This window comes from Actinokineospora spheciospongiae (assembly GCF_003182415.1).
In the GTDB taxonomy this organism is placed as follows: Bacteria; Actinomycetota; Actinomycetes; order Mycobacteriales; family Pseudonocardiaceae; genus Actinokineospora; species Actinokineospora spheciospongiae.
In genome coordinates this window covers 1-57,671 of record NZ_QHCP01000002.1, presented here as the reverse complement: position 1 = coordinate 57,671, position 57,671 = coordinate 1, and the positions used below count along the sequence as shown (strand labels likewise).

Below are 57,671 nucleotides of genomic sequence, written 5' to 3'. Positions count from 1 at the left end.
ACCAGTTGCCCGGCCTGCTCGGGGGTGGCGTTGCGGGCGGCCAGGCCCGCGGCCACCGGTTCCACCGCCGCGCGCAGTTCCGTCAGCGAGCGCAACTGGGCCGCGCGCTCCACCCCGGCCAGCCGCCAGCGGATCACCATCGGGTCGTAGAGGTTCCACTCCGCCCGCGGTCGCACCGTGATGCCCACCCGCCGCCTGCTGGTGACCAGCCGCATCGACTCCAGCACCCGCAGGGTCTCCCGCACGACGGTCCGCGAGACGGCGTGCGACCGCTCCAGTTCCTCGGTGCGCAGGACCGCGCCCGGCGCCAGGTCGCCGTTGATGATGGCCGTGCCGAGGGTGGCGAGCAGTTTCGCGGGTAGTCCTGAGATCACGGGGTGCACTATCGCACTCATATGACCAATCTGCGGCTTTCTCTTGAACAAGTACTACCTTTGGGTTTGACTGGGCTCGTGACTGAGCACACTGTCGTGGTCGTGATGGGCGTCTCCGGGTCGGGCAAGACCACGGTCGCGTCGCTGCTGGCGGACAGGCTGGGCGTGCCCCTGGCCGAGGCCGACGAGTTCCACCCGCGGGCCAACATCGACAAGATGACCTCCGGCGTCCCGCTCACCGACGCTGACCGGGAGCCCTGGCTGGCCGCCATCGCCGGGTGGATCGCCGACCGCGCCGCCGACGGCGGCGGGGTGGTCACCTGCTCCGCCCTCAAGGGCCGCTACCGCGACACCCTCCGCGCCGCCGCCCCCGACGTGTGGTTCCTGCACCTCGACGGCTCCCCGGACCTGCTCGCCGAGCGCATCGGCCACCGCAGCGGGCACTTCATGCCGCCGTCGCTGCTGGCTTCCCAGCTCGCCGACCTCGAACCCCTCACCCCCGAGGAGCGCGGCATCCGGCTCGACGTCGCCCACACCCCCGGGGAACTGGTCGAGGCCGCCCTCGCCGCGCTGCGCGGGGGCACCCGGCCGTGACCACCCTCGCCGCCGGGTGGACCGGCACCGACACCCGGCTGATCGGCGCCGCGCTGATCGGCATCGCGCTGATCGTCGTGCTGATCACCCAGGTCAAGCTGCACCCGTTCCTCGCCCTCATCCTCGGGTCCGGCGCGCTCGGCCTGATCGCCGGGATGCCGGTGGACAAGCTGATCAAGAGCTTCAGCGGCGGGGTCGGGACCACGGTCGCCGGGGTCGGGGTGCTCATCGCCCTGGGTGCGATGCTGGGCAAGCTGCTCGCCGACTCGGGCGGGGCCGACCGGATCGTCGACACCATCATCGGCCGGGCCAGTGGGGCGATGCTGCCGTGGGCGATGGCGCTGGTGGCGGTGCTGATCGGGCTGCCGATGTTCTTCGAGATCGGGCTCGTCATGCTGATCCCGGTCGTCCTCCTGGTGGCCAAGCGGACGGGGCAGCCGCTGATGCTGCTGGGCATCCCGGCGCTGGCCGGGCTGTCGGTGCTGCACGGTCTGGTGCCGCCGCACCCGGGGCCGCTGGCTGCGGTGGACGCGGTGAAGGCCGACCTGGGGATCACCCTGGGGCTGGGGCTCCTGGTCGCCGTCCCCACGGTGGTCGTGGCCGGGCCGCTGTTCGGGCGCCTGGCCTCGCGGTGGGTGTCCGCCGAGGCGCCCGGGCACCTGGTGCCGGAGTCGACCGGGGCCTCCGAACGGCGTCCCGGCTTCGCCGCGACCCTGGCCACCGTGCTGCTGCCGGTGGTGCTGATGATGGGCAAGGCGCTCTCGGACATCCTGCTGGACGCGGCCAACCCCGTCCGGCGGGCGCTGGACTTCGTGGGCGACCCGCTGGTGGCGCTGCTCGCCGCCGTCCTGCTGGGGATGGTGACGCTGGGCCGGGCCGCCGGGTTCACCCGGGACCGGCTGCGCGACAGCGTGTCCGCCGCTCTGCCACCCATCGCGGGCATCCTGCTGATCGTGGGGGCCGGGGGCGGGTTCAAGCAGACCCTGGTCGACGCCGGGGTGGGGGACGTGATCACCGGCCTGGCGAAGGACGCCGACTTCTCCCCGATCCTGCTGGGGTGGCTGGTCGCCGTCGCCATCCGGTTGGCGACGGGCTCGGCGACCGTGGCCACGATCTCCGCCGCGGGGATCATCGCGCCGCTGGTCGAGGGGCTGCCGCCCGCGCAGGCCGCGCTGGTGGCGCTGGCGGTGGGCGCCGGGTCGCTGTTCTTCTCCCACGTGAACGACGCCGGGTTCTGGCTGGTGAAGGAGTACTTCGGGCTGTCGGTGGGGCAGACGATCCGCACGTGGTCGCTGATGGAGACGGTGATCTCGGTGACGGCGCTGGCGGTGATCATGCCGCTGAGCCTGGTGTTCTGAGCTCAGGGTCGGGCGTAGGGGGCCGCCGCCTTCCGGGCCGCCATGACCAGGGCCGGTTCGAGCTTGGGCCAGTAGTACTCGTCCTGGCAGGAGTAGGGCGGGAGGAAGCCGTCGCAGCCCCGGTCGTCGCTGTCGCCCACCTCGATGGTGTAGGCGGCCACGCCGAGCTTGTCGTAGACCCAGTCCTCGGTGCCGCCCGCGGAGTCGTAGAGGATTTCGCCCGCCTGGCCGGACCGGTAGCCGAGCTTGCCGCCCAGTTCCTCGCCGAAGGCGCGCAGGGCGGCGTCGTTGCCGGTGTGGACGGTGGAGTCGTGGCCCCACGGGAAGATGACCTGGGCGGCGTCGGCGTGCAGGGTGATGAACATGCCCGTGGTGTCGTCAGGGGCCGCGGTGGCGTCGCCGTCCTCGCGCCGGTCCGGGTACAGGTCGGCGATGAGGGCTTCCAGGGCGGAGTTCTCGACCTCCGAGTCGGCGGACGGGCCCAGGTAGACGTCGCTGCACGGGTCGTTCGAGGTGCCGCTCTCGCCGAAGTGGGAGCCCGCGTTGCGGTTGAGGTCCACCCCGGTGCGGCCGACGCCGCAGTCGCGGTGGGAATCGTTGGCGTTCTTGCGCTGCAGGATCGGGGAGGCGCCCCCGGAGGCGACGATGTCGACGCCGTCGGGGTTGGCGACCGGGACGACCCACATCTCCGTGGTGTCCAGCAGCGCGGTGATGGTGGGGTCGGTGCCGTAGGCGTCGACCAGCCGATCGATCCAGCGGTAGGACACCTCGCCGGTGCTGATCTCGCGGGAGTGGATCTGCGAGATCAGGAAGAACTTGGGCTTGGGGGTGGCGGCGCGGGCGCAGTCGCCCTCGGACTTCCTGGTCAGGCAGATGGCCTTCAGGTCGTTGCCGCCGCGGCCCCGCTCCTTGAGCCAGGACGAGCCGTAGGTGAGCACCGAGGCCAGGTCCGGGTGCGCGGCGGCCACGGCGTCCAGGTGGGAGTACTGGGCCGCCACCGTCCGGTAGCCGCCGTAGTAGGTGTCCGGCGCCGCCGCGCGGGCCGACACCGGGGCCACCACCCGCTCCTCGGCGTCGACCGCGAAGCCCATGCCCCGCACCCGGGTGGCGTCGTCGGTGCCCAGGACGAACAGGTCGTCGCCGGAGCGGCGTTCCAGGAGGTCGACGCCGCTGGCCACCAGTTCGGTCGACCGCGCCGCGGCCCCGGGCACCCGGTAGACCTGGTTCGGATCGGACGGTTGCGCACCCGCCCGCGGCAGCGGTGCCAGGGCCAGCAGCGCACCCGCCGCCAGCGCCACGCCCGCCGTGGCGGCTCGGGATCGGCCTGCAGTCATGGGGTGGACGCTAGTCGGGCAGTGACCGACCGGTAGCCGACGGAAGTGGGGAAATCTACACCAGATCGGGTAACAGCAGGTGCAGCAGCATCTCCTCCGGCACCGCCCAGCCCGCGCGGAGGGCATTACCCAACCGGGGGTCCCACGGGGTGGGGCCCGGTTCGGTGCCCAGCGGCGGCAGGTCCAGGCCCTCGGCCCGGGCCCAGTCCAGCGCGGACCGGTAGTCCTCGGCGCCCATCCGCCACGGCGCGCCGTCGGTGAGGGCGAGCACCTGCCCGGTGACCAGCAGGCCCGCGGCGTCGAAGTCGCCGTGCACCCGGAACTGGGCGCCCACCGAGACCAGCCGCGACAGCAGCATCCGCGCCGCGATCCCCAGCCGCCCCGACACGCACACCACGTCCCGGCCGCCCGCGGCCTCCGCCAGGCGCGGGCTCGCGCACACCCACACCACCGTCCGCGCCGTGACCACGTCCACCGAGGCCACGTCCCGCAGCGCCACCACCGACCCGCGCCACAGCACGGTGGAGGTCAGCCCGTCCGCGGCGACCCCGCAGCGCTCCCACAGCCGCCGCTCCTCGGCGGCCGACTTCGGCAGCGGCACCCCGTGCGCCAGCGCCGCCGCGCGCAGCACCAGCGCGGCCACCTTCCGCCCGCGGTCCAGCTCCACCCCGGCCAGCTCCGCGCGCGTCACCCACACCGACGGCACCGCGGCGGGGTCCAGGTTGATCCGGGCCAGGACCGACGCGGCGCGCTCGGCCGGACCCGACAGCCGCTCCGGCGCGACCTTGGCGTAGCGGCGCACCTGGTCCACCCACGCCCCGGCCCACGGCCGGTCGCCCAGCCCCGCCCCCGCCAGCGCGTCGCGCAGCAGCCCGTCGACCCACTCGTCGCGCGACGGACCCGACTCCCCGGCCACGACCTCGCGCCCGTGCACCGCGGCGAGCACGTCGTCCAGTCCACAGCGGAACGCGCCGGCGCGCAGCCGGGCCTGCAGCTCCGCCACCGGGAACGTCTGCCCCACCCCGGCGGTGACCGGCACCCCGAGCAGTTCCGAGACCGCCGCCGCCGACGCCGCGTCCGGGGTCTTGAACCCGAAGCGGACCTGCCCGCGCTGCACCGCCGCCCGCGCCTGCTTCCACAGCACCGCGTACTCGGGCCGCCCGAAGGTCTCCGCCAGGTCGCTCACGGGTCCTCCCGGTCCATCCCGGAGCCGTCCCAGGTGGTGTGCGTGCAGGCCACGCCGTGCCCGGACCTGGGGCGCAGCACGTCGTAGATGTGCATCCGCGGAATCCTCTCCGACACGCCCCAGCCGCTGGGCCAGGTGATCACCCAGTCCATGTCCAGGTCGACCAGCAGCCCCAGCATCCGGGCGATCGTCGGGTCGTCGAGCCGCTCGAACGCCTCGTCCAGCAGCACCAGCCGCAGCGGGGCCAGCCGCGCGGAGGCCACCACCCCGGCCGAGATCGCCCCGTAGAACGCCGCCGCCGCGGCGAACAGCGTCACGTAGGAGATCAGCCGGGTCTCCCCGGAGGAGAGCTGGCGCAGCCGCCGCGAGCGGGGCTTGCCGTCCGGGCCGGTGTCGCGGACGCGGACGGTGAAGGCGAACCAGGAGCGGTAGTCCAGCGCGCGGGCCAGGATCTCGGTGAACCCGCCGGTGGCGGTGTCGCGCTCGGCCTCGATCCGCTCGGTGAAGACCTGCTGGAGCCGGGTGTCCTGCTCCTCGGTGCGCTCGGCGAACGGCAGCCGCAGCAGCTTGATCGCCTCCTGGGTGGGCTCGTCGAGCCAGGCCGCGGGCTGCCAGTCCAGCCGCACGTGCACCCCCTGGCTGGAGCGCGCGGAGTCGAGCACCTCGTTCATCCGCCGGGTCAGGTCCTCGGCGACGGTGATCTGCGCGGAAAGCCGCTCGGCCAGCTCGCGCACCAGGTGCAGCGCGAAGATGCCCTGGTACTGCTCGGAGAGGAACCCGCGCCGCTCGGCGAGCCGGTCGGCCACCCGCCGGGCGGCCACCGCCACCGGGGCCGGGCCCTCCTCGCCGGAGACGACCACGGTGAGGATGCCCGCGTGCCGCTCGGGCAGCACGTTGTGCGTCCCGGCCAGCGACGCCTGCAACCCCTGCAGCTTCGTCAGCGCGCTCTCCTCGCCCGGCAAGCGCTTGCTCTCGGCCACGGCCGCGGCGAGCAGTTCGAATGCCTCGACGTCGGACCCGGGCCGCTGCTCGTCGAGCGCGGCCTCCCACACCCCGGGCGCGGCCAGGGCCTCGGCGAACGAGCGGCCCGCCGCCTCGGCCGCCGCCCGCCTGCCGCCGATCTCGCCGTCGCGGGTGTCGAGCAGGGTCTGCGTCTTCACCACCCGGTTCGACAGCTCCCCGGCGGCCTTGCGCGCCTCCGGCAGCTCCTGGCGCCCGGCCCGGCGGCGCCGCTCCAGCTCGGCGAGCTGCCGCGACACCTCCTCGGCCTCGCCGCCCACGGCGGAGGTCAGCTCGGACAGCGCCGCCGCCTCCCGGTGGAACACCACGCACTTCTCGTCGGCGACGCGCTCGGCCGCCGCGCGGTCGTCGACGGCGGCGTTGTGGTCGTGCAGCGCCTCGACCAGGTCGCGGACCGTGCCCGCGCACCGCTTGGCCAGGGCGTCGCGCAGGGTCGCGGCGGCGTCGCGGGCGGCGGTCGCCGAGCGCTGGGCGTGCCGCAGGGCCTCGGTGTCGGCGGTGAGCCCGGCCGCGCCCGCGTCCCGGGACAGCTCGGCCTGCGACGCCGCGACCCGGCCCGCGGCGGCCACGTGCTCGCCCTTGCGCCGGTCGGCCTTGCGGGCGGACTCCTCGGCCTGGGCGCGCGCCTGCTCGGCGGTGGCCCTGGCGCCGATCAGCTCCCGGTCGTCGGGGAACGCGTCGAGGTGGGCGTCCCACGCCGCCACCGCCGCGGTCCGCTCGCGCGCCTCGGCCTCGGCGGTGGCGCGCTCGACGTGCACCCGCTCCAGCTCGGCGGCCAGCTCGGCGGTGGTGCGCTCGCGGGTGGCCTCGCGGGCACCGGCGCCGACGAACTCGGCGTCCGGCTTGGACAGTGCGCCGCGCAGCACGCCCGCGCGCCAGCGGCCGGTCGACCACACCGCGAGCCCGGGGCCGTCGGCGTCGTACGACACCGACCCCAGCAGCGCCTCGACCACGGCGGCGGACACCGGGGAGCCGGTCACGGCGGGCACGAGCGCGCCGCTCAGCGGCGAGGCGACGTCGTCACCGGCCGCCGCGAGCACGTCGGCCAGCCCCGGGTCGACGGTGCCGTCCGCGGTGACCCAGGCGGTGAGCAGACCGCTGGCCTGCAACGCCGCCTCCAGCCCGGCCCGCGCGGCGGCGTCGAGACCGGGGGCGAAGTCCACCAGCCGGTAGAACGGGGCGCCGGTGGCCGGGTCGCGCTCGGCGGAGGCGTACGGCGGGGCCGGGGGCGTGGCGTCGACGCCGTTGCGCAGCTCGATCAACCGCGCCTCGGTCGACTGGATGCGCCGCACCAGGTCGTCGACCACCTGCCGGGCCGCCACCACCCGCTGCCGCAGCCCGGCCAGGTGCGGGGCGGCCCAGGCGCGGGCGGTGTCGCGGGCGGCGCGGGTCGCGTCGGCGGCGGCCAGCACGTCCGCGGCGGTCGGCGGCTGCGGCGGGCGCGGGGCGTGGTCGTCGGCGAACGGCCCGGCCTTGGCCCACGCCGCCGCCCGCTCGCACCACACCTCGGCGGAACCGGCGAAGCGCTGCCTGGCCTCGTTGCGCCTGCCCGCGGCCTCGGTCGCCTCGATCTGCGCGTCGCGGGCCTTGGCCTGCAACCTCTCCAGGTCCTGGCGGTCGCGGTCGAGGCGCAGCGCCCGCTCGTGCAGGCTCATCGCCAGCGCGGCCCGGCCGCCGACCTCGGAGCTGATCGCCTCCACCCTGTCCGCGGCGGCGGCCAGCGCGTCGGCGAGCACGTCCGGGGCGATCTCCGGCGGGGTGCGGCGCTGGATCTCCAGCGGCTCGGCCTCCGGGTCCGGCTTGGCGCGCACCCGGTCGGTGGCCAGCCGCGGCACCGGGTCCGGGGCGGTGGGCAGCGGCGGGCACAGGCTCGGGTCGAGCCCCGCGGCCACCAGGCTGACGGTGGTGGTGCGGGCCAGCTCGCCCGCGTCCTCGACGTCGCCGCCGAGCCTGCGCAGCACGGTCAGCACCGTCTCCACCGCGCGGTCGGCGTGGTTGCGCCGCACGGCGGCGTTGTCCAGCGCGGCGGCGGCGGCCTCCCGGGTGCGCTCGACCAGCTTCTCCCGGTCCCGCAGGTCGCGCAGGCCCTGGTAGGCGGGCAGCGACTTGAGCGAGTCGATGCTCGTCTCCAGCTCGGTGTCGCGCTCGTCCAGCTCCGCCACGCGCGCCTCGGCCCCGGCGTGCGCGCGGGTGTCGGCGTCGAGCTTCGCGCGCAGCTTCCGGATCTCGGCGTGCGCGGTGTCCAGGGTGCGCCGCGCGGCGTCGGCCCTGGTGCCCGAGGCGTGCAGGGCGCCCAGCGCGTACCCGGCGTACCCGGTGAGGAAGGCGCCCATCGCCGCGTCGGCCGAGCTGAGCCTGCCGATGTTCTCCCGGATCGACTCCAAGTCCTCGAACGAGGTGGCCAGTTGCTCGACCACGCCCGCGTCCAGCGGCGGCAGCGCGTCGGACAGGATCTGCTCGAGCTGCCCGTCCTGCACCTTCAGCCCGATGTCGGGGTTGCGCAGGGTGCGCTGCAGGTGCAGCAGGTCGCCGTAGCGGGCGGCGGGCACGCCGTAGACGGTCTCGGCGACCTTCGCCCGGAACGCGGCCTCGTCGTGCACCCGGTCGGCGCCGAGCACCTCGCGCAGCGCGGCCGGGCCCAGTGGGACCCGGTCGGCCGAGGCCAGGGCGAAGTGGGTGCCCACCCGCGACGGGGTGATGAACCGCCACGAGTCGCTGATCTGCTGCGAGGTGGCCGACGCCTTCACCCCGATGCCGCAGGTCAGGTAGTCGTCACCGCCGGTGGGGGTGGTGCGGTGCAGCTCGACCCAGGCGTAGCCGATCCGGTTCGGGCCGCCGTCGTAGTCGTCGAGCATCAACCGGCGGATGGACACCGTGCCCGCGCCCTTGGAACCGAGGTGGCGCAGGTCGCCGTCGAGGCACAGCGGCAGCAGCAGCTCCAGCGTGCGCGACTTGCCCGAGCCGTTGGTGCCCTGGAAGATCGCCCGGCCGCCGGAGAAGTCGAAGGTCTGCTCGCGGTACTGCCAGATGTTGACGATGCCACCGCGGTGCAGCCGCCAGCGGCCGAATCCCGCCTCGGGGGTTGTCACGGAGATCCTTCCTCGTCGAACAGCGACCAGCCGGGTTCGGGGGCCTCGGGCACAGCGGACCGGCCCGGGGTGGCCCGGGTGGCGGGAGTGTCATCGGGCAGCGGCAACCACCGGTGCGCGGCCGGGCTCAACAGCCAGCCCTCGGGGGACTCGGCGATCAGCGTCAGCCGCAGCAGCAGGTCGAGCACGGCGTCCACCAGGTCGTCGACGTTGTCGGTGGCCTGCCGCGACCACGCCGCCGGGTAGTCCTCGATCAACCGCACGCACGTCTCGCGGACGTCCCGCGTGGTCACCGGGACCCGCCCGTCCGGGCGGGGCGCGGCCTCGGTGGCCAGCAGTTCCGGCAGCGCCAGCAGGGTGATCCGGGCGACCGTGCCGGTGGACGGGAACACGACGTCGGTCAGGTACTCCTCCGGGTCGGTCACCGCCACCCCCTCCGCGCGGATCTCGGTGACCAGGCCGAAGCAGCGCTCCAGCAGCACCGACTCCCGCCGCTGCCCCCTGCGCAGCCAGTCGGCCTCCTCGGCGGACAGGTCGCTGTGCAGGGTGACCGGGTTCTCCACCAGCTTGCGCCGCACCGAGTGCTCGACGCCCGCCCCGGACCCGGAGGCGATGAGGGCGGCGGCGCTGGGCGCGTCCGAGGTGCCCGAGAGCAACTGGCCCAGCAGGTCGGTGTGGATGGTGATCAGCGCCTCGGCGCCGGACTCGCCGACCAGGCCCGCCACCGAGCCGTCGGTCTCGGTGATCACGCCCAGGCCGATCAGGTGCCGCAGCGCCGCGGTCAGCGCGCGCCGGTCGGCCAGGTCGTCGACCAGGTCGATGCCCGCCTCCGCCGCCGTGGAGCGGATGTCGGCCACCAGCCGCGACAGCAGGACCTGCCTGCCCACCCCGGTCAGCGCGGCCATGGTCAGGCAGAGGTGGGCGTAGGCGCGCGGGGTCAGGCCCGCCTCGCCGCGGGTCGGGTCGTCGCCCGCGCCGACCTTGTGCAGGCGGGCGAAGCGGCGCTCGACCACCAGCCGGTAGCCCAGCAGCGCGGCGAACATCTCCTGCAGCGTCACCCGGTGCCGGTAGACCAGCGGCAGCAGGTCGCCGTCCGGGCCGCCGACGCGCAGCAGCGGGTGGCGCAGCAGCACCTTCGCGCAGCGGGCCACGTTCGCGGCGTCGATGTCCGACAGCTCGGCGAGCGCGGCGGGGACGCGGGAGCGGGTGTCAGCGCGCATCGCGGACCGCCCTGGCGGTCTGGACGCGGGCGATGTCGACGGCGGTGTCGCGCAGGGTCAACGTGCCCGACTCGCTGCGGATGTTCGTGGTGCGCCCCTGCGCCGGGATCAGCCGCAGGGTCAGCCCGCGCACCTGGTCGGTGGCGCTGCCCGGGTCGGCGGCGCCCTCGCGCTGGGCCATGGCCAGGGTCAGCAGCTCGCACAGGGCGCGCAGCGCGGGCGCGGACAGCACGGCGCTGTCGATGCCGTCGGCGTGCGCCGCCGCGGCGGCCAGCTCGGCGGCGGCGGCCTCGCGGCGCTCGTCGGCCGCGCGGGCCGCGGCGAGCAGGCCCTGCTCGGTGATCGGGTCGTCCATGATCCGCGAGGTGCGCCCGCGCGCCCCCCGGTCACCCCGGCCGCGCACGCTGACCGACACGTCCACCGCCGGGCCATCGGCCCACGGGGTGTGCTCGTCGTCGCCGTCGTGCTCCGGGGCGGGCAGCAGGTTGCGCGCCGAGTGCAGGCCGAACGCCCCCGCGTACAGGGCGTGCGCCTCGTCCGGGGTGGCCCGGTCGAACCAGCCCGCCAGCCGCACCAGCTCCGCGCGCCTGCTCGGCAGCAGCCCGCCGCCGGTGGTGGCCCGGCGCACGGTGGCCAGCAGCGCGCCGATGGCCCGGGTGGTGGCGTCGCGCAGCGCGGTGACCTGGCTGGGGTTGCCAGGCCGGTCGGCGAACCAGTCCGCCAGCTCCTGCCAGTCGGCCTCGCCGCGACCGCGGGTGCGCTCCACGGCCGCGCCCAACTGCTCGGCGGGCCGCAGCAGAGCCAGCAGCCGCGCCCGGTGCGGGGCCAGCCCGGCCAGCGCCGCCGCGATCGTCGGGGTGTGCCGCAGGACGTCCTCCACGACGAGCTGGATGTACTCCACCAGCAGGTTGCGGAAGCCGGAGATCTCCTCGGGCGCCAGGTGGTGGCGGGTCAGGACCTGACCGAGGTAGGCGTAGAAGTCGCGGACCGTGGCGGCCAGCTCCGCGTGCTGCAGGAACAGCGTGGTCACCCGCTCGGCGAGCTGCTCGCGGGCGCGGCGGGCGGGCAGCGAACCCGGGTCGCGGTCGGAACGGGCGATCGCCGTCGCCAACGCCTCGCCCAGCTCGCCGAGGCCGCGCTCGATCGCGGGCAGCAGCTCCCGGGACACCTCGCGCGCCCCCTCGGGCACCCGCAGCAGCTCGTCCACGTCGCGCTGCACCCGCACCGCCAGCTTGCCCACCTGGTAGCGCATCGAGCCCTGCAGGAACTCGGCGATGCTCGACGCGATCGTCTCCCGGCGGCCGTGCACCAGGTTGCCCCACTCGACGAGCTGGCGCAGCCGGGGGATCACCACGTCGACGTGCGACTCGCCGACGTCGATCGACCCGTCGCGCTCGGCCGCCGCCAGCGCCGAGGACACCTCGCCCGCGGACAGGTCGGCCAGCAGCGTCGAGGTGAACAGCCGCATGATGGCCAGGTAGGTCCGGTGGTGCTCGCGGGGTTGCAGGTAGGCGTAGAGCTGGAGCCTGCGCTGGGCGTCGGCGCCCGGTCGGGTCTCCTGGTCTGCCTCCACGGCGGGCCACGATAGCCGCAGGCACCGACACCCGCGCGGGCCGGGCGGGCTCCCGCGATACGGTTTCGCCTGCCCGGGGGACCACCGCGCCACCGGGACCACAGCCTGGGGACCCGAGGTCCCGGAGACCACAGCACCGGAAGACCTCAGCCGGGAGGGGAGCCACCGTGTCCGCGGCCCGCGCGCTCGGCCTGCTGCTCGGCTTCGCCGCCGACGTCGCCCTCGGCGACCCGCGCAGGCTGCACCCGGTCGCCGGGTTCGGCGGCGCCGCCCAGCGCCTGGAGCGGGTCCTGCACCGCGACGCGACCGCCCCCGGCGTGGTCTACACCGCCGTGCTCGCAGGCGGCGCTGTCGGCCTCGGCGCCCTCGCCGAGCGCGCGGGCCGAGGCAGGCCGCTCACCCGGGTCGCCACCACCGCCCTGGCCACCTGGGTGGTGCTCGGCGGCAAGTCGCTGGCCACCGAGGGCGCGCTGATCGGCAAGCACCTCGACGCCGGTGAGGTCGAGGACGCCAGGGCCCGGCTGCCGCACCTGTGCGGCCGCGACCCGCGCACCCTCGACGCCCCGGCGATGGCCCGCGCCACCGTGGAGTCCGTCGCCGAGAACACCTCCGACGCCGTGGTCGCCCCGCTGGTCTGGGGCGCGCTGGCCGGGGTGCCCGGCCTGCTGGGCTACCGCGCGGTCAACACCATGGACGCCATGGTCGGGCACCGCTCGCCGCGGTACCGGAACTTCGGCTGGGCCGCCGCCCGCCTCGACGACCTGGTCAACCTGCTGCCCGCCCGGCTCGCCGCCGCCCTCACCGTCGCGGGCGCCCCGGTCGTCGGCGGCAACCGGCGCGGCGCCTGGCTGGCCTGGCAGCGCGACGCCGACGCGCACCCCAGCCCCAACGCGGGCCGGGTCGAAGCCGCTTTCGCGGGCGCCCTGGAGGTCCGCCTCGGCGGGCGCACCGTCTACCCGTACGGGGTCGAGGACCGCCCGGTCCTCGGCGACGGCCGGATGCCCGACGCGGGCCACGTGACCAGGGCCGTCGAACTCTCCCGGGTGGTCGGCGTGCTCACCGCCGCCCTGGCGGCCGCGGTGGCCCTGCTCGCCCGCGACCGGTAGGCCCAGGGCCTGCCCGCAAAGCCGGCCCCCCACCCGGCGGCCCGGCCGTGCCACTGCCCGGCGTGGATGTGCTCGGCCAGCCGACCACCCCCGACAAACCACCGGCCCGGCAAGCGAATGCCCGCGTGGGCGGATGCGCTTGTCCAGCCGACCACTCCACAAACCGCCGGCCTGGCGAGCGGACTGCCCGGGTGGGTGGATGTGTTTGGCCGGGGGTGGCGATCATGTGACAGCCTGCCTGGGCGGTGGGGCATCTTTTCAGCCCCACCTGACGCACTGGAGCACATGATCGCCATAGGGGCCCCGGCCAAACACATCCACCCAGCCGGGCACCACCCACAAACAACCGGGCTTCGAGGAGCTGGGGCGGTTCGGGAAACACCGCGCCGCCTAAGCCCGGCTGTACTCGTCCTCAGCCAGTTGCTCGGCCACCGACAGCCTGCGCGGCCGGGGCTCGGCCAACGCCCCACCGGGCTTGACCTCCCGCCACGTGAAGTAGAACAGCCCCAGCAGCGCCATCACCCCGAACGCGATCCACTGCAGCGCGTACGAGAAGAACGGCCCCGCCTCCATCAGCGGCAGCGGCAGCGCCGACAGCACCCCGGGTGACCCGTCCTCGAGCTGCAGGTACCCGGGTCGCAGCGCCAGCCCGGCCGCGTCGGCGACCGCGCGGGAGTCCACGGCGTAGACCTGCCGGTGCCCGTCGGTGGTGGCGTCCTCGAAGGCGGGCCTGCCCTGCGGGTCCCGCTCGTCGACCCGCACCCGGGCCACCAGGTCCACGGTGCCCTCGGGCGCGGGGGCGAACCCGGGGACGCGGATGCCGCCGACCGGGCGGACGTACCCGCGGTCGACCAGCACGGCGGAGCCGTCGGGCAGGCGGAACGGGGTGAGCACCTCGAACGCGGCGTTGCCCTGCACGGTGCGCAGCCGCGCCACCGCTTCGGCGTCGGTGAGGTACTGCCCGCGCAGGGTCACCCGCCGCCACTCGGTCGCCGGACCGGGCGCCGCCCCGGCGGGCAGCACGTCGTCGAGGGGGGCGGGGTCGGCCCCGGTCGAGGATTCCAGGGCGGCGTTGGTCGCCTCCCGCTCGGCGTTGCGCTCGAACTGCCAGGGTGCGAGCAGCGTGAAGCACGCCGCGGCGAACACGACCACGACGAAAGCCAACAGCAGCCACCCTGGGCGCAGCAGCAACCTCAACCGCACCCCACCACGGTATGCCAGGGTGCGGTGCGGGGTTCCCGCGAGGTCAGGTCGCCAGGACCCGCCGGGCCGCCGCCGCGGTCTGCCCGGCGTACCCGGCCCCGAACAGCACGACGTGCACGAGCAGCGGGAAGAGCTGGTGCAACGCCACCCGGTCGCGCCACCCCGCGGCCAGCGGGGCCGCCTCGTCGTAGGCGGCGAGGACGCGGTCGAGGTGTGGGCAACCGAACAGCGCCAGCATCGCCAGGTCGGACTCGCGGTGCCCGCCGTGCGCGGCCGGGTCGATCAGCCAGGGGCGGTCGTGCCGGTCCCAGAGCACGTTCCCGTTCCACAGGTCCCCGTGCAGCCGCGCGGGCGGCTCGGCGGGCCCGGCCACCTCCTCGATCCGCGCGCAGACCGCCTCCACCGGGGCCGCCTGCGCCGGGCTGAGGGCCCGCCGGTCGACCGCCAGCCGCAGGTACGGCCGGATGCGGTGCTCGGCGAACCACTCCGGCCACCGCTGCCCGACCACGCACGCCATCGGCAGGTTCCCGATCCACGACTCCCGGGGTCCCTCCCCGAACGCCCCCGCCCCGGCCGCGTGCAACCGGGCCAGCCCCCGCCCCAGCTCCGCCGCCGCCGCGGCCGAGGGGGCGCCCGGCTCCACCTGGTCGATCACCAGCCAGTGCCCGTCCACCCCGCGCACCTCCGGGACCGCCACCGCCCCCGGCTCGGCCAGCCACCGCAGCCCGTGCGCCTCCACCCCGGCCTTCCCCTCCGCCGCGTGGAACTTCGCCACCACCACCCCACCGCCGTCGAGGTCCACCTCGAACACCGACGCCCCGATCCCGTGCACCCCGGTGACCCCGACGCCCACCAGCTCCTCGACCGCCCCCGCCGCGACCCCACCCGCGGGCCCCTCCGCGCGGCCCCCGGTCACAACCGCTCCCGGACCCACGCCAGCAGGCCGGGCACCGCCGCCTCCACCATCGCCAGCACCTCGTCGAACCCGTCGTCCCCGCCGTAGTACGGGTCCGGCACGTCCCGGTCACTCCCGGCGCCCGGGTCGAAGTCGCGCATCAGCACCACCCGCTCCGGGTCGGGAACCAGCCGCCGCAGCGCCCGCGCGTGCCCGGAGTCCATCGCCACCAGCAGGTCGGCGCCGAGGTGTTCGTCCCCGACCACGGCCGCCACGTGCTCCCCCGGGTAACCCCCGCCGACCAGCACCCGCACCGTCCGCGGGTCCGCCCCGTCGCCGACGTGCCAGTCCCCGGTCCCGGCACTGCTCACCCGCACCCGCCCGGCCAGCCCCGCCCGCCGCACGTGCTCGGCGAAGACCAGCGCGGCCATGGGGGAGCGGCAGATGTTCCCGGTGCAGACGAAGCTGATGTGCAGGGGCTGGTGGGTCACCCAACCAGTCTCCCAACCGGTTCACCCGTTCACCACGGCACCACCGGGATCGCAGGTGGAATCGGAGCGGCGAGTGCGGGAGCCCGGCTCGGCAGGATCGCCGTGCCCCCGGGCACGCGAGTCCCGCCGCCCTCGACGAAGATCCGGCCCAGGCCGGTGACCGGCACCACCGAGGCGGGCGGGCTGATCGAGATCTCCGGGTGCTCGGTGTTCAAGAAGGCGTGACGGCGGCCTGTGGACAGACGGGCGCACCGATCGGGGCTCCGCCCTAGACTCGCGGGCGTGGATGGGACAGGTGGGTTGCGGCACCACGGGGACGTGGACGCCGAGCCCGGGTTGCTCGACTTCGCCGTGAACGTGCGCGGCAGCGGGCCGCCCGGGTGGTTGCGGGCGCGGTTGGTGGGGGCGCTCGACCGGATCGGCACCTACCCCTCCGCGGCCGACGACCGCGCGGCCCGGCGGGCGGTGGCCGACCGGCACGGCCGCGCCGCCGACGAGGTGGTCGTCCTCAACGGGTCCGCCGAGGGGTTCGCGCTGCTGCCGAACCTGCGCCCCCGCCTGGCCGCGCTCGTGCACCCCTCCTTCACCGAGCCCGAGGTGGCCCTGCGCGACGCCGGTGTCCCCGTCCACCACGTCCTGCTCGACCCCGCCGACGGGTACGCCCTGCACCCCGAGCGCGTCCCCGAGGAGGCCGACCTGGTCGTGGTGGGCAACCCGACCAACCCGACCTCGACCCTGCACCCCGCCCGCACCCTCGCCTCCCTGGCCCGGCCGGGGCGGGTGCTGCTGGTGGACGAGGCGTTCATGGACGCGGTCCCCGGCGAGCCCGAGACGCTCACCGGTGAGCCGGGTGTCCTGGTCTTCCGCAGCCTCACCAAGACCTGGGCGCTGCCCGGCCTGCGCGCCGGGTACGCGCTCGGGCCGCCCGGTCTGCTCGCCCGGCTGACCCACGGCCGTCCACAGTGGCCGGTGGGCACCCTCGTCCTGGAGGCGGTCGCGGCCTGCTCCGAGCCGCACGCGGTGGCCGAGGCGCAGCGCGACGCCGCGGTGGTCGCCACCCACCGGCGGCAGTTGGAGCGGGCGCTGGGGGAGATCCCCGGCATCACCGTGCACGGGCCCGCCGCCGGGCCGTTCCTGCTGCTGACGGTCCCGGTGGGGCTGCGGGCCGCGCTGCGGGCCGCCGGGATCGCGGTACGCCGGGGCGACACCTTTCCCGGGCTCGGACCCGACCACGTCCGGGTCGCGGTGCGCGCGCCCGCCGAGTGCGCGCCGCTGCTCGCCGCCGTCCGCGCCCACCAGGAGGTACTGCTGTGACCACGGTCGCCGACGCCATCACCGCGCTGGAGGCGGCCTACCCGCCCGCGCTGGCCGAGGGGTGGGACGCGGTCGGGCTCGTCTGCGGCGACCCGGCGCAGGAGCTGACCCGCGCGCTGGTCTGCGTCGACCCGGTCGAGTCCACTGTGGACGAGGCGGTGGAGCTGGGCGCGCAGCTCCTCGTCGCCCACCACCCGCTGCTGCTCAAGGGCGTGCACGGGGTGGGCGCCGACACGCCCAAGGGCAGGCTCGTGCACCGGATGGTGCGCGCGGGCGTCGCCCTGTTCTGCGCGCACACCAACGCCGACTCCGCCGACCCCGGGGTCTCCGACGCGCTCGCGCACGCCCTCGGGCTCACCGTCACCGGGCCGCTGAGCGCCAACGCCGACGGGCGCACCGGCATCGGCCGCGTCGGCGAGCTGGCGGCGGCCGAGCCGTTCGCCGCGTTCGTCGAGCGGGTCGCGCGGGCGCTGCCCGCCACCGCGGGCGGCGTGCGGGGCGCGGGCGACCCCGACCGGCCGGTGCGTCGGGTGGCCGTCTCCGGCGGCGCGGGCGACTCCTACCTCGCCGCCGCGACCGCCGCCGGGGTCGACGCGTACGTCACCGCCGACCTGCGCCACCACCCCGCGGGCGAGCACCTGGCGGCCGGGGCGGGGCCCGCCCTGGTCGACGTGGCGCACTGGGCCAGCGAGTGGCCGTGGTGCGAGCAGGCGGCGGGCGTCCTGCGCACCGCGCTCGGCGGTACGGTCGTCACCACCGTCTCCACGCGCCGCACCGATCCCTGGACCGTTCAGGCCGCAGGCGCCCCTACCCCGACCGGGAGGTCCACCGGGTGAAAGCCGATCCCGCCGCCCAGCGCAGACTGCTCGACCTCGCCGAGGTCGACGCCGAACTCGGCCGCGTGCACCACCGGCGCACGTCCATGCCGGAGCTGGCCGAGATCACCGCGGCCGAGCAGGCCGTGCGCGCCCGCGCCGACGCGCGCGTCGGCGTGCAGACCCAGCTCGACGACCTCGACCGCGAGGTCGCCAGGCAGGAGAAGGAGATCGACGCCGTGCGCGCCCGCGAGGAGCGCGACCGCAAGCTGATGGCGGGCGGCACCCTCAACAGCAAGGCGCTCACCGACGTGGAGCACGAGCTGGCCACCCTCAAGCGCCGCCGGTCGGTCCTCGAGGACGACCTGCTCGAGCTGATGGAGCGCCGCGAGGCCATCGGGATGGACGCCCAGCACGCGGGGGTCGCACTGGCCGAGGCCGAGCAGCGGCTGGCCGAGGTCACCGCCCGCCGCGACGAGAACCTGGCCGACCTGGACACCAACCAGGCCCGCCGCGACGCCGAGCGGGCCAAGGTCGTGCCCGGCATCCCGCCGGGGCTGCTGGCCCTCTACGAGCGCAAGCGCGCCGCCCGCGGCATCGGCGCGGCCCTGCTGCGGGCCCGCCGCTGCGGCTCCTGCCAGCTCGAGATCGACCGCCGCGAGCTGTCACTGATCAAGGAGTCGCCCGCCGACGAGGTCGTCGAGCACGAGGAGTGCGGTGTGATCCTCGTCCGCACCGCCGAGTCGGGCGTGTAGCCGGTGGGGGAACCGGTGCGCGTCAGCGTGGAGGCCGACGGCGGGTCCCGGGGCAACCCGGGGCCCGCGGGCTACGGCGCGGTGGTCTTCGGCCCCGGCGGCACCGTCCTGGCCGAGCGCGCCGAGGCGATCGGGGTGGCCACCAACAACGTGGCCGAGTACCGCGGCCTCATCGCGGGCCTGCGCGCCGCGGCCAACCTCGGCGCGGGCGCCGTCGAGGTCCGGATGGACTCGAAGCTGGTGGTCGAGCAGATGTCCGGCCGCTGGAAGGTCAAGCACCCGGCGATGCGCCCACTGGCCGACGAGGCCCGCGCCCTCACCCGCGGCTTCCGGTCGGTCACCTTCACCTGGATTCCCCGCGCCGACAACACCCACGCCGACCGCCTGGCCAACCAGGCCATGGACGGCACCCCCGTCTCCCGCACCGCCGCGCTCCCCGGGAACACCGCGGCGGCCCCCGAGGACGCGCACACGACCACCCCCACCGCCGCGAACGGCACGGCGCCCACCGGATCACCTGCCACCGCGGGCGCTGCGGCCCCCACGGGTGGCACGGGCGCGACCTCCACAGACTCTGCGCCCTCCACCGGCGCGCCCCCTGCGACCGGCGCGACCCCTGCGGGCGCCACGGCCTCCACGGGCGCGACCGGCACGGCCTCCACGGGCACTGCGGCTTCTGCGGGTGCGGCCTCCGTGACCGGCGCGGCTTCCACGGGCGTTGTGGCCCCCGAGGCCGGTGGGGCTTCGGCGGGCGATGCGGCTCCTGCGGCTTCCGTGACCGGCGCGGCCTCTGCGAGCGTTGGGGTTCCTGCGGGCGCCGCGGCTTCCGCGGGCGCCGCGGGCCTGTTCGCCGCGCCGGTGGCACCTGTCGCCGCGTCGGCCCGGTCCGCCGTGCCCACGGCCGCGGACCCGGCGACCCCGGCCGGTTCGTCCGCTCCGGCGGGCACCTCCGCCGCCGCTCCGACCACCGAGCCCGCCGAGCCAACCGAGTCCGCCGCTGCCCCGGGCGCGGGTGGCGGCCCGGCCGCGCGGGTGGCCACCGGGCCCGCCCGGTCCTCGCCCGCAGGCTGGACCGGCGCGCTCGGCACCCCCACCAAGGTGCTGCTGCTGCGCCACGGCCAGACCGCCATGTCGGTGGACCGCCGCTACTCCGGCCGCGGCGACGTCGCCCTCACCGCCCTCGGCGAGGCGCAGGCCGCCGCGGCGGGCCGCCGGATCGCCGCGCTCGACGGCGTCGACGCGGACACCCCGATCCTCAGCTCCCCCCTGGGGCGCACCCGCCAGACCGCCCGGGCCGTCGCCGAGGCCACCGGGGGCTCGGTGGTGGTCCTCGACGAGCTGGTGGAGACCGACTTCGGCGGCTGGGAGGGCCTGACCTTCACCGAGGCCGCCGAGCGCGACCCCGACCTGCACCGCCGCTGGCTGTCCGACACCGCCGTGCCCCCGCCGGGTGGGGAGAGCTTCGACGTGGTGCACGAGCGGGTCACCCGGGCCCGCGACCGCGTCCTGGCCGGTTACGCGGGCCGGACCGTGGTGGTGGTCAGCCACGTGACCCCGATCAAGGGCCTGCTGCGGCTGGCCCTCGACGTCGGCCCGTCGATCCTCTTCCGCCTGCACCTGGACCTGGCGTCGCTGTCGATCGCCGAGTTCTACCCCGACGGCAACGCCTCGGTGCGCCTGGTCAACGACATCTCGCACCTGGTCTGACCGGCGGGGCTCAGAGCGCCAGCCACAGCGCGACCACGGCCAGGGTGAGCGACAGCGGCACGGTCAGCAGCCCCAGCGCGGTGAACTCGCGCGCCGTGGTCCGGACGCCGGTGCCCGCCAGCACCCGCCGCCACAGCAGGGTGGCCAGGGAACCGGCGTAGGTCAGGTTCGGGCCGATGTTGACCCCGAGCAGCATGGCCAGCAAGGCGCCGGGGTGCGGGCCGAGCACCGGCAGCAGCATCAGCGTCGCGGGCAGGTTGTTGACGAGGTTCGCCGCCACCGCCGCGACCGCGGCCACCCCGAGCAGGGTGGGCAGCGACTCCCCGCCGAGTGACCCGTCGCCGGGCAGCACGGCGGTGAGCAGGTCCCGGCCCCCGTGCTCGGCCACCGCCTCCACGACCACCGTCAGCGCCACCACGAACAGGCACAGCAGCGGCGCGCACGCCCCCACCACCGCCCGCACCGTCACCGCCCGGGTCACCAGCCCCCGCCCGCCCAGCACCACCGCCGCCGCGACCGCCACCCACACCGCCGCGACCCCCATGAGCGGACCCGCGCAGAACCCGACCAGCATCACCGCGAGCACCCCCAGCGCGAACCGCGGCGCGGGCCCCGGCTCGGCCGCTTCCCGCACCCCACCCCGTTCCAGGTCGCCGGCGAAGAACCAGCGGAACACCGCGAACTCCACCGCGACCGCCACCACCCACGGGCCCACCATCAGCCCCGCGAAGCCCAGGAAACCCAGCCCGCTCGCCCCGAACGCCAGCAGGTTCGTCAGGTTCGACACCGGCAGCAGCGTCGAGGCGGAGTTGGCCAGGTGCGCGCAGGCGTACGCGTGCGGCCGGGCCCGCACCCCCAGCCCCGCTGCCGTGGCCAGCACGACCGGGGTCAGCAGGACCACGGTCGCGTCCAGGCTCAGCACCGCCGTGGTCACCGCCGCGGCCCCGAACGACAGCCCCAGCAGCCGCCGCGGCTCGCCCCGGCACGCCTTCCCCACCCGGGCCCCCACCCACCCGAACACCCCGTCGACGTCGGCCAGGTGCGCGACCAGCAGCACCGCCGCGAGGAACAGCACCGTGTCGCCCAGTTCCGCGGTCCGCGCCCACGCCGCCCCCGGCTCGACCAGCCCCAGCGCCAGCGCGATCCCGGCGGCGGGGACCGCGGCCACCGCCTCCGGCCACCCCCTCGGCCGCCCGACGGCGAACGCCAGGACCGCCCCCAGCAACCCGAAGGCCACGCAGGCCGCCACCGCACCACTGAGCACGGCGCGACGCTAACCGCCCCGCCGCCGGGCGCGGCGGTGGCCCCGGAACGGCCGTCGGGCTCCCGGCTCCCGGCTCCCGGCCGGCGGCTCGCGGTGGGTGGGCCGCGGCGGTCAGCCGGTGAGGGTGGCCGTGGTGTGGGTGGTGCGGGGGCGGCGCAGGGAGTCGGTGAACGAGATCAGCACGTCGGTCAGGGCGGCGGCGGCCAGCGGGAGGATCGTCCCCGTCTCCACGCCGCCCTCGTCCTCCGGGGTGATCATGCGGTCGGGGACGAAGTGGCCGGGCAGGACCCGGGTGGCGCCCATGGCGAACAGCAGCGGCCGGAGCACGAAGTCCAGGGCCACCAGGTGCCCCTGGGTGCCGCCGGTGGCCAGGGGCAGCACCGCCGTGCCCGCCAGCGCGCCGCTGGGCAGCAGGTCGAGCAGGGACTTCACCAGGCCGCTGTAGGCCGCCCGGTAGACCGGGCTGATCACGACCAGCCCGTCCGCGGCCTGCACCGCCGCCAGGGCCGCGCCGATCCGCGGGTCGCGGCGGTCCTCGGCGAGCAGGGCGACCGTGGGCAGGTCGCGGACCCGCACGGTGGTCACGGTGTGCCCGGCCGCCCGCAGTGCTGTTTCGGTGTGCGTGACGACGATGCCGGGCCGCGCGGTGGCCGACGGGCTGCCGGACACGAGAACGATGGTCCCCACGGTGGTCTCCTCGAGGAAGGTGGCTGTCTGGCGCTGGTTCGGCCGCGCGGACAGACGCCCCCGGCGAGGCGGTGGAGGTCCACGTGCCTGCGCCGGGTGAGGAGGCGGTCACCGGACATGACCGGGAGTAGAGCAGCCCCGCTGACCGGCCTCAACGCCGCCCACGGAATGGGACGTGGAGGCCGGTGGTCGGACGCCGTATCCTCGTCGTCGCGGGCGAGTCGGCCGGGCGGCCGCGGCGGGTGATCCCCGTCGAGGAAAGTCCGGACTCCGCAGGGCAGGGTGATTGCTAACGGCAACCCGGGGTGACCCGCGGGAAAGTGCCACAGAGAACAGACCGCCCGGTCGGTCGGGGGAACCCGAGCGGCCGGGTAAGGGTGAAACGGTGGTGTAAGAGACCACCAGCACCCCGGGTGACCGGGGTGGCTCGGTAAACCCCACCCGGAGCAAGGCCAAGAGGGGGTCCCGCGAGGGGCCCCTGCGCAGACGCCCGAGGGCTGCCCGCCCGAGTCTGCGGGTAGGCCGCACGAGCCTGTCGGCGACGGCAGGCCCAGATGGATGGTCGCCACCGGGGCGCGAGCCCCGGTACAGAATCCGGCTTACACGCCGGCTCGCCCGCGTCGGGTTACTCCGATCGGTGGTACACCGATCGGAGTAACCCCATCTGAGAGTGACGGAAGAATGGGCTGTGACTTCCCACACTCGCTGTGAGCGCGACTCCCGCAAGCGGGTGAAACCTCATGATCGCCCGAATTTTCGGGTCCTCCGGGGGTGTCACCAGCCCTCCCCGGATGATGATGGGTGTGGTCAGATATCAGGCGCACGGCACCAGGAGGGTGGATTGAGCCTACGGAACGCTGCTCGGTAGCTACCCTTTGTAATGACAATCATGTGCCTTTCGTGCTGTACTCGACGGGCACAGCAGAGACCTGCCGCGCAGGAGCACCACGCCCCCGATCACACAACCGCTTCCGCGCACTTGGGAGATCGACATGACCACCCCCACCCTCTCCGCCCTCGTGGAACTGGCCCAGCAGGAATCGACGAAAGTCGACACCGGTGGCCTGCGCACGTGGATTCTCGACAACGTCATCCCCCTGCTGCTGCTCGTCGTCGCGCTGCTGCTGCTGTGGCTCGGCGGCGGCAAGGGTGACAACGCGGGCGTGATGCGCCGCCTCGGCGGTGTGATCGTGGCCCTGGCGATCGTCGGGCTCGCGGTCACCAACGCGGGCGAGGGCATCGGCCGCTGGATCGCCGGCCTGTTCACCGGCGGCTGAGCGAAGGTCCCGGTGAACTGACGTGCGGATTCGCACCGACGACGAGGTCTACCGGGTCGACGCCGTCTGGCTCGGCCCGCCCAAGGCCACCTTCCCCTGGCGCGCCCGGTACGTGGCGTGGGGCGTGGGCACGGTCGTGTTCCTGCTGGTCCTGACGGTGCTGCGCAACCTCGGCATCGGCCTGTTCTGGTCCTTCGCCTGGGGCATGGTGGGCACCGTGGCGCTGACCATGGTCATCTGCTCCCGGATCAGCCACGAGCGCCCGCTCGGCGCCGTGCTGACCATGTGGGTGCGCGAGCTGACCGCCCCCAGGGAGACCGCCACCGGGCAGGGCGGGGCGGTCACCGCGTCCGCCGTGCGGATTCGCTCGGAGATCCCGCGCAGGCGGGACCGGCAGCGGACCCGGCGGGCGGCCCCCCCGAGCGGGCGGGCGGCGATGGCCCCCCGGGACGCGCAGGTGGCGGCGCCCCAGGACGGGCGGTTGGCGGCCCCCCGGGACGGGCGGGTCGACAAGAAGCGGGAGAAGCAGAGGCGCCGCGCCGAGAAGGCCCGCGCCCGGAGCCGCGCCAAGCGCGGGAACAGGGAGGTCAGCGGTGTTCGGACGCCGTAAGGGCGAGCGGGGGGCACTCGCTCCGTACCCGGCGGGACATCCGCAGGACCGAGGCCGGGGGCAGGAGCCGGGCCGCTACGAGCAGGCGCAGGCGCGCAAGCGCGGCAAGCGGCTGCCCGGCGAGAGCGGCCTGCCCAGCTACACCCCGGAGATCGCCGCCCGCTCCATCGACGGGCACCTGCTGCGCACCGGCGGCGACGTGTTCGCCTGGTACCGGCTGGGTCCGCAGCGCTGGTCGTTCCGGTCGGACTCGCAGCGCCAGGACCTCATCGCCGCCATCGCGGGCCAGTACGCGGAGCTGGCGGGCCGGTGGATGCACCTGCGGGTCACCACCCGGCCGTACCCGATCCGCATGTGGGCCGAGGCGCACGTGCACAACGCGGTGAACCGGCTGCCGGACGTGCCCGGCGCGCTCAGCTTCGACGACTACCTCGTCGGCGAGCAGCAGCAGCTCCTGGGCCGCTCCATGGCCGAGAAGGAGGTCTACCTCGGGGTGCAGGTGCAGACCCGCAACGTGGTCGACCGGGCCGTCGAGCGGGCCGCGCCGCTGCTGCGCAAGGTGTTCCCGGACGCCGTGGACGCCGAGCTGATGGCGATCGAGTCCGAGGTCGAGCACCTCGACCAGGTCGTGGGCTCCTCGGGCCTGGAGGGCCGCCCGGCCACCGCCGAGGAGATGTCCTGGCTGATGCACCGCTCGTGCTCGCTGGGGTTGCCCGCGCCGCGGAACATGCCCGCGGTGCCCGGCGCGGCCTGGGAGCCGGAGGACCTGGCCAGCTTCACCGACGCCGCCGACTTCCACCAGGACCCGTACGCGCCCACGGTCACCGTGCGCGGCCGCACCGGGTCCAACGCCGGGGTGACCCGGCACGTCACCGTGCTGACCGTCGGCATGATGCACGGCCTGACCATCCCGGAGATCGACGACCCCTGGGTGCAGCGCAGCGACCGGCTCCCGGCCTCGGTCGAGTGGTCCGCGCGCATCTACGTGCGCCGCCCGGAGGAGGTCCAGGGCGAACTCCAGCGGCAGATGAACAAGGTCCGCTCGCAGGTCAAGCACTACACCGACGAGCACGAGCTGGAGCCGCCGCAGTCGCTGGCCCGCCAGGCGAGCCGGGTGCTGGAGATCGACGACGAGATGACCTCGGGCTTCACCGCCCTGGCCACCCGGGTCCGCTCCTGGTGGCGGCTGGCCGTCTCCGGCCCCACCGAGCGCGACTCGCTGCGGCTGGCCCAGCAGTTGCTCGACCTGTACAAGCCCAAGGTCGCCATCGAGCACCCCGAGGCGCAGTACGCCCTGGCCAGGGAGTTCATCCCCGGCGAGCCGCTGGCCTCCAGCGCCTACCTGCGCCGCGGCTCGGTGATCTGGGCGGCCTCGGCCGTCCCCACCGCCACCGCCGAGGTCGGCGACCGGCGCGGCATCCTGCTCGGCGAGACCTGCACCGCCACCCGGCGCCCGGTGGCCTGGGACCCGTGGATGGCCCAGGAGATCCGCGACGCCTCCGGCCTGACCGCCATGGTCGCCGGGCTCGGCGGCGGCAAGTCCTTCCTCGGCGGCGGCATCGTCTACAAGACGCTGCGCGCCGGGGCGCACTGGACGATCCTCGACCCGTCCGGCCCGCTGGCCCGGCTCTGCGACCTGCCCGAGCTGCGGCCCTACGCGCGGCCGATCAACCTGCTCAACGCCCAGGCGGGCATCCTCAACCCGTACCGGGTGGTGGCCGAGCCCAAGCTCGACCACTTCCTCGACGACGAGGACCCCGAGCGCGCCTGGCGCCGGGAGAAGGCGCTGGCCGCCGCGACCCGCCGCCGCCTGGTCCTCGACGTGCTCTCCGGCCTGCTGCCCTACGAGGTGGCCAAGCTGCCGCAGAGCCGGATCGTGCTGCTGCGCGCGGTCCGCACCGTCGGCGGCCGGGCCGACGCCGACCCCAGCCTGGTGTTCGACGCGCTGCGCCGCGACGCCAGCGAGCACCGCGAGCACGCCATCGTCGTTGCCGACTTCCTCGACGAGATGAAGGAGCGGATGTCGCTGCTCATCCCCGAGCGCGGCGCCGACCCCTACGACGAGCAGCGCGACGACCGGATGACCGTGCTGACCATGGCGGGCCTGACCCTGCCCAAGGACGGCGTGGCCCGCGAGCACTGGACCGACGCCGAGGCGCTCGGCGTGGAGATGCTGAACCTGGCCGCCTGGCTGACCCAGCGCTCCATCTACGAGAAGCCCAAGGACATGCGCAAGGGCGTGTGGATCGACGAGGCGTTCTTCCTCTCCGAGGTCCCGACCGGCCGCGTGCTGATGAACCGCTTCGCCCGCGACTCCCGCAAGTGGAACGTGCGCGTGCTGCTGTCGAGCCAGATCCCGGCCGACTTCCTCAAGATCCAGGGCTTCGTGACGCTGCTCGACTCGGTCTTCATCGGCCGCCTCGACGACGATCAGGCCCAGGCCGACGCGCTGCGCCTGCTCAAGGTCCCGGTGGGCGCCGGGTACGAGCAGGTGGTGGCCGGTCTCGGCCGCCGCCCCGGCGGGCAGCGCGGCACCGAGCGCGACACCGCCCCCCGGCAGTTCATCTTCGGCGACGGCGCGGGCGGGGTGGAGCGCATCCGCATCGACCTGTCCGGCAACCACCTCGACCACCTGCGCGCGGTCATGGACACCACCCCGGACGGCCAGCGCGACTCCACCGCCGCCCGCGCGGCGCTGCCCGAGGCCGCGCTGCCCCACGCCCCGGAGATCCCCAGCGAGTTCGACTTCGTCGCCGTCGACGGGTCCACCATGCCCAGCGACGAGGAGTTCGAGCGGGCGGCGGAGTTCGAGCTGGGCCTCACCGAGGACGACTACCTCGACGCGGGCGCCCTGGAGGGCACCCTGGTCGTCGGCGACAGCGACAACGGCGCTGACGGTGACGGTGACGGCGGCGGCGCGCCGAAGAAGAAGCACGGCCGCGAGGACGCGGCGTGAGCGCGCAAGAGGGGGACAAGCCTGTCGCCGACCCGGGTCGGTTGGCTATTTTGATCAAGTTTGTGCCCGGTCACCCGAGTCCGTTGGGGTTGGTGGACGCCTGATGATCACGGTCCTGGTGTTGGTCGCCCTGGCGGCGCTGGTCAAGCTGCGCGGGGTCCTCGTCTCCGGCATCCGCCGCACCGCGCACCCCGGCCGCAGGGCCGCGCTGGTGCTGGTCACCGGGATCGTCGCGTTCCAGGCGCTGCTCGGCAGCCCGGCGATGGCCCAGGACGCCAACGACTGCGTGCCCAACCCGGAGCGCCCCGGCGCGGGCATGGTCGGCGCGCTCGACCCCCCGCAGGGCAACGGCGAGGCGGGCAGCCCGTACATCACCTACGCCTACGCGGGCATGGTCTGGCACGTCTACGACGAGTCCTGCGGCGGCCTGGTGCCCAGCGGCGTCAGCGACCCCGGCGCCACCATCGACACCTGGGTCGGCAACGAGCTGTTCAACGTGGCGAAGAACATCGTCGGCGCCACGAACTCGCTGCACTACACGCTGCTCACCGGCGGCGTCCTCGGCGGGCTCAACGAGCAGATCGGCAAGGCCGCCGACGCCGTCTTTGACAACATCTACACCCAGCTCTTCAGCATCTTCATGCTGGTCCTGGCGATCCTGATGTTCCGCCAGATCTGGAAGGGCGACCTGGCCACGGTCAGCAAGCGCGCCCTGTTCGCGCTGGCGGGCATGTGGCTGGCGGCGTCCTCGGCGGTGCTGGTGAGCAACTACGACCGGGTCGACGACCTGATCGTGCGCACCACCACCGGCATCCAGGCGGGCTTCGTCGACCCGCAGGAGGACCGGGTCGTCCGGCACATCCTGCCCACCGAGCTGCACAACAAGGTCGTCTACGAGAACTGGGCGCGCGGCGAGTTCGGCGCCCCGGACTCCCCGCAGGCGCAGAAGTACGGCCCCCGGCTGCTCGCCGCGCAGGCGTGGACCCGCGACGACGTGGTCACCGGCAAGGACGCCGACAACGCCGCCGAGCAGGCCAAGAAGGCCGACTACAAGCAGATCGCCACCGAGCTGGGCCCGGCCACCGGCTACTTCAAGGGCACCGACGGCAGCCGCACCGGCGCGGGCATCCTGGCGCTGTTCCAGTCGATCGTGTACTCGCTGTTCCAGCTCTTCGCCAAGCTGGCGGTGCTGCTGGCCCAGCTCCTGCTGCGCATCCTGGCGCTGACCGCGCCGATCATCGGCCTGGTCGCGCTGGTCCACCACGACATCCTGCGCAAGGTCGGCCGGGCCGTCGGCGCGGTGGTGCTCAACGTGCTGGTGCTGGCGATGCTGGCCGGGGTGCACTTCAAGTTCCTGGAGCTGATCTTCTCCCCGGGCGCCAAGCTGTCGCTGCTGACGCAGATGCTGCTGGCCGCGGCGGTCACCCTGGTGTTCTTCCTGGTCGGGCGCCCGGTGCGGCGCATGTGGCAGATGCTGGAGATGTCCGTCGGCGCGGCCGGGGCGTCCATGCCCGCGGCCGGGTCGGGGATCTTCTCCCGCTTCCGCCGCGGCAAGCACGACGGCCCCACCCCGCAGGACGAGTTCTGGGAGACCGTCCGCGACGGCGAGGCCGCCGAGCGCGACGCGCTGGTCCCCGCGGGCGGCGGGCGCAGGCCCCGGCCCGAGGCCAGCAACCCGGTCACCGCCACCGCGCAGCGGATGGACACCCGCAGGCAGCAGGCGGCCATCGGCGGCTCGCAGCCGCTGCTGGGCCCCTCCGGCGCGGAGTCTGGCGAACTGGTCGTCAGCCCCGGCCGCGGCACCCCCGGCACCCGGGTCGTGCTCGGCGGCGGGGGCAGCCGCACCGTCGACACCGTCCCGGTCGCCGACCGGGGCTGGGACCGCGGCGAGGATTCGGTGGTCGTCCCGTCCATGGTCACCGGCGGCGACGACTTCGCACCGGTCGAGCCCGCGCCCGCGCTCACCCCGGCCCCCAAGGCCGCCGAGGTCGAGATGGTCCAGGGCAGGCCCGTGCACGTGGTCTACCGGCCCTCGCGCGGCCTGGAGGTCGCCCCCGACGGCCCGCCGCGGCGGCTGCCGCTCAACGACGGTCCGCTCGGGACCGACACGGTGGTGAGGTGACCCGTGCCGATCCGCACCAACCGCGGCCGGGCCGCGGTCTACCGCAAGCTGTGGGGCTGGCCGCTGCGCTCGCCCAAGCACCTCGCGGTGGCCGCGGTCATCGGGGTCCTCGTGGTGGTGGCGATCGGCGCCGTGCTGCCCGGCCTGGTCGGCCGCAAGAGCGCGCCCGACCCGCGCAACCCGGTCGCCGCGGCCGCCTCCGCGGTCCCCTCCGCCACCCCGGCCCCGCTGCCGGAGTCCGGCGGCCCCACCGCGACCATCACCCAGACCCGCATCACCGCCCCGCCCAACACCCCCACTTCGGTGGCCCCGGCCCCGCAGGCGCTGGAGACGGCGCGCAAGTGGGTCGAGAAGTGGGTCACCCACCCGAGCGGCATCACCAACGCGGAGTGGCTCGAGGGCCTGCGCCCGTACACCACCGAGGAGTACCTGCCGGTGATGCGGTCGGTCGACCCGGCCAACGTCCCCGCGAGCAGGCTGACCGGGGAACCGAAGGCGGTGCGGTCGTTCCCGAAGTCGGTCGAGGCCGAGGTGCCCACCGACGGCGGCACGCTGAAGCTGACCGTCATCGACACCGGTGCCGGTTGGCGGGTCGCCAACTACGAGCAGCAGGAGGGCTGAGCCATGCGGGGGACGCTGATCGCGGGCACGGCCGCCGCGGCCGTGGTGGCCGTGGTCGTGGGCACCGGCGTGCTCAACACGGTCGTCAACCAGACCGAGCAGGCCGCCAACCAGGTGCGGCTGGCCTCCTGCAACGCCAGCCTCGGCCCGACCACCACCGGCCCGGCGGGCTCCGGTGAGGGCGACGCGGCCCGGCTGACCGACGAGCAGCGCGGCACGGCGGCGCTGATCGTGTCCATCGGCAAGCAGCGCGGCCTGCCACCGCTGGCCTGGCAGGTGGCCATCCAGGCGGGCATGACCGAGTCCGGCCTGCGCAGCCTGCGCTACGGCGACCGCGACTCCCAGGGCATCTTCCAGATGCGCCCGTCGATGGGCTGGGGCTCGGTCGAGGAGGTCACCAACCCGACCTACGCGGTGAACAAGTTCTACGACGTCCTGCTGGAGGTCCCCGGCTGGGACGGGCAGCGCCCCGGCGACTCCGCCCAGGACGTGGAGCGCTCGGCCTTCCCCGACCGCTACCACCGGTGGGAGGCCATGGCGGCCCACCTGATCGGCAGCGTCGGCCAGGTCGCCAACTTCACCGGCTGCGGCCAGGGCGTCGGCGCGCTGCTGCTGCCCGCGCCCACCGCCGCCGCGGGCAACGCCATCCAGTGGGCGCTCGGGCAGCAGGGCAAGCCGTACGTGTGGGGTGCGCTGACCGACCAGCAGAACTCCTACGACTGCTCCAGCCTCATGCTCCAGTCCTACCGCGCCGCGGGCATCCAACTGCCGCGCACGTCCCGCGAGCAGTACTACGCGGGCGCCATGCTCCCGCTGGAACAGGCCCAGCCCGGCGACCTGCTGTTCTGGGCCACCGACGAGAGCGACCCCAGGACCATCCACCACGTGGCCATGTACCTGGGCGACGGCAAGATCGTCGAGGCTCAGCAGACCGGTGTCCCGGTCCACATCCGACCGGTGAAGTTCACCGAGGGCGAGCTGGTGAACCAGGCCGTCCGCCCCGGTGTGTGAGGAGTCGACATGTACAACCCCGATCCCCGGAACCCCCTGCGCGACTACCTGGAGTCGTCCCGCAAACCCGGTGTGAGCCAGGGGTACGTGGTCCTGCCCCGCTCGCTGGCGGAGGCCATGCCCCTGCCTTGGCAGCAGCAGATGGCCCACCTGATGCACGAGTTCCACCAGGTCTACGCCCACCTGAGCTGGCCGGAGTACCGGGTCGTCCCGTCCCGCCGGGAGCGCCTGGTCGACCTGGACGAGGACCAGTTGGCCGAGGTCGGCTGCTTCGTCGAGATCGACGTGGACGGTGACCTGGTCTACCGGGAGCGCAACGGCAGGCGCATCGAGGACCCGGAGAACCAGACGGTGCTGGTGTCCTGCCTGGACCCGATCCCCGGGCAGCACCAGAACGCCAACCAGGACACCCCGCCCCGCGGCATCCCCATGCAGCAGGCCCCCGGCTGGAGTTAGGTGGACGACATGGCGAAGGACAACAACCCCGATCCGGGCTGGTACTACAACACCAAGACCAACCAGGTGGAGCACGGCGAGGTCGGCAAGGCGATCGACCGCCTCGGCCCCTACCCCGACCGCGCGAGCGCGGAGCGGGCCCTGGAGACCGCCAGGGAGCGCACCGAGGCGGCGGACAAGGCCGACCGGAACTGGAGCTCCGAAGACTGACCTCCCGGCTGTGCCGGTGCGCGCGCACCGGCACAGCCGCTCGCGACGACGTGGCCCCGCTCACCCACAAGGGTTAGGGTTCGGGGGTGGATGAGGACTTCGCAGCCGTCCGAGCCGATTTCGCGTTGCCCGACCACTACCCGCCCGCGGCGGTGGCCGAGGCCGAGCAGGCGGTGGCGCGCGGCCCCCGGTTCGACCGGCGCGACGCCACCGGCATCCCGTTCGTCACCATCGATCCCCCCGGCGCCAAGGACCTCGACCAGGCCATGGCCCTGGAGCGCACCGCCACCGGCTACCGCGTCCACTACGCCATCGCCGACCTCGGCGCCTTCCTCGACCCCGACGGCGCCCTGGACCACGAGGCCCGCCACCGCGGCCAGACCCTGTACCTGCCCGACGGCAAGGTGCCGCTGCACCCGCCCGTCCTGTCCGAGGGCACCGCGAGCCTGCTGCCCGGCCAGGACACCGCCGCCGCCCTGTGGACCATCGACCTCGACCACGACGGTGAACCCACCGGCGCCCACGTCGAGCGGGCGCTGGTCCGCTCCACCGCGCAGCTCGACTACGACAGCGCCCTCGACCGCGGCCACCCCGCCATCGAGCTGCTGCCCGAGATCGGCAGGCTCCGCCGGGCGAGCGCGATCAAGCGGGGCGCGGTCGAACTCCAGCTCCCCGAGCAGGAGGTCGAACCCGACGGCGACCGCTGGCGGCTGGCGCTGCGCCCCCGCACCGAGGTCGACGCGTGGAACGCCGAGATCTCCCTGCTCACCGGCATGGCCGCGGCGAAGATGATGCTCGACGCCGGGATCGGTGTCCTGCGCACCCTGCCTGACCCCGACGACGGCGCGGTCGAGTGGTTCCGGCGGTCGGCGAAGGCCCTGGGCGTCGACTGGCCCGAGGGCGTGGGCGTCGCCGAGCTGCTCAGCGGCCTGGACCCGGCGCGGCCCGAGGCCATGGCCCTGTTCATGGACGCCACCCGGTTGCTGCGCGGCGCCGGGTACACCGTCTTCGACGGCGAACCCCCCGCCCTCACCACCCACGCCGGGGTCGCCGCCGCCTACGCGCACGTCACGGCCCCGCTGCGCAGGCTGGTGGACCGGTTCGCCACCGAGATCTGCCTGGCCACCTGCGCGGGCCACCCCGTCCCCGACTGGGTCAGGGCCGCCCTCCCCGGGCTGCCCGCGCAGATGGAGGCCTCCGACGGGCTCGCCGCCAAGGTCGACCGGGCCTGCCTGGACCAGGTCGAGGCCTGGGTCCTCGGCGACCGGGTCGGCGACGGGTTCGACGCGGTGGTACTGCGGGCGGAGGCGAACTCGGCGGAGGTGTTCATCGCCGACCCGCCGGTGCTGGCCAGGTGCGCGGGGGAGGGGCTGCCCGAGGGGGAGACCATCCGGGTGCGCCTGACCGAGGCCGACCGGGACCGACGGCGGGTGTCGTTCGAGCGGGTCGCTACCGTCTGAGGGACAACTGCGGAGGGACGTGGACGTGACCGAGGTCAGCAAGCTCAAGGTGGGTGTGCTCGGCGGCACCGGACCGCAGGGGAAGGGCTTGGCGCTGCGCTGGGCCGCCGCGGGCATCGCCGTGGTGCTCGGCTCCCGCGCCGCCGACCGGGCCGAGTCCGCCGCCGCCGAGCTGCGCGGGCTGGCGGGTGTGGAGCACATCACCGGCCTGGACAACGCCGCCTGCGCCGCCGACGCCGACGTGGTGCTGGTCGCGGTGCCCTGGGACGGCCACCGCGACCTGCTGGGCTCGCTGCGCGACGAACTCGCGGGCAAGATCGTCATCGACTGCGTCAACCCGCTCGGCTTCGACAAGCAGGGCCCGTTCGCCCTGCCCGTCGAGGAGGGCAGCGCCGCCCAGCAGGCCGAGCAGGTCCTGCCCGACTCCCGGGTCACCGCCGCCTTCCACCACGTCTCCGCGGTCTCCCTGGCCGACCTGTCGATCACCGACCTGGACATGGACGTCCTCGTCCTCGGCGACGACCGCGAGGCCACCGACGTCGTCCGCGCCCTCGCCGACACCATCCCCGGCTTCCGCGGCGTCTACGGCGGCAGGCTCCGCAACGCCCACCAGGTCGAGGCGCTCACCGCCAACCTGATCGCCATCAACCGCCGCTACAAGGCCCACGCGGGCCTGCGCATCACCGACATCTGAGGTGCGCTCCGACGTGCTCGACGACCTCGGCGCCCCGGTCCCGCTGACCGCCCCGCCCCGCCGGGTGGTCAGCCTGGTCCCCTCGCTCACCGAGGCCCTGGCCCCCACCGGGACCCTGGTCGGCGCCACCGACTACTGCACCCACCCGCCGGACCTCGACCTCCGGCGGGTCGGGGGCTCCAAGTACCCCGCGGTCGCCGCGGTGCTCGACCTCGCCCCGGACCTGGTCGTCGCCAACTCCGAGGAGAACCGCCCCGAGGACGTCGCCGAACTCCGCGCCGCGGGCACCCCCGTCTGGGTGACCGAGGCCCCGACCACCGTCCCCATGGCCCTGGCCTCGGCGCGGCGCCTGTTCACCGAAGCCCTGCGCGTCCCGGTCCCGGACTGGCTGCCCACCGCCGAACGGGTGTGGGCGCGGGTCACCCCGCACCGCGCCACGGCCGTCACCCCGGTCTGGCGCAAACCCTGGGTGGTCCTCGGCCGGGACACCTTCGCGGGCGACGTCCTGCACCGCCTGGGCGTCCGCAACGCCTTCGCCGACCACCCCGACCGCTACCCGCGCCCACCGCTGGAAGACCTGAACGCGGCCCCGGCCGACCTGGTGGTCCTGCCCGACGAGCCCTACGAGTTCACCCCCACCGACGGCCCCGCCTTCTTCCCGGGGAAGACGCCGGTCCTCGTCGTCGGCCGCCACCTCACCTGGTACGGCCCCTCCCTCGTCGAAGCCCGCCACCACCTGGACGAGGCCATCACCCGAGCCCTGCGCACCACCTGAGCCCCCATGGGAGTCGTCCACCCGCGTCAGCGGAACTCGTCGGTGGCCTCCCGCAGCGCGTCCAGCACCCCGGGGTCCGACGTGGCGTGACCGGCGCCGGGCAGCAAGGCCAACCGCGAGTCCGGCCAGGCCTGCCGCAGCTCCCACGCCGTCACCGGCGGGCACACCACGTCGTAGCGGCCCTGGATCAACCGCCCCGGGATGCCCGCCAGCTTCCCCGCCCCCGCCAGCAGTTGGTCGTCGGCCAGCCACCCGCGGTGGGCGAAGTAGTGCAGGGCGACCCTGGCGAACGCCACCGAGAACCGGGGTTCGGCGTACTGCGCGATCAACCCCGGCGCGGGCAGCAGCGACACCGTCGAGCCCTCCCAGTTGCTCCACGCCGTGGCCGCGGCGGTGCGCGTCGCCTCGTCCGGTCCGAAGACCATGTCGTGGTAGGCCACCAGCGGGTCCACCCCGGTGGGGACCAGGGACCGGAACTTCGCCCACGCCTCCGGGAACAGCGCGCCCGCCCCGCCCCGGTACAGCCAGTCCAGTTCCCGGGGCCGCAGCAGGAACACCCCGCGCAGGATGATCTCGCTGACCCGTTCCGGGAACTCCTCCGCGTAGGCCAGCGCCAGCGTGCAGCCCCACGACCCGCCGAACAGCAGCCACCGCTCGACGCCCAAGTGCTCGCGCAACCGCTCCACGTCCGCCACCAGGTGCCACAGCGTGTTCGCCGACAGGTCCGCCCCGGGGTCGGCGACGTGCGGGGTGCTGCGCCCGGAGCCGCGCTGGTCGAACAGCACGATCCGGTAGGCGGCGGGGTCGAAGTGCCGCCGCTGCACCGGGTTCGTCCCGGCGCCGGGCCCGCCGTGCAGCACCACCGCGGGCTTGCCCGCCGGGTTGCCGCTGACCTCCCAGTACACCCGGTGCCCGTCACCCACGTCCAGCATCCCGTGCTCGTGCGGCTCGATGGCGGGGTACAGGGCGGCAGGCATGCCGGACATGCTGCCCTACCCGGGCGAGCACCGGGGCGGACGAGTCGCAAACCGGGCCGCGACCCCGGGGAACCGGGGCCGCGGCACCGGGATCAGTGGAAGGCGTGCTCCGGGCCGGGGAACTCCCCGCCGCGCACGTCGGCGGCGAACCGCTCGGCGGCACCCAGCACCACACCGGCCAGGTCCGCGTACCGCTTGACGAACCGCGGCGCCCTGGCCCGGCGCAGGCCCAGCATGTCCTGCCACACCAGCACCTGGCCGTCGCAGTCCGGTCCGGCGCCGATGCCGACGGTGGGCACGTCGAGTTCGTGCGTGACCCGCTTGGCGACCTCGGCCGGGACCATCTCCATCACCACGGCGAACGCCCCGGCCGCCTGCAGCGCCACCGCGTCGGCGACCACGGAGTCCCCGTTCTCGCCGCGGCCCTGCACGCGGTAGCCGCCCAGGTTGTGCTCGCTCTGCGGGGTGAAGCCGATGTGCCCCATGACCGGGATGCCCGCGGTGGTGATGGCCCGGACGTGCGGGGCGAACGCCGCGCCGCCCTCCAGCTTCACCGCGTGCGCGCCGCCCTCCTTCATGAACCGCACCGCCGTGGCCACCGCCTGCTCCACCGAGACCTGGTAGGAGCCGAACGGCAGGTCGGCGACCACCAGCGCCCGCTTCGCCGACCGGGAGACCGCCCGCACCAGGGGGATCAACTCGTCGACGGTGACCGGCAGGGAGGTCTCGTACCCGTAGACGTTGTTCGCGGCCGAGTCGCCGACGAGCAGGACGGGGATGCCCGCCTCGTCGAACAGCTCGGCGGTGTACATGTCGTAGGCGGTGAGCATGGGCCACGGCTCGCCGCGCTGCTTGAGCTCCCGCAGGTGGTGGACCCGGACCCGCTTCGCGGGCTGTGCCCCTCGCGGTGCGGTGCCGGTCCCGTACGGGGCCGCGACCTCAGTGTTCTCGGACATCGCTGTCGACCGTCCTTCCCTCGTGGCCTGCTTCGGCGCAGGTCCCCGGGTTCGCGCGGATGGCTTTACCCGCTCAGCGTGACACCGCGACCACCGGCTGACGAGCGCGTGTCGCCCACCTCACAACGGGTGCGCCCCGCCTTGGTGCCGGAGGGACACGCTCGGGATCTTGGTGGGTGTGCCCGGGTGGGTGGATGTGCTCGGCTGTGCCGCTGTTCAAAGCCCGGTCTTTGTGTGGGTGTGCCCGGCTGGGTGGATGTGTTTGGCCGGGGCCCCTATGGCGATCATGTGCTCCAGTGTGACCGGGTGGGGCTGAAAAGATGCCCCACCGCCCAGGCAGGCTGTCACATGATCGCCACCCCCGGCCAAACACATCCACCCACCCGGGCAGTTGCTTGGTCGGGCCGGCGGTTCCCGGGGCGGTCGGCTGGCCAATCGCATCCACCCACCCGGGCATTTGCTTGGCCGGGCAGGCGGTTGTCGGGGGTGGCTGGTGGTTGTTGCTGCGCCGGTGGGTTTGCGGGTGGGTGTCAGGCGCTGTGGCTCACGGTTGGGGGGCGACCGGCCTGCCCTCGCGGAAGGCGTTGGTGATGGGCAGGCGGCGGTCGCGGCCGAAGGCCTTGAAGCTGATCTTGGTGCCCGGCGGGTACTGCCGCCGCTTGTACTCGGCCCGGTCGACCAGGCGCAGCACCTTGTCGATCAGGGGTGGTTCGAAGCCCGCGGCCACCAGGTCGTCGTAGCCGCTGTCGCCCTCAACGTAGTCGTCCAGGACGGCGTCGAGGAGGTCGTAGTCCGGGAGGGAGTCGCTGTCGACCTGGCCGGGGCGCAGTTCGGCCGAGGGGGGCTTGCTGATCGAGTTCTCCGGGATGGGCGGGGTCTCGCCGCGCTTCTCCGCCTCGGCGTTGCGCCAGCGGGCCAGGGCCCACACCAGGGTCTTCGGGACGTCCTTGATCGGGGCGAACCCGCCCACGGCGTCGCCGTAGATGGTGGAGTAGCCGACCGCCAGTTCGGTCTTGTTGCCGGTGGCGAGGACCAGGTGGCCGTGCTCGTTCGACAGGCCCATCAGGGTGACGCCCCGGCAGCGGGCCTGCACGTTCTCCTCCGCCAACCCGGTCAGCCCCAACTGGTCGACGAACGCGGCGACCATCGGTTCGATCGCCTGCACCTGGTAGTGCAGGCCGATCCGCTCCGCCAGGTCCGCCGCGTCGGACTTCGAGTGGTCCGAGGAGTACACCGACGGCATCGACACCCCGTGCACCGAGGCCGCCCCCACCGCGTCGGCCGACAGGGCGGCCACCACGGCGGAGTCGATGCCGCCGGAGAGGCCCAGCACCACCGACCGGAAGCTGTTCTTGCGGACGTAGTCGCGCAGCCCGGTGACCAGGGCGGCCCACACCTCCGCCTCCTCGGGCAGCGGCTCGGCGATCCCGGGCGCGGGCAGCGGCTCGTACGCCGGGACCGGCTCGGTGGACAGCACCACCCGCCGCACCGTGAAGTCGTCGACGGTGTCCCGGTCCACCCTGGCGGCGTCGCCGGGCAGGTCCAGGTCCACGACGGACAGGTGCTCGACGAACTGCGGCGCCCGCGTCACCAGGTTCCCCCGGACGTCGACCACCATCGAGTCCCCGTCGAACACCAGGTCGTCCTGCCCGCCGACCTGGTTGACGTACACCAGCGGGGCGTCGGCCTCCGCCGCCCGCCGGGCCACCAGCGGCAGCCGGGCGTCGTCCTTGGCCCGCTCGTACGGGGAGGCGTTCGGCGACACCACCAGGTCCACCCCGGCCTGCCCGAGGGCGGAGATCGGGCCGCCCTCCTGCCAGATGTCCTCGCAGATGACCATGCCCACCTCCAGCCCGCGCACCCGCACGATCTCCAGCGCGTGCCCGGACCGGAAGTACCGCCGCTCGTCGAACACCCCGTAGTTGGGCAGGTGGTGCTTGAACTGCTTCGCCACGACCTCACCCCGGTGCAGCACGGCGGCGGCGTTGCGCGGCCCCACCTCGTCGAGGTCCAGGTACCCCACGAACGCCGCGACGTCCCCGCACCCGGCGTCGGCCAGCGCCACCGCCAGGTCGGTCAGCGCCTTCTTGGACGCGGCGGCGAAGGACTTGCGCAGCGCCAGGTCCTCCACCGGGTACCCGGTCAGCACCATCTCCGGGAACACGACGAGGTGCGCCCCCGCCTCGGCGGCCTTGCGGGTCCACTCGACGACGGTGGCGGAGTTGCCCGCCAGGTCCCCCACGGTGGGGTTGACCTGCGCGAGCGCGATGCGGAGCTGCGGCATGGGGTCATCCTCCATCATGTTTTCGCCCCACAGGCGAAAATGTGACCGGCGTCGTGGGCGCCCCGATGATGACACGCCCGCGCGACCGGAACCCGGTGGGCCGACCCGGCGCGCGGGACCACTCGGGACGGTCCCCGGTGGTCTTCCCGCCGCGCCGCCCCGGTGTCCGGCGCGGACGGTCTACCGGCCCGTCTTGACCTTGCGGATGGAGGCGCGCACGCGTTGCAGGGCCTGTTCGGCCTCGGAGTCGAACGGGTTGTCGTGCACCATGTACGTCCACGTGGAGGTGGGCCGCGACAGGCCCGCCGCGGCCAGGTCGGCGCCGTCGGAGGTGATCGCCACCGACTCCAGGGACTCCGCGGCGAGGGTGCTGATCTCCTTCATGATGCCGCGGAACTCGCCGATGGCGACCCGGTGGAACTCGTCGATCGGGGTCTCGCGGGCCAGGGCGCGCAGGTGGATCGTCTCGCGGACGTCGCCGAGGAACGCCAGGTGCTGCGACCAGCGCTGGTCGAGGTGGTGCAGGGTGATCTGCCTGGCCACCTTCTCCATGACCGCCGCGGTGTGCTCCTCGACCAACTCCGCCCACCGGTCGGGGGCCTGCTCGGCCAACTGCTTCGCGGCCAGGTCGGTGCGCAGCACGTCGTCGCGGTAGGCCAGGACCAGGCCGCGCTGGCGCTCGACCAGGCGGGTGTAGCGCCAGGTGTTGCGGTGGATGTCGAGGTTGACCCCCTCGGCGACCTTCTGCGCGTGCTCGATGAACCGCGCCGACGTCGGGTCCTCCAACCGCCCGTCCTCGTCCGGCTCCGACCCCGCGGTGGCCTCCGGGGCGAACTGGACGACCAGCTCGTCGGCCAGGCTGCAGTAGACGACCGACCCGCCCGGGTCGCCCTGGCGGCCGGAGCGGCCGCGGAGCTGGTTGTCGAGCCTGCTGCTGCCGTAGTGCCCGCAGCTCATCACGTACAGCCCGCCCAGCTCGGCCACCTTGTCGTGGTCGGCCTCCGAACCGCCCGCGCCGCCCAGGCGGATGTCGGTGCCGCGACCGGCCATCTGGGTGGACACCGTCACCGCCGCGTGCGCGCCCGCGTCGGCGACGATCGCGGCCTCCTCGGCGTCGTTCTTGGCGTTGAGCACGACCGCGGTCACCCCCGCCTCGGCCAGCAGCGAGGCGATCCGCTCGGACTCGGCCACGTCCAGGGTGCCGACCAGGATGGGGCGGCCGGTCTCGTGCGCCTCGACGATCTCCGCGATCAGCGCCGCCTCCTTCTGCTCGACGGTGGCGAACACCCGGTCGGGGGAGTCGACCCGCACGCACGGCTTGTTCGGCGGGATCACCGACACCTTGAGGTCGTAGAACTCGCGCAGCTGCTCGGCCACCGCCTGCGCCGTGCCGGTCATCCCGCACACCCGCCGGTAGCGGCCGATGAGGCCCTGCACCGAGATCGAGTCCAGCACCTCGCCGCTCTCGGTCGGCTTGAGCCGCTCCTTGGCCTCCACCGCGGCCTGCAACCCGTCCGGCCAGCGCTGCAGCAGCGCGATCCGGCCCCGGGAGGTGTTGATCAGGTGGACCTTGCCGTCGCGGACGATGTAGTCGACGTCGCGGGTCAGCAGGGCCTGGGCGTGCAGGGCGGCGTTGACCGCGGCGAGGCGGTCGCTGTGGTCGCCGGAGTACAGGTCGATGTCGCCGAGGGCCTTCTCCACGACCTTCGCGCCGCGGCTGGTCAGCCAGGCGTTGCGGTTGTCCTCGTCGCGCTCGTAGTGCTGCCCGGGGCGCAGCGTGCGCACGATCGCGGCCACCTCGGGGTCGGCCTGGGCGTCGTCGGTGGACCCCGCCATGACCAGCGGCACCCTGGCCTCGTCGACCAGCACCGAGTCGGCCTCGTCGATCAGCGCCACGTCCGGTTCGCGGTGCACCAGGTCCGCCACGGAGGTGCACAGCCGGTCGCGCAGCACGTCGAAGCCGATCTCGCTGACCGCGCCGTAGGTGACGTCGCAGGCGTAGGCGGCGCGGCGCTCCTCCGGGGAGGACTCCTGGTCCACCCAGCCCACGGACACCCCGAGCAGCTCGTACACCGGCCGCATCCACTCCGCGTCGCGCCGGGCCAGGTAGTCGTTGACCGACATGACGTGCACCGACCGGCCCTGCACGGCGTACCCGGCGGCGGCCAGCGCGCCCGCGAGCGTCTTGCCCTCGCCGGTGCCCATCTCCACGACCCGGCCCTGCAGCAGCTCCAGCGCGCCGACGAGCTGCATGTCGTAGGGGCGCTGCTCCAGCGCCCGCCGCGCCGCCTCGCGGCCCAGCACGCACAGCTCGACCTGGGCCTGCTGGTCGAGCGCCTTGCGCTCCCGCAGCGCGGTGGCGGCGGCGGTCAGCTCCTCGTCGGACAGCTCGGCGACCTTCTCCTCCCGCCACCGCACCGAGGTGAGCAGGTCCTTGTACTTCTTCAGGTCGACCGTCGACGGCCGCTCCAGCAGTCGCTGAAACCCGCTCTTGACCCGTGTCAGAAACGCAGCCACGACTCCGGCCACCCCTTCGCTCCGCCGAACATCCCGCTCGAACAGTGACGCAATTCTCGACCCTGCCACCTAACGGTGGACCACGGCAGGTGAGTTCCGCGTCCGGGTGGCAGGATCGGGCGGGTGCGCAGTCCGACGATGGCCCTGATCGGTACCGCCCTGTCGACCCTGGTGCTCGCCGCCTGCACGTCGAACCCCGGCGCACCCGTCCAGGAGACCGAGCGTAAAGGCCCGACCGGCGTGGTGCCCGACGGGCTTTCCGCCTTCTACGGTCAGGCGCTGACCTGGGAGGACTGCGCCGACTATGCCAAAACGGACAACGACAGGGAGCAGTTGGGCAAAGGCGGCCTGCGGTGCGCGCACCTGACCGTGCCGCTGGACTACGCCAAGCCCGACGGCGACACGATCACGATCGGCGTCCTGCGCAAACCCGCCACCGCACCCGACCGGCGGATCGGTTCGCTCGTGGTGAACCCGGGCGGACCGGGCGCGGCGGGCCTGTCGGCGGCGGCCCGGCTCTCCGAGGTCGGCGAGCTGAACGAGCGGTTCGACTTCGTCGGCTTCGACCCGCGCGGCGTCGGCTCCAGCGAACCCACGGTCCGCTGCCTGACCGACCAGGAGCGCGACGCCGAGCGCGCCGAGGACGACGAACTGGACACCTCACCCGCCGGTGTCGCCAGGCAGGACGCGGAGCAGGAGGAGTTCGCCGCGAAGTGCGCCGAGCGCACCGGCAAGGGCGCGGCGATGCTGGCCAACGTCGGCACCGTCGACGTCGCCCGCGACATCGACGTCCTGCGCTCCGCCCTCGGCGACGAGAAGCTGACCTACCTGGGCTACTCCTACGGCACCCGCATCGGCACCGTCTACGCCGAGAGCTTCCCGCGCAACGTCCGGGCCATGGTCCTCGACGGCGCCCTCGACCCGGAGCAGGACGCGGTCGGCGAACTCGTCGCCCAGGGCGAGGGCTTCCAGAAGGCCTTCACCGACTTCGTCGCCTGGTGCGTGCAGCGCCAGGACTGCTCCCTCGGCCGCGACGCCAAGCAGGCCCAGACCAACTTCCAGCAGTTGATCCGCCCCCTCGGCACCCGCCCGGTCGAACTGGCCGACGGCCGCAAGCTCTCCTACGGCGACGCCACCACCGGGGTCATCCAGGCCCTGTACTCCGAGCAGCTCTGGGAGCCGCTCAACACCGGCCTCAACGAGGTCAAGCAGAACAAGGGCCGCATCCTGATGCTGCTCGCCGACTCCTACGAGGAACGCGGCAAAGACGGCCACTACTCGACCACCCAGGACGCGTTCACCGCCGTCCGCTGCGTGGACGACCCCCGCGTGACCGACCCGAACGTCGTCCTGGAGGCCCAGCGCCGCTACAAGGCCGCCGCCCCCTTCCTCGACGACGGCAACCCGCCCACGGCCTCCCTCGACGCCTGCGCCTACTGGCCGGTCCCCAACACCGGCGAACCGCACCTGCCCCGGGTCGAGGGCATCCCCCCGATCCTGGTCGTCTCCACCACCGGCGACCCGGCCACCCCGTACGAGGCGGGCGTCAACCTCGCCAGGGCCCTCGGCGGCGGGCTCCTCACCTACGAGGCCACCCAGCACACCGCCTTCCTCCAGGGCGTCGCCTGCGTCGACGACGCGGGCTCGGCCTACCTGACCGACCTGGTGCTGCCCGAGGAGGGCAAGCGCTGCTCCGGCTGACCGCCGTGTGACCTTCCCGTCTGTCACACCGGGCGGGCCCGGAGCGAAGTGCTGGTCATGCCAGTCGTTCCCCGCTCCGCCGCGCGCGGGCCCGCCCCGGTCAACGCCACCACCGGTGACGCGGTGTCCGCCGGGTGCCACCCCGGGCCGGTGCGCCGCCTGCTCCCGGTCGTGCTCGCGCTGCTGCTCACCGGCGCCTGCACCACAGCCGTCCCCGGAACCGCCGTGCCCGGGAGCGTGGAACAACGCGGCCCGGTGGGCCCCGTCCCGACCGGGCTCGACCGCTTCCACGCCCAGCCGCTGACCTGGCGCGACTGCCGCCCGTTCGGGACGAACGACGTCGCCAGGGGCGTGTTCGGCAAGCGCACCCTCCAGTGCGCGACGCTGACCGTGCCGCTGGACTACGCCAAGCCGCAGGCCCGCACGGTCGAACTGGGCGTGCTGCGCAGGCAGGCCGCCAAGCCCGACCAGCGGATCGGCGCGCTGGTCGTCAACCCCGGCGGCCCCGGCGCCTCGGGCATGGAGGCCGCGGCGGGCCTGGGCGCCCGCAACAAGGGCACCGAGGTCACCGACCGCTTCGACCTGGTCGGGTTCGACCCGCGCGGGGTCGGGTTCAGCGGCCCCGACGTCGTCTGCCTGACCGCGGCGGAGACCGACGCCCTGCGGTCCGCGCCGCCGGTGACCGACGTCGCAGGCTACGAGGCGCAGTCGCGGGACTACGCGGCCAAGTGCGCCGAGCGCAGCGGCGGCGCCGAGGTGCTGGGCAACATCGGCACCCGCGAGGTCGCCAGGGACCTGGACGTCCTGCGGTCCGCGCTCGGCGAACCGAAGCTGACCTACGTCGGCTACTCCTACGGCACCCGCCTGGGCACCGCGTACGCGGAGGCGTTCCCCGGCAACGTCCGGGCGATGGTCCTCGACGGCGCCGTGGACCCCGAGCGCGGCGTGGTCGACCAGGTCATCGGCCAGTACCACGGCTTCGACCAGGCCCTGGACGCGTTCCTGATCTGGTGCCGGGGCACGGGCACCTGCACCGTGCGGGACCGCAAGACCCTGATGGCCCTCATCGGCCGCGTCCAGGCCTCCCCGGTGGCGGTGGGCGACCGGCGGATCACCGGCCTGGACGCCACCCGGGCCATCACCGCGAGCCTCTACTCCCCGCTGACCTGGCAACCCCTCAGCGACGCCATCGACGCCCTGGACGCGGGCGACGGCACCGCCCTGCTGGAGATGGCCGACAGCAGCTACGGCCGCCAACCCGACGGCGGCTACAGCGGCGCCACCGACGCCCTGATCGCCGTCCGCTGCGCGGACGACGAGCGCGTCACCGACCGTGCCGCCCTCCTCCCGGCGGTCGAGGGCACCAGGGGCACCTTCCTCGCCGCCGCCCAACCCGTCCTCCCCGCACTCGACCCCTGCGCGTTCTGGCCCGCCCCCGCCACCGCCACCCCCCACAAACCCCAGGTCGACGGCATCCCACCCCTCCTGGTCATCTCCACCAGCGGCGACCCCGCCACCCCCTACCTGGCCGGGGTCAACCTCGCCGAAGACCTCAAGGCGACACTGCTGACGTTCTCCGCCACCCAGCACACGGTGTTCCTGCAGGGCAACACGTGCGTTGACACCATCGGAGCGGCATACCTGGTCAACGGCACCCTCCCCGCCCCCGGAACCACCTGCACCCCCTGACCCGCCTGCTCGACCGGACTCGCCACCAGCCCGGCGAGCGACTGCACGGGTGGGTGGATGTCCTCAACGCAGGCCGACCACCCCACAAACCGCCGACCCGGCGAGCCAAATGCCCGGGTGGGCGGATGCGCTTGCCCAGCCGACCACCCCGACAACCGCCAGCCGGCCAAGCAGACGCCCGGGTGGGTGGATGTGCTTGGCCAGCCGACCGCCCCGGGAACCGGCGGCCCGACCAAGCAACTGCCCGGGTGGGTGGATGTGTTTGGCCGGGGGTGGCGATCATGTGACAGCCTGCCTGGGCGGTGGGGCATCTTTTCAGCCCCACCCGGTCACACTGGAGCACATGATCGCCATAGGGGCCCCGGCCAAACACATCCACCCAGCCGGGCACACCCACACAAAGACCGGGCTTTGAACAGCGGCACAGCCGAGCGCATCCACCAAAGCCCCGGGCTTTGCACCAGAGAACCGCCGAGCACATCCCCCACCCGGGCACCCCAGCGAAAGACTGGGCTTTCGCAGGAATGGCCTGGCTGTCAGGAGACGGCCTGGCTGCCAGGTGTCCGCTGGAAGACGTGCACCTCGGTCCGGTCGACGTACCCGAGGCGCCGGTACCAGCGCCGGGGCCACCCGGTGGCCTCGGCGATCAGGTAGCGCACGTCGTCGTCGGCCGAGCGGTGCAGCGCCTCGGCGACCAGGGCCCGCCCGTATCCGCGCCCCCGGCTGTCCGGCAGGGTGATCAGGTTCTCGAACTGCGCCACCCCGTCCCGCCGGTACAGCTCACCCCGGGCCAGCACCCGCCCGCCGCGCCCGCGCACCGCCAGGAAGGTCACCTCGGCCCCGCGCTCGTAGAGCCGCACCCGGTCGGCCAACTGCTCGATCTCGTGGTCCGGGTCGTCGGGGAAGTCGGCCCGCCAATCCCGGATCAGCCACGGCCGCAGGTCCTCGAAGTCGACCGCCTCGACCAGCGCGCGGTCCCCCTCGGGCAGCGGGCCGTCGTGCACCATGGTCACGATCCGCTCGTGGTTGCGGTACCCGGCCCGCCCGAACGCCCCCGCCGCCGCGGCCCCCGCCCCGGCGTCGTCGAACTGGACCTGCCGGTGCCGCAGCCCGGCCCCACCCAACACCTCGTCCGCCACCCCGATCACCTCCTCCGCGGCGACGGACCCGGTGACCACCACCCGGTTGTGCGTCCACGAGGCGGGGTAGTCGGCCTGCAGCAAGGCATAACCCCACGGGAAGTCGACCACCTCGGTCGCCTGCACCCGGGCGAACCCGTGCTCGAACCGCCCGATCCGCCCCAACTGCTCCGCGGCGCTGTCCATCACCGGCACTCCATGATCCGATCGTATGACCCCCCGGCCCAACCCCCGCCACCCCACAAGCCAACCCGGCGCCCCCGTCAACCCGGCGCCCCCGTCAACCCGGCGGCGTCCGCACCCTCCCCGCTACGACTGCCCCACTCACCCGGTTTCCCGCTCACCCTGGGCCCCGCCCACCTGGTGTCCCCCCCATCCAGCGTCCCCATCCACCCCGGTACTTCCGCTCCCGCTCACCCGACGGCCTCCGCCACCGCCTCCCGCACCCGTGGCAGCACGTCCTCGGCCAGCACAGCCCCGTGGAACACCGCCGCGACCCGGTGCCGCCGGTCGAGCACCAGCGTCGTCGGCACCGCGATGCTCCGGTACTTCCCCAACCCCACCAACGACCGCCCCGCCGGATCGTAGATCGACGGGTACCCCACCCCCCGGTCCCGCACGAAGTCCACCGGGACGCTGCGGTCGTTGTCCCGGATGTCGACCCCGAGGAACTCCACCCCCGCACCCTCGGTGTCAGCCCGCACCCGCTCCAACTCCCCCACCTCCCCGCGACACGGCCCACACCACGTCCCCCACACGTTGAGCACCACCACCTCACCCGCGAAGTCGTTGCTGGACAACGCCTTCCCCGGCTCCACCAGGTCCTCACCCGCCACCGCGTCGATCGCCACCCGCTGCTCCACCGGCACCAGGGCCCCGTTCACCGGCACCGCCGAGGGATTTCCAGCCCCACACCCCGCCCCACCCGCGAACGCCACCCCCACGAGCACCACCGCCGCGCGCACCACCGACAACCGCATGACCGCCCCCCAATCTGGTGATCACCTACTCGCCGAGCACAAAACCGCCGCCTCCCGAACCCCGTTCTCGTTCGACTCCCAGGAACCTGCTCAGCAACCCCACCCCCGCTCGGTCGCGCCCCTCGGGGCCGCCCCCGGCCACCGGCGTCCCACTCGAAGCGACGGGTGAACACGACCGGCGCCGTGTCGGGACGCCGCTGCGGTCGCGGTCGCTCCGCGAGGCATCCATTGTTCCCCGGTCAATCGACTGCGGCGGGGGACTGCTGTGGATCACTCGTTTCGGGGGTTGGTCGGGGTTTGATCAGCAGGGCCAGGGCGGCACCCGCGGCGCAGACCACGGCTGTGATCAGGAAGATTTCCGTGTACTGGGTGAGCAGGGCCGATTGCAGTGCCGCCTGGTAGTCGGCGATCTCCTTGGCCGCCACCGCCGGGTCCTTGCCGAAGGGCAGGGGGACGTTCAGGTTCGCCGTCAGGGAGTGGAAGCGGTGCAGGCCCCAGGCGGAGAGGGCGGCCACGCCGACCAGCATGCCGGTCATCCGGGCGATGACCACGGCGGCGGCGGCCACGCCGTGGCGTTCGGTGGGGACCGCGCGCAGGACGGCCGCCGAGAGGGGGGCGATGACCAGGCCCAGGCCGAGGCCCGCGACGACCAGGTCGGTGTCCACGTGGGACAGGCCGGGGAACCAGCCCCCGCCCAGGGGGTCGGCGGGCCAGGCGGACATCAGCAGGTAGCCGACCGCCGCGACGGCCATGCCGACCACCGACACCGGGCGGTCGCCGACGCGGCCCGCCAGCCAGCCGCCCGCGACCGCGCCGATCGGGAGGGCGACCAGGAAGCGCAGGAGCAGGAACACCCCGCCCTGGTCGTCGCGGCCCAGGAGGGTCTGGGCGAACAGGTCGACGTCGACCAGGGTGACCATCAGGGCCGCGCCCGCGGCGACCGAGACGCCCAGGGCGGCCAGGAAGGGGCGCATCGCCACGCCCGCCGGGTCGATCAGGCGGGTGCGGGCGCGGCGCTCCCACAGCAGGAACAGCACCAGGGCCACCGCCGCCCCGAGCAGCGTCGGCAGACCCCACGACGGCAGGACCGCCGTGCGCGGGTCGGGGTTGTAGAGGCCGACCACGGCCAGGCCCAGCGTCACCGCCAGCAGCGCGCCGCCGACCACGTCGACCCGGACCCGCTCGGCGGCGGCGGCCCGCTTCGGGACGGTCAACTGCACCGCCACCATCGCCAGCACGGCCAGGGGCACGTTCACCCAGAACACGCCGCGCCACCCGGTGATGCCGAACGCGTCGGACCACAGCGGCAGGGCCGCCACGGCCACCCCGTAGAGCGGGCCGAGCACGCTGCCCAGCTCCTGCGCCCCGCCGACGGCGCCGAGCACGGTCGACCGGTCGCGTTCGCTCCACAGGTCCGCCGCGAGCGCCATGGTGACCGGCAGCAGCGCGCCGCTCGCCACGCCCTGCACCACCCGCCCGGCGACCAGCGTCGTCAGGTCGCCGGACAGGGCCGTGATGACCGACCCGGCGGTGAAGCCGAGCAGGCACGCCTGCAGCAGCGGCCTGCGCCCGAACCGGTCGGAGGCCTGGCCCAGCAGCGGCATCGCGGCGATGTAGCCGAGCAGGTACCCGGTGACGATCGGGGTGACCTGCTCCAACCGGTTGATCGGGATGCGCAGGTCGGTGATGATCTGCCGCAGCACGCTGACCACCACGTAGGTGTCCAGCGCGCCGAGCAGCACCGCGAGGCCGCCCGCGCCGATGGCGATCGAGCGGCCCCGCAGGCGGGGCGCGGCGGCGGTGGCGGTCACGTCAGTTCGGCGGGGTGATCGTGACCGGCTTGCCGATCTCCGACAGCGACAGGTCCACGGTGGCCGTCTGGTCGCCCTGCGGCACCTCCACCGTCGCCTTGACCGGGTCGCGGGTGTCGTTGTCGCGCACCCAGATCGACAGGTCGACGTCACTGCTCACCCCGGGCACCACCCGGGAGACGACGTCCTTGGCGACCCGGCCGTTGACCTTGAACGCGTCGACCCCGTCGACGGTCTCGCGCTTCTCGGTCTTCGGGTCCTGGATGTTGCCCAGCACGTTCGCCACGCCCCGGTCCGGGTCGAGGATCGCCGACGGGTCGTAGATGTTGGTGACCAGCGAGGCGTCGAGCTTCTGGTAGCCGCCCGTCGGTCCCTGCAGGTACAGGTCGTCGGGGGTCAGCACGAACTTGCCCTCGATGAGCTGGCCCAGGAGGGTCAGCTTGACCGTGCCCTGCGCCCCGCCCCCGCCGAGGCGGGTGATGTCGCCGTCGGCGTTCTGCACCGGGATGGCGTTGACCGTCCCGTTGACCTTCAGCGAGAAGTGGACGGTCTCGATCTTCCTCGTCGCCTCGGTGGCGGACTTCAACAGCGCTGCCCCGTCGGGCAGGGTGCTCGTCTGCCCACCGGGCGTCGAGCCCCCGTTCGACGTGCAGCCGGACACGAGCACCCCGACGACCGCGAGTGCTCCCAGAAACCTTCGGCGCGTGACCATGGGAGGGATCGTAGGGGGGATCGGCTGAGGGCGGGAGAAACTGTCCACAGGCGGGCCCGACCTGCGGAAAAGTGCTCCACCGGTGAGTGGGTGGCTCTCAGGGGGCGCGGAAAGTCCTGCGGTAGGCCAGCGGTGACACGCCGATCGTGGCGCGCAGGTGCTGGCGCAGCGACGCCGCACTGCCCAGGCCGGACTCCTCGGCCACCCGGTCGATGGGCAGGTCCGTGGTCTCCAGCAGGTGCCGGGCGTGCCGCAGGCGCTGCTGGACCAGCCACGCGCCCGGGGACAGGCCGGTCTCCGCGCGGAAGTGCCGGGAGAACGTGCGCACGCTCATCGACGCGCGGGCCGCCAGGGTGGCCAGCTCCAGCGGCTTGTGCAGGCGGTTGAGCGCCCACTCGCGGGTCGGGCCGGTGCCGCCGGTGCCCGCCGAGGGCAGCGGGCGGTCGATGAACTGCGACTGCCCGCCGTCGCGGTGCGGTGGGACGACGCAGTGCCGGGCGGCGCGGTTGGCGGCGGCGCTGCCGTGGTCGGTGCGCACCACGTGCAGGCACAGGTCCACGCCCGCGCCCAGGCCCGCGGAGGTCAGCACGTCGCCCTCGTCGACGAACAGCACATCCGGGTCGAGGTCCACGCGCGGGTAGAGGGCGCGGAACTGCTCCGCGTACCGCCAGTGGGTGGTGGCGCGGCGGCCGTCGAGCAGGCCCGCGGCGGCCAGCACGAACGCGCCGGTGCAGATCGACATGACCCGCGTGCCCGGCCTGATCAGGGCGAGCGCGTCGGCCAGCGGCCCGTCGAGGACCCCCCGGTGGCGCGGACCCGGGGCCATCGTGCCGGGCACGACCACGGTGTCGGCGGTGGCCAGCGCCTCCGGCCCGTGCTCGAGCAGCGCCCGGTACCCGGTGTTCATCCGCACCGGTTCCCGGTCGACGCCGCACACCACCACGTCGTAGAGCGGCTCCCGGTCCGGGCCTGCCGCCGAGCGCATGATCTGCGGGGGGATGGCCAGGTCGTAGCCCACGGCCTCGTCAACAGCCAGGACGGCCACCCGGTGCGTCATGGCCGAATCCTTCCACATGTTGGCACTCAGGCCACTTCCGGTGAACCGCCGCAACCCACAACCTGTTCTGCGTGACAAGACTCGACGACGCCCCCGTCCGCGCCCGCCGCCCGCACCGGGCCTGGTCCGTGGCCGCGGTGGCCTTCGTGGCACTGGTCGGCGCCGCGGGCTTCCGCGCCGCCCCGAGCGTGCTCATCACCCCGCTGCACGACGAGTTCGGCTGGTCGACCGGCACCATCTCCGCGGCGGTGTCGATCAACCTGGTGCTCTACGGCGTCATCTCCCCGTTCGCCGCGGCGCTGATGGAGAAGCTCGGCATGCGCCGGGTGGTCACCGGGGCGCTGCTGCTGGTCGCCGCGGGCAGCGGCCTGACGGTGTTCATGACCGCGAGCTGGCAACTGCTGCTGCTCTGGGGCGTGTGCGTCGGCGTCGGCACCGGGTCGATGGCGCTGACGTTCGTCGCCACCGTCACCTCCCGCTGGTTCATCAGGCACCAGGGCCTGGTCAGCGGCGTGCTCACCGCGGCGGGCGCGGCGGGCCAGCTCGTCTTCCTGCCGGTCGTGGCCCTGCTCGCCCGCGACCACGGCTGGCGGCCCGCGTCGCTGGCGGTGTCGTTCGCGGCCCTGGCCGTCGTGCCGCTGGTCCTGCTCGCCCTGCGCGACCACCCGCGCGACGTCGGCACCACCGCCTACGGCGCCGACCCCGCGGCCCCTCCCACCACGCAGGCCCCCAACCCCGGCCACGCCGCCGCCCGCGCGCTCCGAGTCCTGCGCGTGGCGGTGCGGAACCGGACGTTCTGGCTGCTCGCGGGCGGGTTCGCCATCTGCGGCGCCTCCACCAACGGCCTCATCGGCACCCACTTCGTGCCCGCCGCGCACGACCACGGGATGCCCGCCACCACCGCCGCCTCCCTGCTGGCCCTGGTCGGCCTGTTCGACGTCGCGGGCACCATCGCCTCCGGCTGGCTCACCGACAAGGTCGACCCCCGCCTGCTCCTCGGCGCCTACTACAGCCTGCGCGGCGCCTCCCTGCTCGTGCTGCCGCACCTGTTCGCCGCCACCACCGAACCGCCGATGTGGGGGTTCGTCGTCTTCTACGGCCTGGACTGGGTGGCCACGGTCCCGCCCACGGTCGCCCTGTGCCGCCGGGTGTTCGGCGCCGACGGCCCGATCGTCTTCGGCTGGGTCTTCGCCTCCCACCAGGTGGGCGCCGCCCTCGCCGCCACCGGAGCGGGCCTGATCCGCGACCACCACGGCGGCTACGACCCCGCCTGGTACCTCGCGGGCGGCCTGTGCGCGCTGGCCGCCGTCATGTCCCTGCGGATCACGTCACAGCGACAACCCGCAGGGGCGCCGGGGGCCGCCTAACATCTACGCTGCGCCCATGGATCGCCAGCAGGAATTCGTCCTCCGCACCCTCGAGGAACGCGACATCCGGTTCGTCCGCCTGTGGTTCACCGACGTGCTGGGCTTCCTCAAGTCGGTGGCGGTCGCGCCCGCCGAACTCGAGGGCGCGTTCGCCGAGGGCATCGGCTTCGACGGTTCCGCGATCGAGGGCTTCTCCCGGGTGTACGAGTCGGACATGATCGCCAAGCCCGACCCGGCCACCTTCCAGGTCCTGCCCTGGGAGACCCCGGAGGGCGAGCCCTACTCCGCCCGCATGTTCTGCGACATCGCCATGCCCGACGGCTCCCCCTCCTGGGCCGACCCCCGGCACGTCCTGCGCCGCACCCTGTCGCGGGCCAGCGAGGCCGGGTTCACCTGCTACGTCCACCCGGAGATCGAGTTCTTCCTGCTCAAGAACCTCCCGGCCGACGGCAGCGAACCCGAACCGGCCGACAACGGCGGCTACTTCGACCAGGCCTCGCACGCCAGCGCCACCCACTTCCGCCGCCACGCCATCGAAACCCTGGAGGCGATGGGCATCTCGGTGGAGTTCAGCCACCACGAGAACGCCCCCGGCCAGCAGGAGATCGACCTGCGCTACGCCGACGCGCTGACCATGGCCGACAACGTCATGACGTTCCGGTACGTGGTCAAGGAGGTCGCGCTCACCCAGGGCGTGCACGCGTCGTTCATGCCCAAGCCGTTCTCCGACCAGCCGGGCTCGGGGATGCACACCCACGTCAGCCTGTTCGAGGGCGACCAGAACGCGTTCTACAACAACGAGGACCCGTACGAGCTGTCGGACACCGGCAAGGCGTTCATCGCGGGCCTGCTGCGGCACGCGCGGGAGATCTCGGCGATCACCAACCAGTGGGTCAACTCCTACAAGCGGCTGATCGTCGGCGGCGAGGCCCCCACGGCCGTGTGCTGGGGCCACGCGAACCGCTCCGCGCTGGTCCGCGTGCCGAACTACTCGCCGACCAAGTCCTCGTCGCGGCGGGTGGAGATCCGCTCCCTGGACTCGGCCTGCAACCCGTACCTGGCCTACTCGGTGATACTGGCCGCCGGGCTCAAGGGCGTCTCCGAGGGCTACACCCTCCCGCCCGCCGCCGAGGACGACGTGTGGTCGCTGTCGGACGCCGAGCGCCGCGCCGCCGGGTACGCGAACCTGCCGCAGAACCTGGGCGAGGCACTCAACGAGATGGAGAACTCGGAGCTGCTGGCGGAAACGCTGGGGGAGCACGTGTTCGACTACTTCCTGCGGAACAAGCGCACCGAGTGGGACGCCTACCGGCGCAGCGTCACCCCCTACGAGCTGCGGTCCCTGCTGCCCGTGCTCTGAGGTCCGGGTGGCGCACCCAGAGGCCGGTCTCCTCGTGCGCGCCCCGGTCGACTTCGCCCGGGGTGAGCGCGCCGGGGACCAGGTACCGACCGCTGCGTGCGGGAACGCAGCATCGGTCCACCCCTCCCACTGCGCCACGGTCACGACCATCCCCGGACCGTGGCGCCGGCGGGTGCGGACCACGGAGTCCGGTGCAGCCCGTCGGTGGGGGAGGTCCAGCCCGCGAAGTCGACCGGTGCTCCGCCTCGGGGACGCGGCGCACCGGCGCGACCGCCAGGCTCCACCGCGCGGCCCGAGCCCGCCCCGGCCGCGATCCGGCCGGATCGCGGCCGAGACGACGCATGGGGTGCCCGGCTCGACGCCCACCGCGCACTCGCGGACCGAGGTGGTCGAGGGCGCCGTCGCAGCCCCCCGACAGCGCGGCCGGGCCGCCGTCGCAGCGCAGGGCGCCCGCCACCGCGTTCCGGCGCTCGGCGGTGCCCCGGTCGTGCAGGACGAATCCCGGCCAACCGCCGCGCAGCGCCCTAACCGCCGCACCACCCGGGGCCAGGGTGCTCGCCGCCGGTCATGACCCCGGTCCGGGGCACGGGGCCGACCCCATGGGCCACCCGGCCCGGTGAGCTGTTCCACAGCCCGCTCCGCGCGACTTGTCCACAGCTCGGCCCACCCGTTTGACATCCGGCGCGCGCTGCGGCAGGCGACCAAGCCATCCCAAACCCCCACCCTCCCGGGGGATTCGGGTCCGTGGGGCCATTCTACCGGCGGGGGTGACAGGGGAGGGGTGGTGTTGATCTTCCTGTGGACAAGTCGTCGCTGGGGTCCACAGGTTTCCGGTTGCCCTTGACGGAGAGGAGCGATGCGCCACACAGGGCGAGGGGATCGGGAACGATGTGGCGTCCACCGGGGGAAACGCGGGATGGGGGGACCGCGGGCAGTGCTGCGGAGAGTTCCGGCGCACCACCCACACGAGTTCCAACCATCGCGCCCGGGTGGGGGAAGCCATTAGGTTGGCCGGGTGGCAGACGTCGTCGGGACCCGGTCGTTGAGCGCCTGCACGGTTGTCGACTGTGCACGGTTGGGCGCGGCTCGGGTGGCCGCCCGGACGTTCCGGGAGCAGCACCCCGGGGCGCGCTTCGTCATCCTCCTCGTCGACGGCACCGCCCCGGACACCATCCCACCCGCCGAACTCGGGATCGGCGACGCCGAACTCGCCGCGCTGGCCACCGGGCACACCGCCGCGGAAGCGTGCGCGGCCCTGCGGCCCCGGCTGCTCGAGTGGCTGCTCGACGGCGAGGACGCGGTGCTGCACCTGGCACCCCAGGTCCGCGTGCACGCCCCCCTCACCCACGTCACCGACGCGCTCACCGACGCCGCCGTCGTCCTCGTGCCCAAGGCGCTGCGACCGCTGCCCGCCGACGGGCTCCAACCCGGGGCCGACGACCTGCTGGCCGCCGGGGTCTACGACGAGGGGTTCATCGCCGTCACCCACGGCGCGGAGCACTTCCTGCACGCCTGGGCCGAGGTCAGCCTGGCCACCCCGGCCCGCGCCGGGGTGTTCCTCGACGGGGCGCCCGCACTGGTCGACCACCGGGTCCTGCGCGACCCCGGCCTCAACCTCTCCCGCTGGAACGCCGCCCAACGCCCCCTCGGCCGCGACGCCGACGGCAACCTGACCGCAGGCGGCCTGCCGCTGCGGACCGTCGACCTCACCGGGTTCGACCCGCGCAAACCCTGGCTCCTGACCGCCGAGCACCGCGACCACCCGCGCGTCCTGCTCTCCGAACACCCCATCCTCAACCAGCTCTGCGCCGACTACTCCGAGGAAGCGGGCGAAGACCCGCCCACCCCCACGACCAAGTTCGGCAGCCTCGCCGACGGCACCGCGCTCCCGCCCTCGCTGCGCGCCGCCCACCGCGCCCAGAAACCACCCGCCGCCGGAGTCGACCCCGCCGGGTTCCTGCGCTGGGCCTGCGAGGCACCACCGAACCAACCCGACGCCACCCGGTGGGCGCTCTGCCTCTGGGAAGACGACCCCGACCTGCGCGAACGCTTCCCCGAACCGTTCGGCGCGGACGCGGGCGCCTACCGCGACTGGTGCGCCGCCGACGCCGTGACGACCGGGCGGATGCACCCGCGCGCCGTACCGGGGCAAGCCCCCGACGTCACCCTGATCGACCAGATCGGCGTGTCCGTCCTCGGCACCGGACCCCTCGCCGACCGGCTGCGACTGGCCGCCACCGCCTCCGGGCTGCCCATCTCCGACGAACCGGTCTACCCCGTGGTGCTCGCCTGCGCCGGGACCGCCGCCGTACCCCGGCAACGGCACGTCATCGCGGTCCGCGACGAGTACGGACCGGTGCCCGCCCGCGCCGACGAGCGCTGGCTGGTCTGGCCCGCCGCCGCCCCCGCGCCCGACGGGGTGGCCACGCACACCGTGCCGCTGCCCGTCCCCGACCGGGGCGCCCGCGACGAACCCGCCCGCGACGAGGCCAGGCACGACCTCGGCCTCGACACCGAACCCACCTTCGTCGGCCTCGCCGACCAGGCCGACGACCTGCTCGCCGCCTTCCGCGCCGCCTTCCCCACCCGCGACGACGTGCGGCTGCTCCTGCTCGTCCCCGACGCGCTGACCCGAACCGAGGCGGCCGAACGGCTGCGGCTGTTCGCCGCCCGCGAACCCCGGGTCCGGCTGATCACCAGGGAAAGCGCTTTCGCCACCGCCGTCGACGCCGCCACCTGGGCCGTCTCCGTCCACCAACCCGGCGACCCGCACGGCGCCCGGGTCAACCGGTGGCTCACCGACCTGTCCCTGCGCGGCGTCCCCCTCATCACCGTCGCGGGCGGGACCGGCGCCGAACTGCTCGGCGCCGACGGGTGCGTGGTGCTGCCCGTCGACGAGTTCGCCGCCGACACCATGATCGCCGGGGCCGTGCGCGACCTGGCCGACGACCACGCCACCGCCGACAAGGTCGGCTCCGCCGCCCGCACCCACCTCACGGAGGCGCTGGCCCCCGCCGCGACCGGCGCGGCCGTGCGCAGACGGGTCGAACTGGCCTACCGCAGGTGGCGGGCGGGCCGGGCACTGGCCACCGCCACCGAGGACGACCCGCTGCGCGCCCTGCGGGCCGCCCGGCACGCCCTGCTGCGCAGGCCCGACGCCGACGTCGGCTACAAGATCCCGATGGCCCCGCAGATGCGCCGGGCCGTGCTCCGGGTCCTCTCCCACTACGACAACCACCTCACCTCGGTGATGGGCTCGCTCATCGACGGCATCGAGCGGACCGCGGTAGAGCTCTACGAACGGCAGGAACGGCTCGCCGCCCCCGGGGCGGGCACCGACGTAGACCTGCTGCGGGCCGACCTGGACCTGGTCGTCGAGCGCACCACCGCAATGGGCAGGCAGGTCACCACCGCCAACGAGGAGATCGCCCGCCTGCGCGGCGACGTCACCGGCGGCGCGCGGGCACTGGGGGAGCTGTCGTCGCGGGTCCGCGAAGTCGGGCAGCGGGCGGAGATCGCCCCGGCCGCCGGGGACGAGGTGCGCAGGCTGACCGAGGCGCTGGCGGCGAGCACCGCGCGGATGGACGCGCTCGAAGCCCGGCTCGCCGAACGCGAAACCGCCCAGGAGAGCAAGCTCGCCATGGGGGCCTGGTCGGCCGACCAGGCCCTGCGGGCGACCGACGCGCTGCGCAGAGTCGTTGTGCGCCAACAGGAACGCGCCAACCCGACCGACACCGCGAGTTCGCTCGTGCTGTGCGACGCGGGGCTGCTGCGGCTGCCCGCGCGCGACAGCGTCATGTCGGCGGTGCTGTCGAGCAACGGGGTGTGGGAACCCGAGGTCGCCGAGCTGGTCGACTCGCTGATCGAACCGGAGAGCGTGTTCCTCGACGTCGGCGCGTACGTCGGCTACCACGCCATCCGGGTGCTGAGCAGGCTCGGCACCAGCGGCACCGTGGTCGTCGTCGAACCCGACCCGGACGCGCTGGAACTGTTGCGGCACAACGTGTCCGAGAACGTCGCCGAGTCGGTGGCCGAACGTCTGGGCGTGCTCGCCGCCGCCGGGTGGGACAGCCCCGCGACCCTGGTCGGGGTGCCCTCGGCGGGGGGCGGGTACGCCGTGTCGCCCCGGGACCCGAAAACAGTGACCACGGACACACCGGGTGAAGTTGCGGTTGCCGGGGTCCGGCTGGACCGCGAACTCGACGCGCTGGAGGCCGCCCGGGGGCAGCGGTTGTCGGTCGTCAAGGTCGACGTCCCCGGCCGCGGGCACCGGGCCCTCGGGGGCCTGGTGCGCCGGTTGCGCAAGGACCGGCCGCACGTGATCTTCGGTGTCGACGGGGCGCTGACCAGCGCTTTCGGCGACGACCCCGCTGTCGTGCTGCGGGAGTTCCGGACGTGGGGCTACGAGCTGGTGCGCTTGGGCGAGACCACCGCCGTGGGGGTGGACGAGGTGCTCGGCGAGGTGCTCTCCGGGCAGGTGCGCACGGTGTGGCTCCGACCGGCCGCAAGCCGCTGACCAGCCGATTTGACTTTGAATTTCTACCTGCGTAACTTTCTCCATGTCGCACGGAGCGCCGGACAGGAAAGGCCACAGGGCCTGACCCGGACGGAGCCGGAAGACACCACCTGCTAGTCTGCTCCGGCAGGCCGACAGGGCCGGGACTTCCACCGGGTCGAGCGGATTTGACATCGCGAAACGGACCGGGTAACGTTCTGCGGCGTTGCGAGACACCGAAACCCACCGGGTAAGGACCAAGCGGTCCTCCACGGCCGGGCGCGGATCGAGCAAAACCTGACTTGCAATACCAGCCTCGGATGAGGCCGCGCCTGAACAGGGTCGGTTGAGTCGGATGTGCGTGTGTTGTTTGAGAACTCAACAGTGTGCCGATTTAAGCCAGTAGAGCTTAATATCATGAAACCCTGTCAGGGGTTTCCTTTGAGATG

44 protein-coding genes, 1 other RNA gene and 1 pseudogene (1 of these 46 running past the window's edge) are annotated in these 57,671 nt (G+C 74.1%); 26 read left to right on the top strand and 20 right to left on the bottom strand.

What is annotated here, in order from left to right; genetic code table 11:
* Positions 1-395: the 5' portion of a FadR/GntR family transcriptional regulator gene (locus DFQ13_RS03835; protein ID WP_110078863.1), read on the bottom strand. The gene continues 319 nt to the left of window position 1, outside the view; the window shows 395 of its 714 coding nt (coding positions 1-395); its start codon is at positions 393-395; its stop codon lies off the left edge, out of view.
* An 84-nt stretch (positions 396-479) separates the two neighbouring features.
* Here DFQ13_RS03835 and DFQ13_RS03830 point away from each other — a divergent pair, with 84 nt between their 5' ends.
* Together DFQ13_RS03830 and DFQ13_RS03825 are read left to right on the top strand one after the other, a co-directional pair.
* Complete coding sequence (locus DFQ13_RS03830; protein WP_035289332.1) at positions 480-968, top strand: gluconokinase; 489 nt, start codon at positions 480-482, stop codon at positions 966-968.
* Positions 965-2,326, top strand: a complete 1,362-nt coding sequence (locus DFQ13_RS03825; protein WP_035289314.1) for a GntT/GntP/DsdX family permease — start codon at positions 965-967, stop codon at positions 2,324-2,326. The genes DFQ13_RS03830 and DFQ13_RS03825 overlap by 4 nt, the downstream gene beginning before the upstream one ends.
* A 2-nt stretch (positions 2,327-2,328) precedes the next feature.
* On the opposite strand, the gene DFQ13_RS03820 is transcribed toward DFQ13_RS03825, so the two are convergent.
* The 5 genes from DFQ13_RS03820 to DFQ13_RS03800 are packed head-to-tail and all read right to left on the bottom strand — an operon-like array spanning position 2,329 to position 11,748.
* Positions 2,329-3,660: a M14 family zinc carboxypeptidase gene (locus DFQ13_RS03820; protein WP_110078862.1), complete on the bottom strand. Its 1,332-nt coding sequence runs from the start codon at positions 3,658-3,660 to the stop codon at positions 2,329-2,331.
* A gap of 55 nt (positions 3,661-3,715) precedes the next feature.
* Positions 3,716-4,846 carry a DUF2399 domain-containing protein gene (locus tag DFQ13_RS33570; RefSeq protein ID WP_181399837.1) on the bottom strand — a complete coding sequence of 377 codons (1,131 nt, stop codon included), beginning with the start codon at positions 4,844-4,846 and terminating at the stop codon, positions 3,716-3,718.
* On the bottom strand, positions 4,843-8,955 hold the full coding sequence (locus DFQ13_RS03810) for a TIGR02680 family protein (protein WP_110078861.1): 4,113 nt from the start codon (positions 8,953-8,955) through the stop codon (positions 4,843-4,845). Before DFQ13_RS03810 ends, DFQ13_RS33570 begins: the two co-directional genes overlap by 4 nt.
* Positions 8,952-10,175, bottom strand: coding sequence for a TIGR02678 family protein (locus DFQ13_RS03805; protein ID WP_110078860.1), 1,224 nt, complete (start codon positions 10,173-10,175; stop codon positions 8,952-8,954). The genes DFQ13_RS03810 and DFQ13_RS03805 overlap by 4 nt, the downstream gene beginning before the upstream one ends.
* Positions 10,165-11,748, bottom strand: coding sequence for a DUF2397 domain-containing protein (locus DFQ13_RS03800; RefSeq protein ID WP_233438258.1), 1,584 nt, complete (start codon positions 11,746-11,748; stop codon positions 10,165-10,167). The genes DFQ13_RS03805 and DFQ13_RS03800 overlap by 11 nt, the downstream gene beginning before the upstream one ends.
* 167 nt (positions 11,749-11,915) lie before the next feature.
* Between DFQ13_RS03800 and DFQ13_RS03795 the strand changes: the two genes are divergently transcribed.
* Positions 11,916-12,854 carry a cobalamin biosynthesis protein gene (locus DFQ13_RS03795; RefSeq protein ID WP_035289301.1) on the top strand — a complete coding sequence of 313 codons (939 nt, stop codon included), beginning with the start codon at positions 11,916-11,918 and terminating at the stop codon, positions 12,852-12,854.
* A 390-nt stretch (positions 12,855-13,244) separates the two neighbouring features.
* Here the strand turns inward: DFQ13_RS03795 and DFQ13_RS03790 are convergent, their stop codons facing one another.
* Genes DFQ13_RS03790 through DFQ13_RS03780 form a run of 3 tightly spaced genes read right to left on the bottom strand, consistent with a single transcriptional unit; the run spans position 13,245 to position 15,443 of the window.
* On the bottom strand, positions 13,245-14,057 hold the full coding sequence (locus DFQ13_RS03790; protein ID WP_110078859.1) for an SURF1 family cytochrome oxidase biogenesis protein: 813 nt from the start codon (positions 14,055-14,057) through the stop codon (positions 13,245-13,247).
* Positions 14,058-14,100: 43 nt separating this feature from the next.
* Positions 14,101-14,973 (bottom strand): fructosamine kinase family protein, encoded by an 873-nt coding sequence (locus DFQ13_RS03785; RefSeq protein WP_110078858.1) that lies wholly within the window; start codon positions 14,971-14,973, stop codon positions 14,101-14,103.
* Entirely contained in the window at positions 14,970-15,443 is a 474-nt protein-coding gene (locus tag DFQ13_RS03780; protein WP_267897634.1) for a low molecular weight protein-tyrosine-phosphatase, read from the bottom strand. Before DFQ13_RS03780 ends, DFQ13_RS03785 begins: the two co-directional genes overlap by 4 nt.
* A gap of 102 nt (positions 15,444-15,545) precedes the next feature.
* On the opposite strand from DFQ13_RS03780, the gene DFQ13_RS35490 reads away from it, so the two are divergent.
* The 6 genes and pseudogenes from DFQ13_RS35490 to DFQ13_RS35895 all read left to right on the top strand — a co-directional run bounded on the left by DFQ13_RS35490 (position 15,546) and on the right by DFQ13_RS35895 (position 20,034).
* Positions 15,546-15,668: a hypothetical protein gene (locus DFQ13_RS35490; RefSeq protein ID WP_267897633.1), complete on the top strand. Its 123-nt coding sequence runs from the start codon at positions 15,546-15,548 to the stop codon at positions 15,666-15,668.
* A 57-nt stretch (positions 15,669-15,725) separates the two neighbouring features.
* On the top strand, positions 15,726-16,757 hold the full coding sequence (cobC, locus tag DFQ13_RS03775) for an Rv2231c family pyridoxal phosphate-dependent protein CobC (protein WP_110078857.1): 1,032 nt from the start codon (positions 15,726-15,728) through the stop codon (positions 16,755-16,757).
* Entirely contained in the window at positions 16,754-17,593 is an 840-nt protein-coding gene (locus DFQ13_RS03770; RefSeq protein ID WP_110078856.1) for a Nif3-like dinuclear metal center hexameric protein, read from the top strand. Before cobC ends, DFQ13_RS03770 begins: the two co-directional genes overlap by 4 nt.
* Positions 17,590-18,327, top strand: coding sequence for a zinc ribbon domain-containing protein (locus DFQ13_RS03765; RefSeq protein ID WP_035278845.1), 738 nt, complete (start codon positions 17,590-17,592; stop codon positions 18,325-18,327). The genes DFQ13_RS03770 and DFQ13_RS03765 overlap by 4 nt, the downstream gene beginning before the upstream one ends.
* Before the next feature lie 15 nt (positions 18,328-18,342).
* Positions 18,343-18,732: pseudogene (locus tag DFQ13_RS34715) on the top strand (reverse transcriptase-like protein); the annotation flags it as partial.
* A gap of 288 nt (positions 18,733-19,020) precedes the next feature.
* Positions 19,021-20,034, top strand: coding sequence for a histidine phosphatase family protein (locus tag DFQ13_RS35895; protein WP_219994282.1), 1,014 nt, complete (start codon positions 19,021-19,023; stop codon positions 20,032-20,034).
* A gap of 10 nt (positions 20,035-20,044) precedes the next feature.
* On the opposite strand, the gene DFQ13_RS03755 is transcribed toward DFQ13_RS35895, so the two are convergent.
* Entirely contained in the window at positions 20,045-21,298 is a 1,254-nt protein-coding gene (locus DFQ13_RS03755; RefSeq protein WP_181399836.1) for an ArsB/NhaD family transporter, read from the bottom strand.
* A gap of 111 nt (positions 21,299-21,409) precedes the next feature.
* Positions 21,410-21,985, bottom strand: coding sequence for an NAD(P)H-dependent oxidoreductase (locus tag DFQ13_RS03750; RefSeq protein ID WP_110078855.1), 576 nt, complete (start codon positions 21,983-21,985; stop codon positions 21,410-21,412).
* 217 nt (positions 21,986-22,202) lie between these two features.
* On the opposite strand from DFQ13_RS03750, the gene rnpB reads away from it, so the two are divergent.
* From rnpB to DFQ13_RS03690, 12 genes are all read left to right on the top strand, one after another.
* An RNA gene (rnpB, locus tag DFQ13_RS03745) (RNase P RNA component class A) lies at positions 22,203-22,603 on the top strand.
* A gap of 374 nt (positions 22,604-22,977) precedes the next feature.
* Complete coding sequence (locus tag DFQ13_RS03740) at positions 22,978-23,262, top strand: hypothetical protein (RefSeq protein WP_035278839.1); 285 nt, start codon at positions 22,978-22,980, stop codon at positions 23,260-23,262.
* Between the two features lie 22 nt (positions 23,263-23,284).
* Positions 23,285-23,872 (top strand): hypothetical protein, encoded by a 588-nt coding sequence (locus DFQ13_RS34705; RefSeq protein WP_233438257.1) that lies wholly within the window; start codon positions 23,285-23,287, stop codon positions 23,870-23,872.
* Positions 23,856-26,828 (top strand): ATP-binding protein, encoded by a 2,973-nt coding sequence (locus tag DFQ13_RS03730; protein WP_110078854.1) that lies wholly within the window; start codon positions 23,856-23,858, stop codon positions 26,826-26,828. The genes DFQ13_RS34705 and DFQ13_RS03730 overlap by 17 nt, the downstream gene beginning before the upstream one ends.
* Before the next feature lie 103 nt (positions 26,829-26,931).
* Complete coding sequence (locus tag DFQ13_RS03725; RefSeq protein WP_110078853.1) at positions 26,932-28,950, top strand: hypothetical protein; 2,019 nt, start codon at positions 26,932-26,934, stop codon at positions 28,948-28,950.
* Between the two features lie 3 nt (positions 28,951-28,953).
* Positions 28,954-29,571, top strand: coding sequence for a hypothetical protein (locus DFQ13_RS03720; RefSeq protein ID WP_110078852.1), 618 nt, complete (start codon positions 28,954-28,956; stop codon positions 29,569-29,571).
* Between the two features lie 3 nt (positions 29,572-29,574).
* Positions 29,575-30,582, top strand: a complete 1,008-nt coding sequence (locus tag DFQ13_RS03715) for a C40 family peptidase (RefSeq protein WP_110078851.1) — start codon at positions 29,575-29,577, stop codon at positions 30,580-30,582.
* Positions 30,583-30,591: 9 nt separating this feature from the next.
* Positions 30,592-31,038 (top strand): hypothetical protein, encoded by a 447-nt coding sequence (locus DFQ13_RS03710; RefSeq protein ID WP_035278831.1) that lies wholly within the window; start codon positions 30,592-30,594, stop codon positions 31,036-31,038.
* Positions 31,039-31,047: 9 nt separating this feature from the next.
* Positions 31,048-31,248 (top strand): hypothetical protein, encoded by a 201-nt coding sequence (locus DFQ13_RS03705; protein ID WP_035278858.1) that lies wholly within the window; start codon positions 31,048-31,050, stop codon positions 31,246-31,248.
* 86 nt (positions 31,249-31,334) lie between these two features.
* A complete protein-coding gene (locus tag DFQ13_RS03700; RefSeq protein ID WP_146241085.1) occupies positions 31,335-32,708 on the top strand; it encodes an RNB domain-containing ribonuclease in 1,374 nt (457 codons plus the stop codon).
* 25 nt (positions 32,709-32,733) lie between these two features.
* Positions 32,734-33,402, top strand: coding sequence for an NADPH-dependent F420 reductase (npdG, locus tag DFQ13_RS03695; RefSeq protein WP_035278857.1), 669 nt, complete (start codon positions 32,734-32,736; stop codon positions 33,400-33,402).
* A 13-nt stretch (positions 33,403-33,415) separates the two neighbouring features.
* Positions 33,416-34,177, top strand: coding sequence for a helical backbone metal receptor (locus DFQ13_RS03690; RefSeq protein WP_110079267.1), 762 nt, complete (start codon positions 33,416-33,418; stop codon positions 34,175-34,177).
* Between the two features lie 26 nt (positions 34,178-34,203).
* Here DFQ13_RS03690 and pip read toward each other — a convergent pair whose 3' ends face one another.
* The 4 genes from pip to secA2 form a co-directional block, all read right to left on the bottom strand.
* Positions 34,204-35,154 (bottom strand): prolyl aminopeptidase, encoded by a 951-nt coding sequence (gene pip, locus DFQ13_RS03685; protein ID WP_110079266.1) that lies wholly within the window; start codon positions 35,152-35,154, stop codon positions 34,204-34,206.
* A 92-nt stretch (positions 35,155-35,246) separates the two neighbouring features.
* A complete protein-coding gene (panB, locus tag DFQ13_RS03680; RefSeq protein WP_110078850.1) occupies positions 35,247-36,110 on the bottom strand; it encodes a 3-methyl-2-oxobutanoate hydroxymethyltransferase in 864 nt (287 codons plus the stop codon).
* A gap of 544 nt (positions 36,111-36,654) precedes the next feature.
* Entirely contained in the window at positions 36,655-38,394 is a 1,740-nt protein-coding gene (locus tag DFQ13_RS03675) for an NAD+ synthase (protein WP_110078849.1), read from the bottom strand.
* A 180-nt stretch (positions 38,395-38,574) separates the two neighbouring features.
* Positions 38,575-40,911, bottom strand: a complete 2,337-nt coding sequence (secA2, locus tag DFQ13_RS03670) for an accessory Sec system translocase SecA2 (RefSeq protein ID WP_110078848.1) — start codon at positions 40,909-40,911, stop codon at positions 38,575-38,577.
* A gap of 138 nt (positions 40,912-41,049) precedes the next feature.
* Between secA2 and DFQ13_RS03665 the strand changes: the two genes are divergently transcribed.
* Both DFQ13_RS03665 and DFQ13_RS03660 read left to right on the top strand, forming a co-directional pair.
* Positions 41,050-42,612 carry an alpha/beta hydrolase gene (locus DFQ13_RS03665; RefSeq protein ID WP_110078847.1) on the top strand — a complete coding sequence of 521 codons (1,563 nt, stop codon included), beginning with the start codon at positions 41,050-41,052 and terminating at the stop codon, positions 42,610-42,612.
* A gap of 57 nt (positions 42,613-42,669) precedes the next feature.
* Entirely contained in the window at positions 42,670-44,301 is a 1,632-nt protein-coding gene (locus DFQ13_RS03660) for an alpha/beta hydrolase (protein WP_110079265.1), read from the top strand.
* Between the two features lie 536 nt (positions 44,302-44,837).
* On the opposite strand, the gene DFQ13_RS35485 is transcribed toward DFQ13_RS03660, so the two are convergent.
* From DFQ13_RS35485 to DFQ13_RS03635, 5 genes are all read right to left on the bottom strand, one after another.
* Entirely contained in the window at positions 44,838-45,626 is a 789-nt protein-coding gene (locus tag DFQ13_RS35485) for a GNAT family N-acetyltransferase (RefSeq protein ID WP_146241083.1), read from the bottom strand.
* 227 nt (positions 45,627-45,853) lie between these two features.
* Positions 45,854-46,420 carry a TlpA disulfide reductase family protein gene (locus tag DFQ13_RS03650; protein WP_110078845.1) on the bottom strand — a complete coding sequence of 189 codons (567 nt, stop codon included), beginning with the start codon at positions 46,418-46,420 and terminating at the stop codon, positions 45,854-45,856.
* Positions 46,421-46,659: 239 nt separating this feature from the next.
* Complete coding sequence (locus DFQ13_RS03645; RefSeq protein ID WP_233438256.1) at positions 46,660-48,231, bottom strand: MFS transporter; 1,572 nt, start codon at positions 48,229-48,231, stop codon at positions 46,660-46,662.
* Between the two features lies 1 nt (position 48,232).
* Positions 48,233-48,943, bottom strand: a complete 711-nt coding sequence (locus DFQ13_RS03640) for an LppX_LprAFG lipoprotein (RefSeq protein WP_035285055.1) — start codon at positions 48,941-48,943, stop codon at positions 48,233-48,235.
* Between the two features lie 97 nt (positions 48,944-49,040).
* Positions 49,041-50,000, bottom strand: a complete 960-nt coding sequence (locus DFQ13_RS03635) for a GlxA family transcriptional regulator (RefSeq protein ID WP_110078844.1) — start codon at positions 49,998-50,000, stop codon at positions 49,041-49,043.
* 71 nt (positions 50,001-50,071) lie between these two features.
* Here DFQ13_RS03635 and DFQ13_RS03630 point away from each other — a divergent pair, with 71 nt between their 5' ends.
* The 3 genes from DFQ13_RS03630 (at position 50,072) to DFQ13_RS03620 (ending at position 57,243) form a co-directional block, all read left to right on the top strand.
* A complete protein-coding gene (locus DFQ13_RS03630; protein ID WP_110078843.1) occupies positions 50,072-51,367 on the top strand; it encodes an MFS transporter in 1,296 nt (431 codons plus the stop codon).
* Between the two features lie 16 nt (positions 51,368-51,383).
* Positions 51,384-52,727, top strand: a complete 1,344-nt coding sequence (locus DFQ13_RS03625) for a glutamine synthetase family protein (RefSeq protein WP_035285047.1) — start codon at positions 51,384-51,386, stop codon at positions 52,725-52,727.
* 1,015 nt (positions 52,728-53,742) lie between these two features.
* Positions 53,743-57,243, top strand: a complete 3,501-nt coding sequence (locus DFQ13_RS03620) for an FkbM family methyltransferase (protein ID WP_146241081.1) — start codon at positions 53,743-53,745, stop codon at positions 57,241-57,243.
* Positions 57,244-57,671: the final 428 nt, after the last annotated feature.

Excerpts from the sequence above, each read along its gene's own strand:
- DFQ13_RS03830 (WP_035289332.1), top strand. The coding sequence starts at position 480 with ATGGGCGTCTCCGGGTCGGGCAAGACCACGGTCGCGTCGCTGCTGGCG.
- DFQ13_RS03820 (WP_110078862.1), bottom strand. The coding sequence starts at position 3,660 with ATGACTGCAGGCCGATCCCGAGCCGCCACGGCGGGCGTGGCGCTGGCG.
- DFQ13_RS03805 (WP_110078860.1), bottom strand. The coding sequence starts at position 10,175 with ATGCGCGCTGACACCCGCTCCCGCGTCCCCGCCGCGCTCGCCGAGCTG.
- DFQ13_RS03740 (WP_035278839.1), top strand. The coding sequence starts at position 22,978 with ATGACCACCCCCACCCTCTCCGCCCTCGTGGAACTGGCCCAGCAGGAA.
- DFQ13_RS03725 (WP_110078853.1), top strand. The coding sequence starts at position 26,932 with ATGATCACGGTCCTGGTGTTGGTCGCCCTGGCGGCGCTGGTCAAGCTG.
- DFQ13_RS03715 (WP_110078851.1), top strand. The coding sequence starts at position 29,575 with ATGCGGGGGACGCTGATCGCGGGCACGGCCGCCGCGGCCGTGGTGGCC.
- DFQ13_RS03710 (WP_035278831.1), top strand. The coding sequence starts at position 30,592 with ATGTACAACCCCGATCCCCGGAACCCCCTGCGCGACTACCTGGAGTCG.
- DFQ13_RS03705 (WP_035278858.1), top strand. The coding sequence starts at position 31,048 with ATGGCGAAGGACAACAACCCCGATCCGGGCTGGTACTACAACACCAAG.
- pip (WP_110079266.1), bottom strand. The coding sequence starts at position 35,154 with ATGCCTGCCGCCCTGTACCCCGCCATCGAGCCGCACGAGCACGGGATG.
- panB (WP_110078850.1), bottom strand. The coding sequence starts at position 36,110 with ATGTCCGAGAACACTGAGGTCGCGGCCCCGTACGGGACCGGCACCGCA.
- DFQ13_RS03675 (WP_110078849.1), bottom strand. The coding sequence starts at position 38,394 with ATGCCGCAGCTCCGCATCGCGCTCGCGCAGGTCAACCCCACCGTGGGG.
- DFQ13_RS03665 (WP_110078847.1), top strand. The coding sequence starts at position 41,050 with ATGGCCCTGATCGGTACCGCCCTGTCGACCCTGGTGCTCGCCGCCTGC.
- DFQ13_RS03660 (WP_110079265.1), top strand. The coding sequence starts at position 42,670 with ATGCCAGTCGTTCCCCGCTCCGCCGCGCGCGGGCCCGCCCCGGTCAAC.
- DFQ13_RS35485 (WP_146241083.1), bottom strand. The coding sequence starts at position 45,626 with ATGGACAGCGCCGCGGAGCAGTTGGGGCGGATCGGGCGGTTCGAGCAC.
- DFQ13_RS03650 (WP_110078845.1), bottom strand. The coding sequence starts at position 46,420 with ATGCGGTTGTCGGTGGTGCGCGCGGCGGTGGTGCTCGTGGGGGTGGCG.
- DFQ13_RS03640 (WP_035285055.1), bottom strand. The coding sequence starts at position 48,943 with ATGGTCACGCGCCGAAGGTTTCTGGGAGCACTCGCGGTCGTCGGGGTG.
- DFQ13_RS03635 (WP_110078844.1), bottom strand. The coding sequence starts at position 50,000 with ATGACGCACCGGGTGGCCGTCCTGGCTGTTGACGAGGCCGTGGGCTAC.
- DFQ13_RS03625 (WP_035285047.1), top strand. The coding sequence starts at position 51,384 with ATGGATCGCCAGCAGGAATTCGTCCTCCGCACCCTCGAGGAACGCGAC.